This window comes from Azotobacter vinelandii CA (genome assembly GCF_000380335.1).
Taxonomy (GTDB): Bacteria; Pseudomonadota; Gammaproteobacteria; order Pseudomonadales; family Pseudomonadaceae; genus Azotobacter; species Azotobacter vinelandii.
Genome location: NC_021149.1, coordinates 1 through 55,354, shown reverse-complemented (window position 1 = coordinate 55,354; position 55,354 = coordinate 1). Strand labels below are relative to the sequence as shown.

At 67.3% G+C, this 55,354-nt stretch carries 52 protein-coding genes (1 of these 52 cut by a window edge); 23 read left to right on the top strand and 29 right to left on the bottom strand.

The features are described 5' to 3' along the window. Positions 1–1,693, bottom strand: partial view of a putative bifunctional diguanylate cyclase/phosphodiesterase gene (locus AVCA_RS00265; protein WP_012698748.1) — the 5' portion only. It extends 467 nt beyond the left edge of the window; the window shows 1,693 of its 2,160 coding nt (coding positions 1–1,693); its start codon is at positions 1,691–1,693; its stop codon lies beyond the left edge, outside the window. A 115-nt stretch (positions 1,694–1,808) separates the two neighbouring features. Here AVCA_RS00265 and uvrD point away from each other — a divergent pair, with 115 nt between their 5' ends. After that, complete coding sequence (uvrD, locus tag AVCA_RS00260) at positions 1,809–3,989, top strand: DNA helicase II (RefSeq protein WP_012698747.1); 2,181 nt, start codon at positions 1,809–1,811, stop codon at positions 3,987–3,989. A gap of 929 nt (positions 3,990–4,918) precedes the next feature. Here the strand turns inward: uvrD and cysC are convergent. Further along, the gene (cysC, locus tag AVCA_RS00255) at positions 4,919–5,515 is read right to left on the bottom strand and encodes an adenylyl-sulfate kinase (protein WP_012698745.1); all 597 of its coding nucleotides are present in this window, start codon (positions 5,513–5,515) and stop codon (positions 4,919–4,921) included. Between the two features lie 238 nt (positions 5,516–5,753). On the opposite strand from cysC, the gene AVCA_RS00250 reads away from it, so the two are divergent. Beyond that, the gene (locus tag AVCA_RS00250) at positions 5,754–6,476 is read left to right on the top strand and encodes a sulfotransferase family 2 domain-containing protein (protein WP_012698744.1); all 723 of its coding nucleotides are present in this window, start codon (positions 5,754–5,756) and stop codon (positions 6,474–6,476) included. A gap of 63 nt (positions 6,477–6,539) precedes the next feature. Here the strand turns inward: AVCA_RS00250 and AVCA_RS00245 are convergent, their stop codons facing one another. From AVCA_RS00245 to AVCA_RS00230, 4 genes are read right to left on the bottom strand one after another with little or no spacing between them, the layout of a single operon-like run. Further along, positions 6,540–7,523: an ATP-binding cassette domain-containing protein gene (locus tag AVCA_RS00245; RefSeq protein WP_012698743.1), complete on the bottom strand. Its 984-nt coding sequence runs from the start codon at positions 7,521–7,523 to the stop codon at positions 6,540–6,542. Next, on the bottom strand, positions 7,520–8,242 hold the full coding sequence (locus tag AVCA_RS00240) for a GTP-binding protein (RefSeq protein ID WP_012698742.1): 723 nt from the start codon (positions 8,240–8,242) through the stop codon (positions 7,520–7,522). The genes AVCA_RS00245 and AVCA_RS00240 overlap by 4 nt, the downstream gene beginning before the upstream one ends. Further along, positions 8,239–9,240 (bottom strand): ABC transporter substrate-binding protein, encoded by a 1,002-nt coding sequence (locus tag AVCA_RS00235; RefSeq protein ID WP_012698741.1) that lies wholly within the window; start codon positions 9,238–9,240, stop codon positions 8,239–8,241. The genes AVCA_RS00240 and AVCA_RS00235 overlap by 4 nt, the downstream gene beginning before the upstream one ends. Next, on the bottom strand, positions 9,237–10,265 hold the full coding sequence (locus tag AVCA_RS00230; protein WP_012698740.1) for an ABC transporter substrate-binding protein: 1,029 nt from the start codon (positions 10,263–10,265) through the stop codon (positions 9,237–9,239). The genes AVCA_RS00235 and AVCA_RS00230 overlap by 4 nt, the downstream gene beginning before the upstream one ends. Before the next feature lie 310 nt (positions 10,266–10,575). On the opposite strand from AVCA_RS00230, the gene AVCA_RS00225 reads away from it, so the two are divergent. Next, positions 10,576–11,142: a hypothetical protein gene (locus AVCA_RS00225; protein ID WP_012698739.1), complete on the top strand. Its 567-nt coding sequence runs from the start codon at positions 10,576–10,578 to the stop codon at positions 11,140–11,142. Positions 11,143–11,294: 152 nt separating this feature from the next. Next, positions 11,295–12,149 carry a Tim44 domain-containing protein gene (locus AVCA_RS00220; RefSeq protein WP_012698738.1) on the top strand — a complete coding sequence of 285 codons (855 nt, stop codon included), beginning with the start codon at positions 11,295–11,297 and terminating at the stop codon, positions 12,147–12,149. A 47-nt stretch (positions 12,150–12,196) separates the two neighbouring features. Here the strand turns inward: AVCA_RS00220 and AVCA_RS00215 are convergent, their stop codons facing one another. Then, on the bottom strand, positions 12,197–13,591 hold the full coding sequence (locus AVCA_RS00215) for a diguanylate cyclase (protein WP_012698737.1): 1,395 nt from the start codon (positions 13,589–13,591) through the stop codon (positions 12,197–12,199). 445 nt (positions 13,592–14,036) lie between these two features. Further along, complete coding sequence (locus tag AVCA_RS00210) at positions 14,037–14,366, bottom strand: four-helix bundle copper-binding protein (protein WP_012698736.1); 330 nt, start codon at positions 14,364–14,366, stop codon at positions 14,037–14,039. Positions 14,367–14,593: 227 nt separating this feature from the next. On the opposite strand from AVCA_RS00210, the gene AVCA_RS00205 reads away from it, so the two are divergent. Next, positions 14,594–15,001, top strand: coding sequence for an SMI1/KNR4 family protein (locus tag AVCA_RS00205; protein ID WP_012698735.1), 408 nt, complete (start codon positions 14,594–14,596; stop codon positions 14,999–15,001). Between the two features lie 16 nt (positions 15,002–15,017). Here the strand turns inward: AVCA_RS00205 and AVCA_RS00200 are convergent, their stop codons facing one another. Beyond that, positions 15,018–16,247: a nucleoside recognition domain-containing protein gene (locus tag AVCA_RS00200; protein WP_012698734.1), complete on the bottom strand. Its 1,230-nt coding sequence runs from the start codon at positions 16,245–16,247 to the stop codon at positions 15,018–15,020. Between the two features lie 107 nt (positions 16,248–16,354). On the opposite strand from AVCA_RS00200, the gene wrbA reads away from it, so the two are divergent. Next, positions 16,355–16,951 (top strand): NAD(P)H:quinone oxidoreductase, encoded by a 597-nt coding sequence (wrbA, locus tag AVCA_RS00195; protein ID WP_012698733.1) that lies wholly within the window; start codon positions 16,355–16,357, stop codon positions 16,949–16,951. A 274-nt stretch (positions 16,952–17,225) separates the two neighbouring features. Further along, positions 17,226–18,815, top strand: coding sequence for a sensor domain-containing diguanylate cyclase (locus AVCA_RS00190; protein ID WP_012698732.1), 1,590 nt, complete (start codon positions 17,226–17,228; stop codon positions 18,813–18,815). 91 nt (positions 18,816–18,906) lie between these two features. On the opposite strand, the gene AVCA_RS00185 is transcribed toward AVCA_RS00190, so the two are convergent. Then, complete coding sequence (locus AVCA_RS00185) at positions 18,907–19,221, bottom strand: c-type cytochrome (protein ID WP_012698731.1); 315 nt, start codon at positions 19,219–19,221, stop codon at positions 18,907–18,909. 249 nt (positions 19,222–19,470) lie between these two features. Here AVCA_RS00185 and AVCA_RS00180 point away from each other — a divergent pair, with 249 nt between their 5' ends. Continuing rightward, on the top strand, positions 19,471–19,905 hold the full coding sequence (locus AVCA_RS00180) for a hypothetical protein (protein WP_012698730.1): 435 nt from the start codon (positions 19,471–19,473) through the stop codon (positions 19,903–19,905). A gap of 423 nt (positions 19,906–20,328) precedes the next feature. Further along, positions 20,329–21,045 carry a hypothetical protein gene (locus AVCA_RS00175; protein WP_012698729.1) on the top strand — a complete coding sequence of 239 codons (717 nt, stop codon included), beginning with the start codon at positions 20,329–20,331 and terminating at the stop codon, positions 21,043–21,045. Between the two features lie 92 nt (positions 21,046–21,137). On the opposite strand, the gene AVCA_RS00170 is transcribed toward AVCA_RS00175, so the two are convergent. Both AVCA_RS00170 and AVCA_RS00165 read right to left on the bottom strand, forming a co-directional pair. Beyond that, positions 21,138–21,884: an alpha/beta hydrolase family protein gene (locus AVCA_RS00170; RefSeq protein ID WP_012698728.1), complete on the bottom strand. Its 747-nt coding sequence runs from the start codon at positions 21,882–21,884 to the stop codon at positions 21,138–21,140. After that, positions 21,871–22,998 (bottom strand): DUF3182 family protein, encoded by a 1,128-nt coding sequence (locus AVCA_RS00165; RefSeq protein ID WP_236616323.1) that lies wholly within the window; start codon positions 22,996–22,998, stop codon positions 21,871–21,873. The genes AVCA_RS00170 and AVCA_RS00165 overlap by 14 nt, the downstream gene beginning before the upstream one ends. 200 nt (positions 22,999–23,198) lie before the next feature. Here AVCA_RS00165 and AVCA_RS00160 point away from each other — a divergent pair, with 200 nt between their 5' ends. Beyond that, positions 23,199–23,672: a hemerythrin domain-containing protein gene (locus AVCA_RS00160; RefSeq protein ID WP_012698725.1), complete on the top strand. Its 474-nt coding sequence runs from the start codon at positions 23,199–23,201 to the stop codon at positions 23,670–23,672. 93 nt (positions 23,673–23,765) lie between these two features. Here the strand turns inward: AVCA_RS00160 and AVCA_RS00155 are convergent, their stop codons facing one another. Continuing rightward, the gene (locus AVCA_RS00155) at positions 23,766–23,990 is read right to left on the bottom strand and encodes a hypothetical protein (protein ID WP_012698724.1); all 225 of its coding nucleotides are present in this window, start codon (positions 23,988–23,990) and stop codon (positions 23,766–23,768) included. Positions 23,991–24,131: 141 nt separating this feature from the next. Here AVCA_RS00155 and AVCA_RS00150 point away from each other — a divergent pair, with 141 nt between their 5' ends. After that, positions 24,132–24,629 carry an MgtC/SapB family protein gene (locus AVCA_RS00150; protein ID WP_236616322.1) on the top strand — a complete coding sequence of 166 codons (498 nt, stop codon included), beginning with the start codon at positions 24,132–24,134 and terminating at the stop codon, positions 24,627–24,629. A gap of 96 nt (positions 24,630–24,725) precedes the next feature. On the opposite strand, the gene AVCA_RS00145 is transcribed toward AVCA_RS00150, so the two are convergent. Both AVCA_RS00145 and AVCA_RS00140 read right to left on the bottom strand, forming a co-directional pair. Then, entirely contained in the window at positions 24,726–25,697 is a 972-nt protein-coding gene (locus tag AVCA_RS00145) for a copper resistance protein B (RefSeq protein ID WP_012698722.1), read from the bottom strand. Further along, the gene (locus AVCA_RS00140) at positions 25,694–27,559 is read right to left on the bottom strand and encodes a copper resistance system multicopper oxidase (RefSeq protein ID WP_012698721.1); all 1,866 of its coding nucleotides are present in this window, start codon (positions 27,557–27,559) and stop codon (positions 25,694–25,696) included. The genes AVCA_RS00145 and AVCA_RS00140 overlap by 4 nt, the downstream gene beginning before the upstream one ends. Before the next feature lie 214 nt (positions 27,560–27,773). On the opposite strand from AVCA_RS00140, the gene AVCA_RS00135 reads away from it, so the two are divergent. Then, on the top strand, positions 27,774–28,106 hold the full coding sequence (locus AVCA_RS00135; RefSeq protein WP_012698720.1) for an ElaB/YgaM/YqjD family protein: 333 nt from the start codon (positions 27,774–27,776) through the stop codon (positions 28,104–28,106). Between the two features lie 119 nt (positions 28,107–28,225). Here the strand turns inward: AVCA_RS00135 and AVCA_RS00130 are convergent, their stop codons facing one another. The 3 genes from AVCA_RS00130 to hemF form a co-directional block, all read right to left on the bottom strand. Beyond that, positions 28,226–28,753 carry a PH domain-containing protein gene (locus AVCA_RS00130; RefSeq protein WP_041806847.1) on the bottom strand — a complete coding sequence of 176 codons (528 nt, stop codon included), beginning with the start codon at positions 28,751–28,753 and terminating at the stop codon, positions 28,226–28,228. A 106-nt stretch (positions 28,754–28,859) separates the two neighbouring features. Then, positions 28,860–29,672 (bottom strand): shikimate dehydrogenase, encoded by an 813-nt coding sequence (aroE, locus tag AVCA_RS00125; RefSeq protein ID WP_012698719.1) that lies wholly within the window; start codon positions 29,670–29,672, stop codon positions 28,860–28,862. Between the two features lie 76 nt (positions 29,673–29,748). Next, positions 29,749–30,666 (bottom strand): oxygen-dependent coproporphyrinogen oxidase, encoded by a 918-nt coding sequence (hemF, locus tag AVCA_RS00120; protein ID WP_175555882.1) that lies wholly within the window; start codon positions 30,664–30,666, stop codon positions 29,749–29,751. A gap of 166 nt (positions 30,667–30,832) precedes the next feature. Between hemF and AVCA_RS00115 the strand changes: the two genes are divergently transcribed. Then, on the top strand, positions 30,833–31,810 hold the full coding sequence (locus AVCA_RS00115) for an NADPH:quinone reductase (protein WP_012698717.1): 978 nt from the start codon (positions 30,833–30,835) through the stop codon (positions 31,808–31,810). Between the two features lie 265 nt (positions 31,811–32,075). Here AVCA_RS00115 and AVCA_RS00110 read toward each other — a convergent pair whose 3' ends face one another. The 3 genes from AVCA_RS00110 to AVCA_RS00100 form a co-directional block, all read right to left on the bottom strand. Then, positions 32,076–32,633: an L-threonylcarbamoyladenylate synthase type 1 TsaC gene (locus AVCA_RS00110; RefSeq protein ID WP_012698716.1), complete on the bottom strand. Its 558-nt coding sequence runs from the start codon at positions 32,631–32,633 to the stop codon at positions 32,076–32,078. Positions 32,634–32,693: 60 nt separating this feature from the next. Further along, positions 32,694–33,794 (bottom strand): DNA-processing protein DprA, encoded by a 1,101-nt coding sequence (dprA, locus tag AVCA_RS00105; RefSeq protein WP_012698715.1) that lies wholly within the window; start codon positions 33,792–33,794, stop codon positions 32,694–32,696. Between the two features lie 65 nt (positions 33,795–33,859). Then, a complete protein-coding gene (locus tag AVCA_RS00100; RefSeq protein WP_012698714.1) occupies positions 33,860–34,885 on the bottom strand; it encodes a LysM peptidoglycan-binding domain-containing protein in 1,026 nt (341 codons plus the stop codon). A gap of 151 nt (positions 34,886–35,036) precedes the next feature. Here AVCA_RS00100 and def point away from each other — a divergent pair, with 151 nt between their 5' ends. The 4 genes from def to trkA are packed head-to-tail and all read left to right on the top strand — an operon-like array spanning position 35,037 to position 39,259. After that, complete coding sequence (gene def / locus AVCA_RS00095; RefSeq protein WP_012698713.1) at positions 35,037–35,543, top strand: peptide deformylase; 507 nt, start codon at positions 35,037–35,039, stop codon at positions 35,541–35,543. 56 nt (positions 35,544–35,599) lie between these two features. Beyond that, positions 35,600–36,544 (top strand): methionyl-tRNA formyltransferase, encoded by a 945-nt coding sequence (gene fmt, locus AVCA_RS00090; RefSeq protein WP_041806846.1) that lies wholly within the window; start codon positions 35,600–35,602, stop codon positions 36,542–36,544. Between the two features lie 2 nt (positions 36,545–36,546). After that, positions 36,547–37,872 (top strand): 16S rRNA (cytosine(967)-C(5))-methyltransferase RsmB, encoded by a 1,326-nt coding sequence (gene rsmB, locus AVCA_RS00085; RefSeq protein ID WP_175555884.1) that lies wholly within the window; start codon positions 36,547–36,549, stop codon positions 37,870–37,872. Positions 37,873–37,885: 13 nt separating this feature from the next. Further along, positions 37,886–39,259, top strand: a complete 1,374-nt coding sequence (gene trkA, locus AVCA_RS00080) for a Trk system potassium transporter TrkA (RefSeq protein WP_012698710.1) — start codon at positions 37,886–37,888, stop codon at positions 39,257–39,259. 40 nt (positions 39,260–39,299) lie between these two features. Here the strand turns inward: trkA and AVCA_RS00075 are convergent, their stop codons facing one another. Together AVCA_RS00075 and AVCA_RS00070 are read right to left on the bottom strand one after the other, a co-directional pair. Beyond that, positions 39,300–41,015: a bifunctional metallophosphatase/5'-nucleotidase gene (locus AVCA_RS00075; RefSeq protein ID WP_012698709.1), complete on the bottom strand. Its 1,716-nt coding sequence runs from the start codon at positions 41,013–41,015 to the stop codon at positions 39,300–39,302. 219 nt (positions 41,016–41,234) lie between these two features. Continuing rightward, positions 41,235–41,819 carry a DNA-3-methyladenine glycosylase I gene (locus AVCA_RS00070; RefSeq protein WP_012698708.1) on the bottom strand — a complete coding sequence of 195 codons (585 nt, stop codon included), beginning with the start codon at positions 41,817–41,819 and terminating at the stop codon, positions 41,235–41,237. A gap of 84 nt (positions 41,820–41,903) precedes the next feature. Here AVCA_RS00070 and glyQ point away from each other — a divergent pair, with 84 nt between their 5' ends. From glyQ to AVCA_RS00040, 6 genes are all read left to right on the top strand, one after another. Continuing rightward, a complete protein-coding gene (gene glyQ, locus AVCA_RS00065) occupies positions 41,904–42,851 on the top strand; it encodes a glycine--tRNA ligase subunit alpha (RefSeq protein WP_041806845.1) in 948 nt (315 codons plus the stop codon). Further along, the gene (glyS, locus tag AVCA_RS00060; protein WP_012698706.1) at positions 42,848–44,905 is read left to right on the top strand and encodes a glycine--tRNA ligase subunit beta; all 2,058 of its coding nucleotides are present in this window, start codon (positions 42,848–42,850) and stop codon (positions 44,903–44,905) included. The genes glyQ and glyS overlap by 4 nt, the downstream gene beginning before the upstream one ends. Before the next feature lie 3 nt (positions 44,906–44,908). Next, a complete protein-coding gene (gene gmhB / locus AVCA_RS00055; protein WP_012698705.1) occupies positions 44,909–45,451 on the top strand; it encodes a D-glycero-beta-D-manno-heptose 1,7-bisphosphate 7-phosphatase in 543 nt (180 codons plus the stop codon). Positions 45,452–45,457: 6 nt separating this feature from the next. Further along, a complete protein-coding gene (locus AVCA_RS00050; RefSeq protein WP_041806844.1) occupies positions 45,458–46,219 on the top strand; it encodes a lysophospholipid acyltransferase family protein in 762 nt (253 codons plus the stop codon). Between the two features lie 237 nt (positions 46,220–46,456). Continuing rightward, positions 46,457–47,479, top strand: coding sequence for a hypothetical protein (locus AVCA_RS00045; RefSeq protein WP_236616320.1), 1,023 nt, complete (start codon positions 46,457–46,459; stop codon positions 47,477–47,479). A gap of 117 nt (positions 47,480–47,596) precedes the next feature. Further along, complete coding sequence (locus tag AVCA_RS00040) at positions 47,597–48,478, top strand: Dyp-type peroxidase (RefSeq protein ID WP_012698702.1); 882 nt, start codon at positions 47,597–47,599, stop codon at positions 48,476–48,478. A gap of 109 nt (positions 48,479–48,587) precedes the next feature. Here the strand turns inward: AVCA_RS00040 and AVCA_RS00035 are convergent, their stop codons facing one another. Genes AVCA_RS00035 through dnaA form a run of 6 tightly spaced genes read right to left on the bottom strand, consistent with a single transcriptional unit; the run spans position 48,588 to position 55,254 of the window. Next, complete coding sequence (locus tag AVCA_RS00035; protein ID WP_012698701.1) at positions 48,588–48,893, bottom strand: antibiotic biosynthesis monooxygenase family protein; 306 nt, start codon at positions 48,891–48,893, stop codon at positions 48,588–48,590. A gap of 29 nt (positions 48,894–48,922) precedes the next feature. After that, positions 48,923–49,144 (bottom strand): hypothetical protein, encoded by a 222-nt coding sequence (locus AVCA_RS25810; protein WP_139239902.1) that lies wholly within the window; start codon positions 49,142–49,144, stop codon positions 48,923–48,925. Then, a complete protein-coding gene (gyrB, locus tag AVCA_RS00030) occupies positions 49,144–51,564 on the bottom strand; it encodes a DNA topoisomerase (ATP-hydrolyzing) subunit B (protein ID WP_012698700.1) in 2,421 nt (806 codons plus the stop codon). Before gyrB ends, AVCA_RS25810 begins: the two co-directional genes overlap by 1 nt. A 5-nt stretch (positions 51,565–51,569) precedes the next feature. Beyond that, the gene (gene recF / locus AVCA_RS00025; protein WP_012698699.1) at positions 51,570–52,667 is read right to left on the bottom strand and encodes a DNA replication/repair protein RecF; all 1,098 of its coding nucleotides are present in this window, start codon (positions 52,665–52,667) and stop codon (positions 51,570–51,572) included. Positions 52,668–52,685: 18 nt separating this feature from the next. Then, positions 52,686–53,789 carry a DNA polymerase III subunit beta gene (dnaN, locus tag AVCA_RS00020; RefSeq protein ID WP_012698698.1) on the bottom strand — a complete coding sequence of 368 codons (1,104 nt, stop codon included), beginning with the start codon at positions 53,787–53,789 and terminating at the stop codon, positions 52,686–52,688. Between the two features lie 28 nt (positions 53,790–53,817). After that, positions 53,818–55,254 carry a chromosomal replication initiator protein DnaA gene (gene dnaA, locus AVCA_RS00015; RefSeq protein ID WP_012698697.1) on the bottom strand — a complete coding sequence of 479 codons (1,437 nt, stop codon included), beginning with the start codon at positions 55,252–55,254 and terminating at the stop codon, positions 53,818–53,820. Positions 55,255–55,354 lie beyond the last annotated feature (100 nt).

The window sequence follows — 55,354 nt, the reverse complement described above, 5'->3', positions numbered from 1 at the left end:
CGACCCGCTCGACGAAGTCGTCCTGGCGCAACTGGCCCATAGAGACGTTCACCGCCACGCGCAGCCCGGCGATGCCCGCCTGCAGCCAGGCGCTCGCCTGGCTGCAGGCCTCGGACAGGACGAAGTCGCCGATGGCGCCGATCTGTCCGGTTTCCTCGGCCAGGGGGATGAACTGGGCCGGCGAGACCAGGCCTCGCTGGGGATGGCGCCAGCGCACCAGCGCCTCGGCGCCCTGCAGGCGGTTCGCCGCGAAATTCAGCTTCGGCTGGTAGAACACCTCCAGTTCGCCGCGCCCCAGCGCCTTGTCCAGCTGCGCTTCGAGCAGCAGGCGTTCGCGGCCGCTGCTCTGCAGGCTGTCGCGGTAGAACTGCACGGTGTTGCAACCGAGCTGCTTGGCGTGGCGCATGGCCATCGCCGCCTGGCAGAGCAGCGTCGCCGGATCGCCGCCGGCCGCGGACAGCAGGCCGATCCCCAGCGAGGCGCTGACCACCACCTCGTGCTCGTCCACCGATACGCCATGGCGCAGCAGGGTGAGCAGGCGCCGTCCGAGCTGTTCCACTTCCTCCAGGCTCTTGTCGGTATCCAGCAGCACGGCGAATTCGTCGACGGCGATCCGCGCGACGGTGTCCGCCCGGCGCAGGCTGCCGCCGAGGCGGCGGGCCAGTTCGCGGACGATCTCGTCGGCGAGCTGATGGCCGAGGCTTTCGTTGAGCCGCTTGAAGCGATCCAGGTTGAAGTGCATCAGCACCAGTTCGCGGCCGAGCACCCGCGGGCGGCTGGCCAGAAGCTTCAGGCGGCGCAGCAGCAGGCTGCGGTTGGCCAGGCCGGTCATCGGGTCGTGGCTGGAGAGGTAGCGGCGCAGCGCCTTTTCCTCGCGGCGCGCCCGTTCGCTGGCGGTGAGCGCCCGGGTGCGTTCGTCGACCCGCTCCTCCAGCGCCTTCTGCGCGCTGCGCAGTTCCTCCTCGACCCGCCTGCGCAACTGCACCTCGCGCGCCAGCTCGTCGTTCAGCCGGGCGGCGGCCCAGCGGCTCTGTTTCTCGAACTCCAGCAGCGAACGGTTCTGGTAACGCTGCAGCAGGTTGCGGCGGGTCGCCCGGTTGATCTGCCAGGCGCTGAGCACGAGAGCCGCCAGCAGGATCAGGCCGAGGCAGCCCCAGCCCTGCAGTTCGCCGCTGTCGAAGCTGAGCAGATAGAGGCTGGAGGGCAACAGGGCGGGCAGGGCGAAGGCGAGGAAGGCGCCCAGGCTGGCCGCGTAGGCCATGCTGGCGCAAATGGTCGCCGCCGCCAGCAGGCCATGGATCAGCGCCTGTTGCAGCGGCGTGGCCAGCGGCAGGAGGAAGATGCCGGTCTGGGTCAGGGTCGCCCCCGACACCGCGGCGCCGACCAGGAAGGTGAAGCGCCAGCCCGGGTCGGCCTGGCGCTTCGCCGGAGCCCGGAAGAAGGCGAGGATGCGCCACAGGCTCAGGCCGACCAGCAGGCCCAGCCAGGCCAGAGAGGATGGGCTGTGCTGTTCCCAGCGCAGCAGCACGCAGCCCAGGCCGTCGCTCAGCATCAAAATGATCGGTAGCGGCGCGGCACGGTACAGGCGACGGTTCACGGCCGCCTCCATCTGCACGCCGTAGCGCTCCCGGATGCTCTCCGGCTCTATGGCCGGCGGCACGACGTTGGCGGAAAGAACGGAGTTCATGTCCATGGTTCCAATTGACGCATCCAGTCCCAAGGTCAGCGATCGGGCGATCTTCCTCGGTGTAGCATTGCAAGGTAGCCCGAGTTTGCCCCGTCTTCACTGCCGCCGCTAGAATGCCTCGATGCGCGAAGACCTATCCTTTCTGCTAAGTGCACTCAACGCCGCCCAGCGCCAGGCCGTGACCGCTCCCCTGGGTCCGCGCCTGGTGCTGGCCGGCGCCGGCTCGGGCAAGACCCGCGTGCTGGTGCATCGCATCGCCTGGCTGATCGAGGTGGAGAATGCTTCTCCCCATGCGATCCTCGCCGTGACTTTCACCAACAAGGCCGCCGCCGAAATGCGCACGCGCATCGAGCAGTTGCTCGGGACGAGCCCGATGGGCATGTGGATCGGCACCTTCCACGGCCTGGCCCACCGCCTGCTGCGCGCCCACTGGCAGGAAGCGGGTCTCGCCGAGAACTTCCAGATCCTCGACGCCGACGACCAGCAGCGGCTGGTCAAGCGGGTGATCCGCGAACTGGGTCTCGACGAGCAGCGCTGGCCGGCGCGCCAGGCGCAGTGGTTCATCAACGCGAAGAAGGACGAGGGCCTGCGCCCGCAGCACATCCAGCCGGGCGGCGACCTGTTCCTCGCCACCCAGGCGAAGATCTACGCGGCCTACGAGGCGGCCTGCGCGCGCGCCGGGGTGATCGACTTCGCCGAGCTGCTGCTGCGCGCCCTCGACCTGTGGCGCGACCGGCCGGGCCTGCTGGAGCACTACCAGCGGCGCTTCCGGCATGTGCTGGTCGACGAGTTCCAGGACACCAACGCCGTGCAGTACGCCTGGCTGCGCCTGCTCGCGCAGGGCGGCGCCAGCCTGATGGCGGTCGGCGACGACGACCAGTCGATCTACGGCTGGCGCGGCGCGCGGATCGAGAACATCCAGCAGTTCTGCCAGGACTTTCCGGCCGCCGAAACCATCCGCCTGGAGCAGAACTACCGCTCCACCGGCAGCATCCTCAAGGCCGCCAACGCGCTGATCGCCAACAACCAGGGCCGCCTCGGCAAGGAGCTGTGGACCGAGGGCGCCGACGGCGAGCCGATCGGCCTCTACGCCGCCTTCAACGAGCACGACGAGGCGCGCTACGTGGTCGACAGCATCGAGCAGGCGCTCAAGGACGGCCTGACACGCAGCGAGATCGCCATCCTCTACCGCTCCAACGCCCAGTCGCGGGTGCTCGAGGAGGCGCTGCTGCGGGAGAAGATCCCCTACCGCATCTACGGCGGCCAGCGCTTCTTCGAACGCGCCGAGATCAAGAACGCGGTGGCCTACCTGCGGCTGATCCACACCCGCCACAACGACGCGGCACTGGAGCGGATCATCAACCTGCCGGCCCGCGGCATCGGCGAGAAGACCGTCGAGACCCTGCGCCAACTGGCCCGCGAGGCCGACCTCTCGCTGTGGGGCGCGCTGCACCAGGCGGTCGGCGGCAAGCTGGTTTCCGGCCGCGCCGCCAGCGCGCTGAACGCCTTCGTCGAACTGATCGACAGCCTGGCCCTCAAGGTCGAGCAACTGCCGCTGCCGCAGACGATCCAGGTGGTGGTCGAGGATTCCGGACTGCGCGCCTACCACGGCGCGGAAAAGGGCGAGAAGGCCCAGGCGCGGGTGGAAAACCTCGAGGAACTGGTCAGCGCCGCCCGCGCCTTCGAGCACTACGAGGACGAGGGCCTGCAGACTCCGCTGGCGGCCTTCCTCGACCACGCCTCGCTGGAGGCCGGCGAACAGCAGGCCGGCGACTTCGAGGACAGCGTGCAGTTGATGACCCTGCACAGCGCCAAGGGCCTGGAGTTCCCGCAGGTGTTCCTGGTCGGCATGGAGGAGGGCCTGTTCCCCCACAAGATGAGCCTGGAGGAACCCGGCCGCCTGGAGGAGGAGCGCCGCCTGGCCTACGTCGGCATCACCCGCGCCATGCGGCGCCTGGTGGTCAGCTATGCCGAGACCCGCCGGCTGTACGGCAGCGAGACCTACAACAGGATCTCGCGCTTCGTCCGCGAGATCCCGCCGGCGCTGCTGCGCGAGGTGCGCCTGTCCAACGGACCCGGCCGCCCCGTCGCCGTCCGCGCCGGCCAGGGCTCGCCGCTCGCCGGCGCCGCCGTGCCGGACAGCCCCTTCGTTCTCGGCCAGCGCGTGCGCCATCCGCTGTTCGGCGAAGGCACCATCCTCAACTTCGAGGGCGCCGGCGCCCAGGCGCGGGTGCAGGTGAACTTCGAGGACGAAGGCAGCAAGTGGCTGATGCTCGGCTACGCCAAGCTGGAAGCGGTCTGACCATCGGCCCTTCCGGGGCCCTGCACGCTTACTGGCCGGAGGAACCAGCTCGATGGCGCCCGGGCAGGCGCGAACCTGTTCGCGACACTTTTGCCCGACGCGACCCAATCGCGGACAAACCCGCTATAACCTTGGCCGACAGGCAGCCGGGGCTCTCGGCCGAAGTCCTAGGGCAATCGCATGAAATGCCCGCCCCATACCGGACGGGAAAGATTGTGTGCCTGGTCGTTCCGGCGTGGTCTTCGGCTCCGCTGCACTGGCTGCTTGCCGAGTGGCCGGACAGTCCCTGTTTCGGGCCCCCGCCCGAGTCACTTTCTCTTTGCTCGCGCGAAAGAGAAAGTAACCAAAGAGAAAGCGCGCCCGACATCCGGGTCTGGCCTGCGGCCAGACTTCCCTCGCTCCGGTGCCGCTCCGAGGGTCGTCGCACAAGGGGCATCCATGCCCCTCGTACGACTCTCGCCGCCTCCCTGCGGCTCGCCCCTCTCCGCGACACCTGCGCTCGGCCTCCTGACGGGAATCGGGCTCCGAGTTGCCTGAAAGCGCTTTCGCGCTTGCGGCACGGCCTGTCAGGCCGCGCCGGATGCCCCCTTCAGGAGGCCGAACGGAATCGTCGTGGAAGGGGTCGAGCGGCAAGGATGCCGCGAGAGCCGCGATGGGCCATGGATGGCCCTTCGCGGCGAGCCCCTGGAACGGCGATGTAGGGAGGGAACCCGGAGCGAAGCGCAGGGCCGGATGAGGGGGTGGCCTTCTTTTTGGTTACTTTTTCTTGGCCAGCAAGAAAAAGTGACTCGGCCGGGGGGCCGAAACAGGGACTGTCCGGCCACTCGGCAAGCAGCCATGCCAAGGCTCACACAATCTTTCCCGTCCGATATCAGGCGAGCGCTTCATGCGATTGCCCTGGCCGAAGTCCCCGAAAGAGCCGGGGCCGGCTATCTCAGGTAGCCCCCTTCCCGCAGGTAGTCGACGATCGCGCAGGCATTCTGCGCCGGCGTCCACCCCAGCGTGGTCAGCCGCATTTCCGGGTCGAGCGGAACCTCGTAGGCCGAGTCGATGCCGGTGAAGTGGCTGATCAGCCCGCACCTGGCCCTCCTGTACAGGCCCTTCGGATCGCGTCGTTCGCATTCTTCCAGCGGCGTGTCGACGAATATTTCCAGGAATTCGCCGGGAGCGACCAGGCGCCTGGCCAGTTCGCGATCCCGCCGGAAGGGCGAGATGAAGGCCGCGATGACGATGATCCCGGCATCGACGAACAGGTGAGCGACTTCCGCCGCCCGACGGATGTTTTCCTGGCGATCGGCATCGGCGAAGCCCAGATCCCGGTTCAGGCCGTGGCGCAGGTTGTCGCCGTCGAGCAGATAGGTGTGCGCACCGCACAGAAACAGCTCCTGCTCCAGAAGATTGGCGATCGTCGACTTGCCCGCTGCGCTCAGGCCGGTGAGCCAGAGGATGCAGGGTTTCTGTCGCTTGCCGCCGGCTCGCTGCAGCTTGCCGACGCTCGATGCGTGCCAGCTCAGATTCTTTGTCATGGGTAGGTGCAGACCGCTGGGTTTGTCCTGATAAGCCGGCTAGTTACTCCCCTCGCCCGACGAGTTCATCCACTTTTACCCAAAGCCCGCGAAGTCTTACCGAACTTTACGAATCCTTACCCGCCCCTGTGCTGTAGTGGCGCCGGGCTTGGCACGGCGCCATGGGCAGTGCGCCGCCCGGAATGCGATTCCCGGATTCCGGGGCAATCGGACATTTTCTGGCATCGCGGAACCACCTATGAATTTCCTGGGAAGACTCTTCTGGCGCAACCTGAACAAACAGCAACAGGACTACCTGCTGGGACAACTGCCCTCCATCGAACGCGAAGTGTTCAAGAAAACCTTCTTCAAGAAATCCCTGGCGCTTCCCGCTCCCTTCCAGCGGCACAACTGCATCTTCGTGCATGTGCCCAAATGCGCGGGCAAGAGCCTCTGCGCGTCGCTGTTCGGCGACTGGGACCCGGGGCATCGGAGCCTGAACTGGTATGCCCGGGTCTTCCCGGAATTCCATGCCCGGGCATTCAAGTTCGCCATCGTCCGCGATCCCTTGGAGCGAGCCTACTCGGCCTATTGCTACCTGCTCGGCACCAGCCCGTACGAACAGGATCAGGCCATGCGGAGAATGCTCGAACGCTATGACGGCTTCGACGACTTCGTCGACGCCTGGCTCTGTCCGGAAAACCTCGAACGGCAGATTCACTTCGTGCCCCAGTGGCGCTTCCTGACCGACGAACTCGGGCAGATCGGCATGGACTTCGTCGGCCGCTATGAAAATCTGCCCGGCGATTTCGCGCGGATCTGCGAACGGCTCGGCCTCCGGGCCGAACTGGCGCACAGGAACAAGTCGCTGCTCAAGAGCGCGAGCGGCGGACCCGAGCGATTCAAGGCAGCGACGCGGAAAAGAATCCGCGAGGTGTATGCGCACGACTACCGCTTGCTGGGGTACACGCCCCCCGACTGAAGGCCGCGGGCCTTGCGGACGGGGCGCCGGACTCCGTCCGCGCCCGCCCCGCGGGAGCGCTGTTCAGAATCCCAACCCGGGCCACACCTCGGCCGGCGCCTGTCCCCGACGGATCGCCTCGCGCAGGGTGGCCATGCCGCGATCCAGGCGTGCCAGTTCTTCGGCGTAGCGGCGGTCCTCGGGCGAAGCCTCGACGACCTTGGCGATGGCGCCGTTGCGGATCACCAGGCGCCGACTGCCGGAGAGCGCCAACAGGGGATCGTGGGTGGACAGCAGGACGATCTTGCCTTTTTCGACGAACAGTCTCAGCGCCCGGTTGCGGTCCACCCCGGCGTTCTCGATCTCGTCGATCAGCACGATCGGCTTGGGGCTGAGCAGGGCGGCATCGGCGATCATCAGCGCCCGCGACTGGCCGCCGGACAACTGGGTCAGCGGGGTGCCGGCGGCGAAAGGTTCGCCGGCCATGTCCACCGCCGCCGCCAGCACCCGGTCGGCGGCGGCCCGGGGATCGTCGAGCCGGCGGCTCTCGGCGTGCAGACAGAGGAAATCGCCCACGCACAGATCCATCACGAAGTTCATGTTCTGGGTGATCTGCGCCACCAGCCGGGCCTCGCTGGAGAAACGCCACTCCGGATCGGGCTCCAGCCCGTTGACCAGCACCCGCCGGCGCGATGGCGTGTCGCCCTGGGCCAGGCACTCGATGTCCGCCAGCAAGCGGCTCTTGCCGGAGCCCGTGGGACCGACGATGCAGACGACATCGCCCGGCAGGAAATTCAGGTCCTGGGTTTCCGGTGTCCCGTCCTTGGCCTGCCCCGCCAGGATCTGCAGGCTGCAAAGCCGTACCGGGGAGCCGGCCGGATCGTTCCGGGCCGCCATGAAACTGACCAGCGCATCGGCCAGGCTGTCGAGGGTCCAGCCCCCCAGATCCCGCTGCTGCCAGGCCAGGCCCTGCCAGTAGTCGTCCAGCCGGACGTGGGGCTGCGGTTGCGGCAGACCGTTGAGGCGGAAGAACTCGCCGAGAGAAGGATCGTCCAGCAAGGGATTCATTGCGCCTGCTCCTGTTCGCCACCCGTTTCGAGGCCGGGAATCTCGATGCGCCGCACCACGCCGCGCTGGAATTCGTGGCCGATCTTGGTCTGTCCGAAACAATAGGAGCAGACCGCCGAAGGCAACGAGAAGCGCAGCCGCCCGCCCGTCAGTTCGTCGTCCTCCGCGGCGTCGCGCCAGAGCTGGCCGATCTCCCAGGCGCCCTGTCCGGTGATGCCGTTGGCGAACAGGATGCGCGCCTTGCGGTTGACCTGCCGCACCCGGTGGGCGAACACCTCGCGCTCGGCCTGGCTGACGATATCGGCCTTGGTGATGACCACCAGATCGGCGGTCTTCAGCATCGGCCCGATCTTGAACGGCGTATCGACCCCGGCCAGGTTGTCCAGCACGCAGACCGCGTACAGGCCGCGGATATGCGGCGCGCAGCGGTTGCACAGCCCCGCCGACTCGCTGAGCAGCAGATCGAGCCCCTGCTCGTGGCCCCAGGCGGCGCAATCCACGATATTGCTGACGAAAAAATGGTCCGGGCAGGCATTGCCCGAGATGCCGCTCAGCACCGGCAGTCCGGCGGCCCGGTAGCGCTCGCCGTCGCGGCCGGTCAGGCAGTCGAACTTGACCACGCCGGCGCGCAGGCCCTCCTCGCGCAGCAGTTGCAGGGTGCGGATGGCGATGGAGGTCTTGCCGGACGACGGCGGTCCGGCGAGGGTGATGAGTTTCATGCATGGAATCCCTGACGGAAATGGGCGGCCGCGGAGGCGACCAGATCATCCAAGGCGGCGCTGCGAACCGGCTCCCAGCCAGTCCAGCGCAACGGGCCGGGCAGCGGCGCACGGGCATGGCGCGGATCGGCCACGACGCAATCCACGCTTTCCATGGTCGCCGCCCAGAGCGGCCCGCCGAGGAAATCGAGCGCGGCCTGCGCGCCGGGCGACAGCTCGCGGCGGCCCAGCGAAACCAGTGGCGTGACATAGGCGCCGTCGCGCGGCCAGAGGATGCGGGTACGCTGGGTGTGGATGTTGTTGCGCGCCCAGAACCAGGGCAGCACGTAGAGGGCGGCCCGCTCCGGACTGTGGCTGCCGGCCGCCCGGCCCATCTCGCCGCCGCTGCGGATCGCCCGGGTGTTGCGGCCCAGCGCGGTCATGGCGGCGGCGCCGTGGTCGTGCGCCAGATTGGCCAGCAACAGGCGGGCCGGCAGGTCGCCATCTCCGTTGAGCACTATGCTGCGCTCGTAGCGGGGCGCGAACAGATCGCACCAGGCCGTCGGCAGCGGGCGTCCGGCCAGTTCCTGCTCGTCGGCCAGGATCAGCCAGCAGGAACAGCCGTGGGTCTGGAAGATATCGGCCGGATCGTACAGGCCGGCCTGCACGAACTCCGCGCGCCGCCCGGCCTGGCGGCGCGCTGCGTAGACCCCGGCCCAGCGCTCGGCGAAGGCCGGACGGCCGAAGGCGCGCGGACCGGCATCGGCGATCAGCGCCGGCAGGTCGTCGGCGTCTTCGACCTCGCTGAACTGTCGGTAGGGTTCGTTGCCGAAGGGCCCGGTGACGTACCAGGCCGGCTGCAGCTGCCGGCGACGGAAATGCTCCGCCAGCAGACGGCGCATCGCGCGCGCCAGCGGCGGGATGTTCTGGCCATAGAAGTCCAGCCGCCGGGTCGCTCCCCACTCCTCCTCGGGAAAGACCGGCTCCTCGGCGTCGATCACCTGCTCGGCCAGCATCATGAGCGCGGCTCCAGCAGTCGATCGAGCGCGGCGGCTGGCGGTTCGATGCCGAAGAACACCTGGTTGAAGCGCACGGCTTCGCTGCGGATATCCTCGTCGAAGCGCCGCGGGTGCAGCAGGCGCGCCAGCCAGTGCGCGCCCAGCGCGCGCATGAAGGAGGGCGGCCGGTCGAACCAGTTGAAGGGCAGTTCGGGAATCCCGTAGACCCTTCCCTCGCGCACGGCTCGCAGCAGTTGCCAGCGCGGCTCGCCGCGCAGCCGGGCCGCGCTGTCCGGATTGCGCGCCACGACGACGTCCGGGTCCAATTCCAGCAGGGTTTCGAAATCGACCTCCCTGCTGGTGGCGAACCCCTTGTCGGCGCAGGACAGCGCCGGAACGCCACCGGCCAGGCGGATCACCTCCATGCGGCTGGTGCTGTCGCATTGGGTGGTCAGGCCGTCGGGACTTTCGGCGTAGTAGACCCGTGGCCGTTCGCTTTCCGGCAGATCCCGCAGGGCCTGCCGCAAACGGACCTGGCTGTCCTCCAGATAGCGCGCCAGTCGCTCGCCGCGCACCTTCCGTCCCAGAGCATCGCCCAGCGCCCGGAAAGTCGCCGGGTATTCGTCGAGGCGTTCGCCCTTGTAGAACAGCGCCGGAATCCGCAGACGCTGCATCAGCGTCTCGGTGCGCCGCATCAGGGGACCGGCGCCGCTCCAGCCGATCGCCAGGTCCGGACGCATGACCAGGATGGCCTCGGCGTTCATGTCCTCCAGCACCGGAACCACGGGCAACCCGGCCACCCCGGCCGGCAGGAAGGCCTCGGCGCCCGGAGCCAGGCGAAACGCCAGCCCGGTCATCAGTTCCGGCGCCAGGGCGGCCATCACCGGCGTCATCATGGTCACAGCGGGGAACACCCGCTGCGGCCGCTCGGGAATCTCCTCGGTACGGCCGCTCATATCGGTAAGCTGACGCGCCTGGGCCGTGGCCAGGGACAACCCCAGCAGCAAAAACAGACCGAAACGCGGGCAAGAGACTGATTTCATCATGGGTATCGATCATCACCGGCTGTTGCCGAACGGACAGTGCAACCCCGATGCCACCCGCTCGCAGCGCTCTGGAGCGGACCTTTGCGAACATAAAACCATTTTTGTTCGAACGCGATCAGGTAATGGCCGGCCTTCGGCGGGGAGTGGATTCCGGAACGAACATCATCGGTATCCGAATGTACGGACCGGAACACTGGACCGTGCGAGCCGCAAGGCATGCCTGCGGCTCTGCCCAAGCGCGCTCCGCCACCGGTCGCCGCCACCGCCGGCCGTTGCGGAAGCGGCCATACTGGAAGACGGAGGTGAGTTCATGACGAGTGCCGCGCAGATTCTCGATACCGCCCTGCAGATCGCCGAGCGCAGCGGCTGGGAACGTCTGCGCCTGTTCGACGTGGCCGCCACGCTGGATATCGGGCTGGACGAGATCGCCCGCCACTACCGGGACAAGGATGCCCTGGTGGAGGCTTGGTTCGACCGGGCCGACGCCGCCCTGCTCGCCCGGGCCCGGGACGCCGACTTGGCGGCGATGACGCCCGCCGGCCGGTTGGAGGAACTGCTGGTGGCCTGGTTCGCCGCGCTGGCCCCGCACCGGGCCCTGACCGGGGAGATGCTGTGCTACAAGCTCGAACCCGGCCATATCCACCTGCAGGCGCAGGGGCTGATGCGCATCAGCCGCACGGTGCAGTGGTGGCGCGAGGCGGCCGGACGGAGCGACGCCTGGCTTGCGCGCATCGGCGAGGAATGCGCGCTCAGCGCCGTCTATCTGTGCACCTTCGCCCACTGGCTGCGCCATCGCCGGGAGGACGAAGCGGCGCTGCGCGTCTACCTGCGTCGGCGCCTGCACAGCCTGCCGCTGGCCTGCCTGCTGCGGCCTTGAGCCGGTCCCCGGTGCAAAAGCTCGAAACATTTTTCCTGGGCGCGAACCCGGTGTCCGGCCGCGATCGGCTCCCGGTTGGGAAATAATGAATGACAGGCCCCGGCACCGCTGGGCAAGATGAATTGCGTGACTTCAACTACGGGAATTCCCACATGCGTCGTTTTCTCAGTATTTTCATGGCCTGTTGTGTGGCCATGACCCTCAGCCTCGACGCCAACGCCAAGCGTTTCGGCGGCGGCAAGTCATCCGGCAGCGCACCGAGCCACCAGAGCAGCCAGATGCGCCAGGCCCAGCCGCAACAGCCGGCCGGCAGCACCGCCACGGCGCCGAACGCGGCCGCGCCGGCGCCCGCCCGTCCGGCCAGCGGCGCCTCGCGCTGGCTCGGTCCGCTGGCCGGCATCGCCGCCGGCGGCCTGCTCGCCTCGATGTTCATGGGCGACGGCTTCGATGGCATCCAGTTGCTCGACATCCTGATCCTCGCGCTGATCGCCTTCCTGGTGTACCGCCTGATCGTCGCCCGCCGGCGCAAGCTGCATCCGGCCGTGGCCGGCCACGCGCCGATGCAGCGGGAAACGCCGGCCCAGCCGCGTCCGGCCGCAACGGGCGCCGCCCAGCGGCGCGCACCGATCCAGGCGCCGGCCTGGTTCAACGAGCAACGCTTCCTGGAGGCCGCGCGCCAGCATTTCACGGCCCTGCAACAGCACTGGGACGCCAACGAGCTGGACAAGATCGCCGAATTCGTCACCCCGCAGATGCTCGAGTTCATTCGCAAGGAACGCGCCGAGCTGGGCGACGGTTTCCAGTCCACCTACATCGACAACCTGCAGGTGCAACTGGACGGCGTGGACGATCTGGCCGACAAGACCGTCGCCACCCTGACCTTCAGCGGCGTGTCGAAGAGCTCCCGCTTCGAGCAGGGCGAGACCTTCAGCGAGAGTTGGCGCATGGAGCGCCGTCAGGGCGAGAACCAGCCCTGGCTGATCGCGGGCATCCGCCAGAACGGCTGATCCACATCCCTGCGACGAAAAACCCGGGTCCGCCCGGGTTTTTCTTTTCAGCCATCCAGCTTCCGGGCCAGCACCACCTGGTTGCGTCCGCCGTGCTTGGCCTCGTACAGCGCCCGGTCGGCCTGGCGCAGCAGGTGCTGATAATCCGGATGGCCGTCGTGCAGGGCCACGCCGATGCTCACGGTCAGTTGCAGGTCCTGCTCGCCCGGCAGGCGGAAGCGCTCCTGCGCAGCCTGCTGGCGCAGCTTCTCGGCCACCCCGAGCGCATGCGCCTGGGTGACGTCGACCAGCAGCACGAGAAACTCCTCGCCGCCCATGCGGAACACGTAGTCGCCGCCGCGGCAATGGTTGCTGAGCAGGGAGGCGAGCTGCTGCAGGACCACGTCGCCGGCCTCGTGGCCGAATTCGTCGTTGATGTGCTTGAAGCGGTCGATGTCCACGGCCAGCACGGCGAAGGAGCGCTCGTTCTGCCGCGCATAGGCCACTTCCTTGGCCAGGATCACCGGCAGGAACTTGCGGTTGAGCATGTGCGTCAGCACATCGCGGCCGCTCTCCAGGACATTGGCCTGCTCGAACAGGTTGTCCAGGTGGAAGATGATGCCCTTGGTCTGCTCGCGCAGCAGGCGCAGGTTCTGCAGGCGCTGGTCCGCGTCCGCCCCGGCCGCCGGCTGCCCGAACAGCGGCAGCAGCACCTCGTCGATCTGCCGCATGCCCTCCAGGATCAGTTCGGTTTCCCGCGAACCCTGGAAGGCATGGGCTCCCTTGTGGCGGAACCACAGGCCGAACTCGGAGTTGGACAGCCTGGGCAACTGCGTGGCGAGTTGGCCGACCGCCAGGTCGAACATCAGGTGGTTTTCCCAGTCGAGCAGGGCGGAACGCTGGCGCTCCTGTTCGATGCCGATGTTCTGCGCCACCGAGAACAGCCGGTATCCCTCCTCGCTGCGCGAGTTGCGGTCGTAGGCGTCGGAGAAGGCCCGGCTCATGATTTCCATGGCCAGGTCGACGGTTTCGCTGATCAGGCGCTGGCCGAAGAGCTTGTGTTCGGGATCGAGGGGACGCTGGCGGAGCAGGACGAACAGCCGCTCGCGCAGATGCCGGGCGCCGCGCAGCACCAGATGGATGGGGATCTTGATGCGCGCATGGATCTCGCCGATCTGCTTCTGCTGGGCGATCAGCGCCTGCAGCGCGGCATCGTCGTCGCTCATGGAGAATACCGAGACGATCCATTGCCGCAGGGTGCCGTGCAGACGGCTCTTCACCTGCTCGTGGGTGAGGAAGAGCATGGCCTGTTCGTCCTGCAGCATCTGCTCATAGAAATACCCGGGCAGTTCGGACTGGTGGGTAGTGGCCAACTCCCTGATCTGGGCGACGACCGGGGCGGGAAATTGCCCTAGCAATAGTTTCCATTCTGCGGCCTGTTGTTCCGGGGAGATACCGGGCATAGAAGATCCTGCTCTGTTCGACATCTGGATGTGCCGCGCTGGGTGTTACGATCGGAACGATATTCGCCTCTCCGTCCGCCCGCTGCGGCGGGACGCCGGCCGAGGAAGCCGCCATTCACGGATATGTTCAGCCATGGCGGTCGGGACGTTTTGACCGGGTGCAATCTCTCGAAGGCAACCAGCACCCGATGTCTGTCGTGGGATACGGGCATGACGCGCAATGCTGGCAGTATCGCGGAGCGTCAGGGGGGAGTCCAGATCGTCGTCGGCCAGGCGGGACGCTTCCAGGCACTGCGCACTGCGACACAGGCGCGCACCACTTGACAAGTGACAGATCCTGGTCATTTTTCGTGTGTCGTTATATTGACACCAGCCCCTGCGACGGTCGGCGCGCCTGCTGCCGGCCGCCTTGCCGCCCGCCGCACGGGCAGGCTCCATTCCCGCCTCAGGCGGCCATCCGCTCGCATTCCTCGGCGCATGCCCGGCAGGCCTGGGCGCAGCGCCGGCAGTGTCCGGCCTCATGCCGGGCGCACTCCTCGGCGCAGGCGCGGCAAACCTGCGCGCACTGCCGGCAGAACGCCGGGGCATGGTCGCTGCCCCGCGCCATCAGAGTGGCAGCCATCCTGCAGAAGTCGGCGCAGTCCATGTCCAGGGAAATGCAGCGCGCCATCGCCTGCACATCGTCCTCGCGCAGACAGGAGGCCGCGCAGGTTTCGCAGCTCCAGGCGCAGTCGCTGCAGGCCTGGATACAGGATTCGTACATGGAAGCATTCATGTTCGTTCTCCCTCGCATGGTGACGGACCGGAACGGCTGCGAAAAACCACGGCCCTTCGGTGGACTTGGCGGTTCCGGGGCAGGTTTCCGCCGAGGGGACGAGTGGCCAGGGGCAGAATGGCCGGAGCCGGACTATCCATACAGGACCCGCAACACCGGCGCGATTCTGCTGGTCCGGGCGCCGGGGTATAAAGCACGCATCATCATTGCCTGAGGACGAACGAACCGTGGAAGACGTGATCGAGCAATTGCGCGAGCTGAACGAGCCCGTGCCGGTACCCCTGGAACTGCCCGACGAAGACCTGCTGGTGGAAATCGAAGAGCAGCTTCTGATCAACCTGCCCTTCGAGCTGCGCGAATTCCTGCTCAAGGTCAGCGACGTGATCTATGGCAGCCTGGAGCCGGTGACCGTGAGCGATCCCCAGTCGCACACCTACCTGCCGGAAGTCGCCGCGGTCGCCTGGGACCAGGGCATGCCGCGCGACCTGGTGCCGCTGTGCCAGGTCGGCGACGATTATTACGCGGTGGATATCGAAGGCCAGGTGCTGCTGTGGAGCAGCGACAGCGGCGAACTGAGCGACGAGAGCTGGGACTCGGTATGGCACTGGGCCAAGGATGTCTGGCTGGCGAGCTGAGGCGCGCCGCGTCGCCTCAGCCGAAGAACCAGTAGCACACCCCGATCGATGCCAGCACGCCGCAGAAGTCCGCCAGCAGGGCACAGCCGACCGCGTGACGGGCACGCTGGATGCCGACCGCGCCGAAGTACACGGCGAGCACGTAGAAGGTGGTCTCGGTGCTGCCCTGCACGGTGGCGGCGACCAGCGCGGGGAAGCTGTCCACCCCGTGGGTCTGCATGGTCTCGATCAGCATGGCGCGCGCCGCGCTGCCGGAGAAAGGCTTGACCAGCGCGGTGGGCAGGGCGTCGATGAAGCGCGCGTCCCAGCCGGCCGTCCCGGCCAGCCAGCGCAGGCCTTCCAGCACGTAGTCGAGCGCCCCGGAAGCGCGTAGCACGCCCACCGCGCAAAGCATGGCGACCAGATAGGGCAACAGGTTCTTCGCCACCTCGAAACCCTCCTTGGCGCCCTCGACGAAGTGCTCGTAGACCGCCACCTTGCGCAGCGCGCCCAGCGCCAGGAACAGCAGGATCAGGCTGAACAGCACCAGGTTGCCGAGCAGCGAGGACAGCGCCGCCAGCGCCGTCGCCGAGAGCCCGGCGAGCAGCGCCATGAAGCCGCCGAGCAGCAGCGCGCCGGGCAGCAGGTAGGCGAGCACCACGGGGTCCCACAGCCGCAGCCGCTGCATGCAGGCCACGGCGAGCAGGCCGGCCAGGCTCGAAGCGCTGGTCGCCAGCAGGATCGGCAGGAACACCAGGGTCGGGTCGTCGGCGCCCTGCTGGGCGCGGTACATGAAGATCGACACCGGCAGCAGGGTCAGCGAAGAGGCGTTGAGCACCAGAAACAGGATCTGCGCATTGCTCGCCGTGGTGCTGCTCGGATTGATCTCCTGCAGCGCCTTCATCGCCTTGAGGCCGATCGGCGTGGCGGCGTTGTCCAGGCCCAGGCCGTTGGCGGCGAAGTTGAGGGTGATCAGCCCCAGCGCCGGGTGCCCGGGCGGCACCTCCGGCATCAGCCGGCCGAACAGCGGGCCGAGCAGCCGCGCCAGAAGCTCCACCAGCCCGGCTTGCTCGGCGATGCGCAGAAAGCCCAGCCAGAGCGTGAGGGTGCCGAACAGCAGGATCATCACCTCCACCGCCAGCTTGGCCATGGCGAACAGGCTGTCGACCATGGCGGCGAACACCGCGGGCTCGCCGTCCAGCAACCAGCGGCCGAAGGCGGTCAGCGCGGCGGTCAGGAAAAAACCCAGCCAGAGGCCGTTGAGCATCTCGATCTCCTGCAAAACATGGCCGTGCATCATAGCGACTCAAGCGCAGCGCTGTCCGGGCGCTGCTATACCTGTCTGATCCGAACGGCAACCAGGGAGACCACTCCATGAAGAAGATCCTCGTTCTCTACTATTCCATGTACGGCCACATCGAGCGCATGGCCGAAGCGGTGGCCGAAGGCGCGCGCAGCGTGCCGGGCGTGGAGGTGACCCTCAAGCGGGTGCCCGAGACCATGCCCGAGGAAGTGGCGCGCAAGGCCGGCGCCAAACTGGATCAGGCGGCTCCGCCGGCCGAGCCGAAGGAACTGGCCGACTACGACGCCATCCTGTTCGGTACGCCGACCCGCTTCGGCAACATGGCCGGGCAGATGCGCAATTTCCTCGACCAGACCGGCGGCCTGTGGGTCAGCGGCGCCCTGGTCGGCAAGTTCGCCAGCGTGTTCACCAGCACCGGCACCGGCGGCGGTTCGGAAACCACCATCACCTCGTTCTGGCACACCCTGGCGCATCACGGCATGGTGATCGTCGGCCTGCCCTATGTGCTGCCCGAACTCTCCGACGTCAGCGAACCGCGCGGCGGCTCACCCTACGGCGCGGCGACCATCGCCGGGGCGGACGGCTCGCGCCGGCCGAGCGAGAAGGAACTGATCCTGGCCAGCTTCCAGGGCGCTCACGTGGCGCGCCTGGTGGTACGCATGCAATAGGGCGACACCGGCGGGGCCGGATTTCCGACCACTGGCGCGCGGCGCGACCCGGGAGGCTTTTCCACCGGGACTTTTTGCCATCATAATTCGCCCGGTAGCAAACGGCGTCCTCTGCGGGCAGGGGCGCCGTTCCGGCCGTCCGGCGCCTCCATGAGCGGACCCCGCGGTGCGACGGGCGGCGTCCCGCGCATTCTCACGGATCGAGGGTAGGCACCCGTCCGCCACTGGCACTCGACAAGGGAATCCGCCAGTGGTCACTTTACCCAGAGACCCTATGTATCGCCTCGATCTGCGCCGACTGATCCTGCTGCTGACGATCGCCGCCACCCTGCTGACCCTCCTCAACAGCTTCCACGCCAGCTACCGGACCCTGCACCGCCAACTGATCGCCCAGACGCTGGAGGCCAACCGCGCCTATGCCGCCAAGCTGGCCCACAGCACCGACAATTTCCTCAAGGCGGCTCAGCAGCAGCTCGCCTACAGCGCCGCCCTGCTGCCGGAGCTGTTCGACCGGCCGGAACGGCTCGACGCCGAAGTCACACGCCTGAAGGGACAGACCGGCACCTTCAACGGCGTCTTCATCGTACGCACCGATGGCCGGGTGCTGGCCACCGCGCCGAACAGTCTGGGGCTGGTCGGCGGCGTGCTGAAGACCCGGGAGATGCTGGCGGCCCTGAGCGCGCGCCAACCGAGGATCAGCGCCCCCTATGCCGGTGTCCGCGGGTATTTGCTGGTCTTCCTCTCGCAACCGGTCTTCGCCCGGGACGGCCGCTACCTGGGCTATGTCGGCGGTGCCATCCACCTGGGGAAACACGACGGCAGCCTGCAGGCGCTGCTCGGCAACCACTACTACCAGGATGGTTCGCAACTGTACGTGGTGGACGCCAACCGGCACCTGCTCCACCACCAGGACCCGTCCCGGATCGGCGAGGTCGTCACCGGCAATCCGGCGGTCGAGGCCGTGCTGCGCGGCGAGGAGGGCAGCCGGCAACTGCTCGACTCGCAGCGGACCGACATGCTCGCCGGCTATGCCCCGGTCGCCAGCACCGGCTGGGGCGTGGTCGCCCAGCGCCCCAGCGCGGCCACGCTGGCCGCGCTGGACGGCCTGATGCTGGAGATCCTGTTCGATGCGCTGCTCTTCTTCGTTCCGCTGCTGGTGGCCATCTGGTGGCTGTCGAAGCTGATCGCACGCCCGCTGCGGCAGTTGGCCATCACCGCCCGGCACTGGGAGTTCTCCACCGCCCAGGAACAGATCCGCCGGGTGCACTCCTGGTACTTCGAGGCCGAACAGCTCAAGCTCGCCATGCTGGGCGGCCTGGCGCTGCTGCACGGCAAGCTCGGCCGGCTCAACCAGGAAAACATCACCGCCCCCTTGACCGGGCTGGTCAACCGGCGCGGCCAGCAGTTCGCCCTGGAGCGTTGGCAGGAGCAGCAGCAGCCGTTCGCCGTGATCGTCCTGGACATCGACCATTTCAAGCAGGTCAACGATAACCATGGCCACGACGTGGGCGACCAGGTGCTGCAGCACGTGAGCCATCTGATGGACAGCGTCTCGCGCAGCAGCGACCTGGTCTGCCGGAGCGGCGGCGAGGAGTTCGTCCTGCTGCTGCCGGAAACCGGCCTGGAAGCGGCCACGCAGGTCGCCGAACGGCTGCGCGGCCTGATCAGCCACACACAGACGCCCACCGGCTCCTTCGTCACCATCTCCACCGGCGTCGCCCACTGGCCGGGTAGCGCCAGTTCGGTGCCGGCGGTGCTCAAGCTGGCCGACGAAGCGCTGTACCGGGCCAAGCGGAACGGCCGCAACCGAGTCGTCGTGGCCGGACAGCGGGAAATCGGCAGCGAGGATGCGCCGCTGGGCTGAGAGGCCGTGAAAAACTCTCGCCTACCGAGACCGGCGCGGGGCGGCAAGGCAAGGGGGAAGGGACGCCGGCCCGCCCGGCGTCCCGGAAGGCTTACTTGTGGGTCAGGACCCACTCGGCGAGGGTCTTGGCTTCCGCCTCGGAGACCGGGTTCGGCGGCATCGGGATCTGCCCCCAGTTGCCCGAACCGCCAGCCTTGATCTTGGCGGCGAGCGTGTCGGCGATACCGGCCTGGCCGGCGTACTTGGCGGTAACCTCCTTGAAGGAGGGGCCGACCAGCTTGCTGTCGATGGCATGACAAACCGTGCAGCCCTTGGTCTTGTACAACTCCTCGCCGGTCTCGGCCAGGGCGGACTGCAGGACCAGCGCAGCGCCGCAGGCGAGCAACGGAATCAGCATCTTCTTCATGTTTTGACTTCCTCAAGGCTAAAAAGGCTGGGTAACGCACATCCGGTTCGAATCCGGCAAGAACATACCGGGCGCTCCCTCGTTCACGTTAAGGCCGGGGGGAGGGCAAATCAATTCTCCCGCATCGCTCTGGAACGGAGCCGTGCGGGCGCCGCCGGTCCTTTCGGGACGAACTCTGGCCGGAAAACGCCAGTCCCACGCGAACAGGGCTGCATTCGCGCCGAGATCCCACGCAGCCAGGAGCCTCCCATGAAGCGCCTACTCCGCATCGGTTTTTTTCTCTTCGCCGGCCTGTCCAGCCCGCCGCTGTTCGCCGAGGCCTGTCATGTCACAGAACAGTTGGCGGTGGCCGGAACCGCGGCCGATGTCATGGAATCCTGCTTCGAGCACCGCGGCATGCCGGCCGGCTCGCTCGACTGGTCCTGCAGTACGGACAAGAGCCCCGTGGCCGGCGTGCACAAGGAAAAGCGCGCGAACTGCCCGAGCGGCCATCTCGGCAAATGCACCGCGGCCCTGACCCAGGAAGCCCTGGCCAACGAGGAAGCCGGCGGCCAGTACGGCCACGGCTCCTGGCCGGACCCGCTGCCGGAGGATGCGCGGATCGTCACCTACTACTACCGGGTACAGGACCCGAAGCAGACCCGTTTCGACTGCGAGAACGGCGGGGGGACATGGTCGCGGTAGCGGCTGCCGGACGGGCGTTGCATGCGGGATCGAACGGCGCTGGCGCCCCTCCCGCCGTCCGGGAAGACCACGCCGGCGGAGTGCGCGAAGCCATCGGGAACGGCCAGCGGGCCGTAGCGTTCTTCGAAGCCCAATGGTAAAGATGATAAATATACGTATTTGATAGGAATTTTTATTTTAAGATTCCGGCCCTGCGGGCACGCCACTGGCGTCCCTGTCCGCCGGGTATGTCCTGCCGCGCCAAGGCGCGATCGCGGACCCATCCTTCCCAATGGAACACCGGCATGGACTGGCTCGAATCCCGTCTGGCGAACCTGCGCGGAGCGCTACAGCGTCATCCCGCGCCCATCGCAAGACGATCCCGCCGGACCCGGTTCCGGACAGGGTTTCGACGTCGGCTCCTGCCGTTCAGGAGATCATTCAGTGAACAAAACCCAGCTTCTGGCCTGCACCTGCGTGTCGGCAATCCTGCTGACGGCCTGCTCGTCCCATAACGGTTCCGGTGGGGATCGCCAGGCCGAACTCGATGCCGCCATCGCCACCGCATCCTCCGGCTCCGGCGCCGCCGTCGCCTCCACATCCAGCGGCGATGGGCCATCCCCCGAACATCTGGCATTCCTGGAAAACGGCTTCCTGGACCAGGATGTCGCCGCCATCGCCGCGCGCATGAGCGACGATATTCCCAATTCGCCCCGTCTGAGCAGGCCGGGAACCACGCAGAACCAGATTCTGGTGGACCAGCAATACATCGACGTGCAGGAGGGAGCCACGCTCAACAAGAGCGCTTTCGCCCTGCGCCTGCTGAGCGAACTCCGGAAGTCCCGTGCCGGGGACATAACCTATGTCGACAAGCGCGAGGCCAGTACGTCGAGCAGCCTGAGCGATTCGAGCAGCAAAAGTAGTAGCAGCAGCAGCAAAAGTGGCAGTGGTAGTGGCAGCGGCCGCCGTTCCGGCGGGCAGGGAGGGGCGGCTTACCGCCTGGAATGCACGGTCACCGTGCTCGCTCCCACGAAGGAACAGCCCAGCGTGCAGCGCTATGCGTTCCAGATCGTCGACACGCGCACCAATTCGCCGATCTGGATGGGCGATTTCGACATCGACGCGCCGCAGAAACCGGCCGGTGCCGCCCAGGCCAAGTGATGCGCCCCGCGGCATCGGATCTTCGCCGCTCGGCTCCGGCGGCGGCGCAGCCGGACATCCGCCATCGGCCTTGATCCCGGGTCCGGCCGTCGTCAGATGCTGCCGACCCTGGACTTGATCACCATCTCGGTCACCCAGCGCACCAGGATCGAGGTATAGGCCTGCTGGCAGATGTCCTCGCTGAGGGCGTGGTCGGCGCCGTCGATGATCCGGTGGGTCAGCGAATGGGCGCGGACGAAGGCACTGCGGTAGTTCATGATCGTGGTGTGCGGGATCAGTTGGTCGTGCTCCGACTCGACGATCAGCACGTCGCCGCGAAATGCCGCGCAGGCCGCCAGCGCACGGTTGTCGGCGGCCGTCAGCGGCGAGTGCCGGTACAGTTGCAGATCCTGGCGGTCCAGGTCGCGCTTGGGGCGGTTCCATTCGGTATCCCGGTACAGCGCCGGCACGCGCAGGCCGAGCCATTTCACCGGGCGCAGGGAGGTGAGGAGCGCCGCCAGGTAGCCGCCGTAGCTGCTGCCGACCACCGCGATGGCATCGCGGTCGATGGCCGGATGCCGGGCCAGCAGGTCGTAGGCGGCGACCAGATCGCGCAGGTTGTCTTCCCGGGTGACGCCCTCCTGCCGCGCCAGGGTGTCGCCGTGACCGCGCATGTCGAAGGTCAGGCAGACGCAGCCGAGGCCGGCGATGCCGCGCGCGCGCTTGAGGTCGCGCTCCTGGCTGCCGCCCCAGCCGTGCACGAACAGCAGGCCCGGCATCTGGGTGTCCGGGGTGAGCAAGGTGCCGGCGAGCCGTTCGTCCTCCACCGGCAATTCGATGCTTTCGCTACGGGTTGCCATTGTCCGTCGTCACCACGCATTTGGTCAGATAGCCGAGTTCCGGGTCCTCGCCGCGGAACAGTACGCAGGCCCCGGCGGGCGCGACCTTGTCTTCGCCGAACAGCTCCAGGGAGGAGGTCCGCACGCTCCGCGCGCCGGCGCGGAAGGCTTCCAGCGCGGCGATTTCCGCGCTGCTGGCGCCGCCGATGCGCCAGGATTGCTCGAGCACCCCGGAGCGGGTGCGTCCCCGGCTGTCCAGGCCACGGGCGATGTCGTAGTTGCGCCGCGAGGCGAAGAAGCCGGCGAAGCTGCGCAGGGCGGCGGCATCGTAGATCCGCGCCTGTTGCACGGCCAGACGCAGCGGGTCGTCCAGTTCGAGGGCGAGCAGTTCCGCGAAATCGCCGGCCACCACCAGCAGGTCCGAGCCGCCATAGACCTCCTCGCCCCGGTTGTCGCGGGTCAGCCGCTGGGTCCCGCAGTAGGTCGCCAACAGATCGCCGACCTGCACCTGGCCGACGCTGTAGGTCGATACCTGTTCCAGATGCTCTTCCAGCACCAGGCCGAAACGGCTCAGCTCGGTTTCGTCCAGCGCCGCCAGTTGCCGCTCCAGTTCGGCCGGATCGGCGACCAGGCGCTGTCCGCGACCGCCGGTCGCCAGTACCGGTTTGATCCGCAGCGGCCCCTCGGCCAGCAGCCGGCGACCCGCCTCGCCGGCTTCTTTCCGGTTGAACGCGGTGAAACCGCGCAGCACCGCGTCCGCCACTCGCCGGACGAAGCCGGGCGACCAGCCGGGCGGGGCCTGGGCGCCGCTGCGCAGCAGCCCGTGGGTGATCGCCTTGGTCGCCATGAAGGGCCGCGGCACCACTCCGCCGAAGAGGTCCGCAGCGCTGCGCATGCCCAGGCGGCCGGCGTTGCGCCGACCGATCACCGTGCCGGTGGGCACGAAGTACAAGCCTCCCGGATAGCGGGTATCCGGGTCGTATTCGCCGCCGAAGTCCAGCCCCTGCAGGCGCGCCAGCCGGTGCCCCAGGTCGAGGTGCACGGCCCGCTCGTGCAGGGCCTCGCGGCCACGGTTGCTGTAGATCACTACGGTACCGGGGCCATTTCGCCCCTCCCGTTCCACTGCTGTCTTCATCGCTGCTCTCCCGCCTGTTGCCCAGTGCCGGAACGACCGAGACGCCGATGCCCGTACCGGTATGGACTGCCATCGGGCCAGGAACATTCCCTCGCCATGGGCCGAACGCCACAAGGACGAACGGTGGCGCACGAACATCGAACCCATCGACCGGGCGAGGAGTCACCTTAAGAGGCGGCACCACTCCGAGGAGGACGACGATGAACGCTATCGAACTGCTGAAGCACGATCACGAGACGCTCAAGCAAGTCTTCGAGCGCCTGGGCAAAACCACCGAGCGAGGCGTCAAGACGCGCGGGGAACTGATGCGCCACCTGCACGAGGAATTGACGATCCATACCCGGCTCGAGGAGGAGATCTTCTATCCCGCCTTCAAGGCGGCGAGCGGCAAGGAAGGCGACATCCTGTTTCACGAGGCGACCGAGGAACACCGGGCGGTGGAGGCGCTGATCCTGCCGGACCTGGAGAAGACCGAACCGTCCAGCGTGGAATTCGCCGGCCGGGCGAAGGTGCTGAAGGATATGGTCGGGCACCATATCGAAGAGGAAGAACAGGAAATGCTGCCCAAGGCCGGCGAACTGCTGGGCGAGGAGCGCCTCGAGGAACTGGGCGCGCAGATGGAGACCCGCAGGAAGGAACTCAGGAGGCAACTGAGCGGGGAACGCGCCGCCTGATCCGAGCGGCCTGCGCCGCCGCCGGCGGGTAGGCCCCTCGCATGCCTTTCATCCCGGGCGAATGGCCGGCCCCGCCTGGCGCCGGCCAGCCGCTCACGGCTGCTGATAATGCCCCGGCGTGCTGCCCGGCGCCTTGGGATGGAGGATCCTGGTCACCTGTACGTCGGTGATGTCCGCCGGCTTCTCCGCGGTATGCAGGGCGGCGATGTGAAAACGCGCCTGGTCGATGGAAAGGGTTTCCGCCTCCGACTCGACCTCGGTCGACTGCGGCTGGTCGTTGAGAATGTAGCTGACGAGGAAGTGGTGTTTCCGGGTCATGGGGCATTCCTCCATGCTGAACGAACACGGAATTTGGACTCTCCGTACCGCGGCGATGGTTCCCACTGTCCGATCTGCGTCATGCGAGGCCTGCTTTACTGAGAGCGTTTTCCGGACATCCTGATCTGCCGGAGGGAGAGCGTGACTGCATGGGAGCTGTTCGTGATGATCCTGACCCAGGAGTTTTCCGACCTTTCCGAACCGGAACGGACCATCCGGGTCGGCCTGCGCCTGTTGCTGGCGGCCGTGCTCGGCGGCCTGCTGGGCTTCGAGCGCGAGCACCACGGCCATGCCGCCGGTGTGCGCACGCACATGCTGGTGGCCCTGGGCGCCGCGCTGTTCGTGCTGGTCCCGGAGCAGGAGGGCGCCCGGGACGACGCCCTGAGCCGGGTGATCCAGGGCATCGTGGCCGGCGTGGGCTTTCTCTGCGCCGGCACCATCCTGAAGAGCCGCGACCTGTCGCAGGTGAAGGGCCTGACCACCTCGGCCGGCATCTGGCTCACCACCGCCATCGGCGTGGCGGTCGGCCTCGGCCACCAGGCCACGGCGGTGCTCGGCACCCTGCTGGGCCTGCTGATCCTCAATGTCGTGTCCTGGCTGATCAACCGGCTGGAAAAGCAGCGCGGCGGCGAGGCTTAGAACCCGTTCGCGATCCGCGCGCATCGGCCATGCGGCGTCGCAATCGATTTCGCCTTGCCCGGCGCCGGCCGGCGAGATCGTGAACAGGCTCCGGTTTCAGAACCAGAGGCGGATACCGGCGACGAAGCGAGCCTCCTCCTCGTCCTCGCCCGCCTCGCGGGCCAGGTCCTCGCTGTTGCCGTACAGGCGTCCCCAGGTGACGCCGATGTAGGGCGCGAACTGGCGGGTGAACTCGTAGCGCAGGCGCAGGCCGGCCTCGATCTCGCCCAGCCCGGAACCGGCCCCGCGCTCGCGGTCGTTGCGCCCGTAGAGATCGGCTTCCACCGTCGGCTGGAGAATCAGCCGATTGGTCAGCAGGATGTCGTAGTCGGCCTCCAGCCGCAGGGAGGTCTGGCGCCCCTCGCCGTAGTAGGCGGTGATTTCCGTCTCCAGGCCGTAGAAGGGCATGCCCTGGATGCCGACGGCGGCCCAGGTCTGCGCCGAGCCGGGCTTGAAGTCCTGGCGCAGGCCGCCGACCAGTTCCCACCAGGGGCCGATGGCGTGCCCCCAGAGCGCCTGGAACTCGGCCCGTTCGGTATGCCCGTTGCCGCGCTCGCCTTCCGAGCGCAGCCACAACCGGTCGATATCGCCGCCGATCCAGCCGGTGGCGTCCCAGACCAGGGCGCTGCCGTCGTCGGCGTCCTGGTATTCGAGCTTGTCGAACAGCAGCAGGCTGTTGACAGAACGGCCGTGGGGCGCATGGACGTTCAGCGTGGGGAAGGCGGCGGCGCGGTCGGCGTCGGTGAGGACCGGGATGTTCGGTGGCAGGGCCTGGCCGGCCGTAGCCGGGGAATGCGCCATGCCCTCGTGCGCGCCGCGATCCCGTTCCGCTTCGCCATGGTCATGAGCATGGCGCATGTCGCCGTGATCCATGGCGTCATGTTCCATGGGTTCGTCCGCCGCCGGGTAGCGGCCGTGGCCGGCGTGTCCGTCGGCGGCCGGCGCGCCCTGGGAGGCGGCCAGCACGGCGGCGAGAGCGATGGCGCGCGACGCGCGCCTCGGCAGCAGGCATAGCGGCGCGGCCATCATTCCTCCACCCGCACTTCACGGAACATGCCCGTCTCCATGTGGAACATCAGGTGGCAGTGGTAGGCCCAGCGGCCCAGGGCATCGGCGGTGACGCGGTAGCTGCGCCGCGATCCGGGCGGCATGTCGAGGGTGTGCTTGCGCACCAGGAAATTGCCCTGCTCGTCCTCCAGGTCGCTCCACATGCCGTGCAGGTGGATGGGGTGGGTCATCATGGTGTCGTTGACCAGCACGATGCGCAGCCGCTCGCCGTACTTCAGGCGCAGCGGCTCGGCATCGGCGAAGGGAATGCCGTCGAACGACCAGGAAAACCGCTCCATGTGCCCGGTCAGGTGCAGTTCGAGGGTACGGCCCGGCTCGCGGCCGTCCGGATCGGCAAAGGCGCTGCGCAGATCGGCATAGGTCAGTACCCGGCGACCGTTGTCGCGCAGACCGATTCCGGGGTCGCCGAGCTTGGCGGTGGGCGTCATGGTCTGCATGTCGACCAGCGGGTTGCCAGTTTCCGAGGCCGGATGCGCCTGCATGCCCGGAGCGGCGCGCTCCGTGCCGGCATGCTCCATGGCGCCGTGGGCCATGCCGGCCATGTCGTCGTGATTCATCTCCATAGGGTGCATGCCGGCCATTTCGCCATGGCTCGTGCCACCGTGATCCATGTCCGCCCCGTCGTGGCCGGCATGCGCCGTGCTCCCGTGCCCGGCGTGGTCCGCGCCGGCCGGCCGGCCGCCGTGCGCCGCATGCTCCATGCCGCCATGACCCATGTCGGCCATGCTCAGGATCGGACGCGGATCGGGCTCGGGCACCGGCGCCTCCAGCCCCTCGCGCAGCGCCAGGGTGCCGCGGGCGTAGCCGGTACGATCGAGGGACTGGGCGAACAGGGTGTAGGCCTCGGCATCGCGCGGCTCGACGATCACGTCGTAGGTCTCGGCCACGGCGATGCGCAGCTCGTCGACGCTCACCGGTTCGACGTACTGGCCGTCGGCGGCGACCACGGTCATCTTCAGGCCGGGGATGCGCACGTCGAAGTAGGTCATCGCCGCGGCGTTGATCAGCCGCAGGCGGACCCGCTCGCCGGGACGGAACAGGCCGGTCCAGTTGCCGGCGGGCGAGCGGCCGTTGAGCAGGTAGGTGTAGGTGTGGCCGCTGACGTCGGCCAGGTCGGTGGGCGTCATGTTCATCGCCGCCCAGGCCCTGCGCTCGGCGACGGTCGCCGCCCAGCCGTGCTCGCCGACATCGCCGATGAAGTCGCCGAGGGTGCGCTTGTGGAAGTTGTAGTAGCCCGACTGTTTCTCGAGCTTCTTCAGCACCCGCGCCGGATTCTCGTCGGTCCAGTCGCTGAGCATCACCACGTAGTCACGCTCGTAGCGGAAGGGCTCGGGTTCGCGCGGATCGATGACCAGCGCGCCGTAGACGCCGGTCTGCTCCTGGAATCCGGAATGGCTGTGGTACCAGTAGGTGCCGTTCTGCTTCACCTTGAAGCGGTATTGGTACAGACCGCCCGGCGCGATGCCGTCGAAGCTCAGGCCCGGCACGCCGTCCATGTTGGCTGGCAGGAGGATACCGTGCCAGTGGAGGGAGGTGTCCTCGTCCAGGCGGTTGCGCACCCGCAGGGTGACGCTGTCGCCCTCGCGCCAGCGCAGGGTGGGGCCGGGCAGGGAGCCGTTGATGACGGTGGCGATGCGCGGCTTGCCGGTGATGTTCACCGGGGCTTCGCCGATGGAAAGATCGAATTCGCTGCCGGAAAGCAGCGCGGGCCGGGCCGGGCCGCCCAGTGCCCAGACCGGCGGGCGCCAGAGGCCGAAGCCGGCGAGGACGCCGCCGGCGGCGAGCCCCTTGACGAAGGTCCGCCGCGAGGTTTTGCAATGCATGCCGTTCATGTCCAGTCGGTCGGAAACACGAGCCGCACGAGGCGGCGTTCCGGAAAGGAAACTGCCATATCCGGCGCGGACGGGTGATTACAATCGCGTAAGGTGAAACGGGCCCGCGGTCGAGACGCCCGGCGCACTGGACTATGCTTGCTCGACGCCGCGGTATGCCGGAGCCTGCCGCGGCGCATCCATGACCACCGGACTGGAGCTACCCATGTCGCTGTTCAAGACCCCCCGCACGTCCCTGGCCGAGGAACGCCTCGAGAAGGAGATCCACGATCTGCTCCATGCCCTGGAGCACCTCAAAAGCAGCGCTTCGCGCGATACCCGGAACAACTACGAGCGGCTCCGGGATCGCGCCGAGGGGCTGTTGCGGCATTCCCGCCACCATTGTCACGACACCGGCCACGACCTGGCCCGGCACTGCCGGAAGATCAGCGAGTGCGCCTACGACTGCGTCCGTACCCATCCCTGGAGCAGCCTGGCGGTGGGCGTGGGCGCCGTCGCGCTGCTCGGCATGCTGTTCGCCCGCGGCCGGGACCGCTGAGCGCCGGGAACTGGCGGGCGCGGACAAGGCGCAAACGGCGAGGGTGCGGATTTCACTGCCCGTGGACGGACGCTCGCCGCGACTCGCCCCGATCGACGTGCCAGGACGAACGGCGAGACTCAGTTTTTCCGATCCGGGCGAGCTTCATGGGTCGAATCCGGGATCGATCCGCCCAGGGCATCCCGAAAAGCGGCGGGGTCCCGCACTTCCAGCACGATCGTCGTTCCCGACGAGGTATCGAGCGCCACATTCGGGGATTTGACGACATCCACGAAATACTTTTCACCGTCCCCCCTGAACCAGCCGGACCACAAACCGGGCATTCCCACGCCATTCGAACGGTATTGGAGCGCGACGCGCCGCTCGTCGGGCACCCGCCGGACGTCCGTGATCTGGCTCGCTGGAACCTCGATGCTATAGAAAGTGCTTTTAACGACGAGCCGTCCATCCCGGACGGCAATGTTCCGCCGGAAAGAAACGCCCAGGATCAGGAGATGAAGCCCCCAGACTATCGTCATCGCCACCAGGAAACTGGTGGACCAGAAGCCTCCTCGCATGGATGCGGGCACCATGATGAACAGGGAGATGAGAAGTCCCATAGCGCCGAGGGAGATATAAAAACGACAGGGAATGGGGGCCAACGCCATGTGCTGCTCCTTTTGAACCGATATGCCGACGGGCAGAGCGAGGATCCAGCCCGGCTCGATGAGTTTTCCCCTCCGCGATGTGCGATACCGCCCGTACCGCGACCAACTACAGTTGCCGGCGCAGTTCGGCCAGCACGCTCGCGGTGTCCGGCCGGACGCCGCGCCACAACTGGAAGGATTCGGCGGCCTGCTCGACCAGCATGCCCAGCCCGTCGCGGGTTCGCGCCGTGCCCTGCTGCTGGGCCCAGTGGCAGAAGGGCGTGGCCTCGCGGCCGTACATCATGTCGTAGCAGAAACCGCGGCCCGGCTGGATCAGCCCGGTGGGCAGCGGCGGCAGTTCGCCGGCCAGGCTCGCCGAGGTGCCGTTGACGATCAGGTCGAACGGTCCCTGCAGCGCGGCGAAGCCGCAGGCGCTCAGCGGGCCGAGTTCGGCGAACTCGTCGACCAGTTGCCTGGCCTTGTCTTCGCTGCGATTGGCGATCACCAGCGCCGCCGGGCGCTCCGCCAGCAGCGGTTCGAGCACCCCGCGCACCGCGCCGCCGGCGCCGAGCAGCAGGATGCGCAATCCCGCCAGATCCAGGCCGGCCTGCCTGAGGTCGCGCACCAGCCCGGCGCCGTCGGTGTTGTCGCCGAGCAGCGTACCGTCCTCGCGCTTCATCAGGGTATTCACCGCGCCGGCGCGCCGGGCGCGGGGAGTGAGTTCGTCGGCCAGGCGGAAGGCGTCCTCCTTGAAGGGCACCGTGACGTTGGCGCCCCTGCCGTCGACGAAGAAGGCGCGGGCCGCCCCGGCGAAGCCATCCAGTGGCGCGAGCAGGGGCTCGTAGCCGAGCGCCTGGCCGGTCTGCCCGGCGAACAGGCGGTGGATCTGCGGCGACTTGCTGTGGCCGATGGGATTGCCGAACACGGCGTAGCGGTCCATGAGAATCCTCGGAAGTTGTCGTGGGGCGGAAAACCCGCACAGCGGTTTTCCGCCCTACGGGCCCTGCGAATGGGTGTCAGGACCGACCGGACAGCCAGTCGCGGTCGGTGAGGAAATGCTCGGTCAGGCGCGCCTCGGGCGTACCCGGCTCGGGCTTCCAGTCGTAGCCCCAGCGCACCTCGGCCGGCAGCGACATGAGGATCGACTCGGTGCGCCCGCCGGACTGCAGGCCGAACAGGGTGCCACGGTCGTAGACCAGGTTGAACTCCACGTAGCGGCCGCGGCGATAGGCCTGGAACTCGCGCTCGCGCTCGCCGTAGGGAGCGCCCTTGCGCTTTTGCACGATCGGCAGGTAAGCCTGGATGTAGGCGTCGCCGACGGCGCGCAGGAAGGCGAAGCTGGTATCGAAATCCCATTCGTTGAGATCGTCGAAGAACAGCCCGCCGATGCCGCGCGGCTCGTTGCGGTGCTTGAGGTGGAAGTAGCGGTCGCACCAGGCCTTGAAGCGCGGGTAGACGTCGGCGCCGAAGGGCGCGCAGGCGTCACGGGCGACCTGGTGCCAGAACACGCAGTCCTCCTCGAAGGCGTAATAGGGGGTCAGGTCGAAGCCGCCGCCGAACCACCAGACCGGCGCCTCGCCCGCCTTCTCGGCGACGAACAGCCGCACGTTGGCATGGGAGGTCGGCACGTAGGGGTTGCGCGGGTGGATCACCAGGGACACGCCGAGCGCCTGGAAGCCGCGCCCGGCCAGTTCCGGACGGTGCGCGCTGGCCGACGGCGGCAGGCCGGCGCCGTGCACGTGGGAGAAGTTGACGCCGCCCTTCTCGATCAGCGCGCCGTTTTCCAGCACCCGGGTACGGCCGCCGCCGCCGCCCTCGCGCAGCCAGGCCTCCTCGCGAAAGTGCGCGCCGCCGTCCTCGGTCTCGAGAGCGGTACAGATACGGTCTTGCAGGTCGAGCAGATAGGCCTTCACGGCCTCGATTCGATCGTTCACGGCATTTCCCATGTTGAAAACGGCACTGGCGGCCCGGACGGGCGGCTAGCATAACATCGCGCAATCCCTTGCCGAAGTTGACGGGACGGACTGCCTGGCGCCCGAATAGCCGCCTCCGTCGCGTCCCACGGTACTGTCGGGCAAAGTCCCCGAAGGAGCAGAACAGATGGCCAAGCGTATCCAGATCGGCCGCCACGGCGGTCCCGAAGTCCTCGAATGGGTCGATCACACAGCGCCGCAGCCCGGTCCGCACGAGGTCAGAGTGCGCAACCGGGCGATCGGCCTGAACTTCATCGACACCTACTACCGCAGCGGCCTCTACGCCCCGCCGCGACTGCCGTCCGGCCTCGGCCTGGAGGGCGCCGGGGAGGTCGAGGCGGTGGGCAGCGCGGTCGAGCGCTTCAAGGTCGGCGACCGGGTGGCCTACGCCGGCGGCCCGCTGGGCGCCTATGCCGAGCTGCACGTGCTGCCGGCGGACAAGCTGGTCGGGCTGCCGGATTCGATCGGTTTCGAGCAGGCCGCGGCAGCGATGCTCAAGGGCCTCACCGTGCAGTACCTGTTGCGTCAGATCGGCCGATTCCAGGGTGGCGAAACCATCCTCTTCCATGCCGCGGCCGGCGGCGTCGGCAGCATCGCCTGCCAGTGGGCCAAGGCGCTCGGAGTCAGGCTGATCGGCACCGTCGGCTCGCCGGAGAAGGCCGAACGGGCCAGGGCCCTCGGCGCCTGGGCGACCATCGACTACAGCCGCGAGAACGTAGCCTCGCGGGTGCTGGAACTGACCGACGGGCGCAAGTGCCCGGTGGTCTACGACTCGGTCGGCAAGGACACCTGGGAAACCTCGCTGGACTGCGTCGCCCCGCGCGGCCTGCTGGTCAGCTTCGGCAACGCCTCCGGGCCGGTGACCGGGATCGACCTCGGGGTGCTGGCGCAGAAGGGCTCGCTGTTCGTCACCCGCCCGACCCTGGCCGGCTACGCCGATACGCCGGAGCGCCTGCAGGCGATGGCCGACGAGTTGTTCGCGATGCTCGCCGACGGCCGGGTCCGCGTCGAGATCGGCCAACGCTTCCCCCTCGCCGAGGCCGCCCGCGCCCAGGAGGCCCTGACCTCGCGCCGGACCACCGGCTCGACCATCCTGCTGCCCTAGGGCCTGTTAACACTACTCCGCGCGGCCGCGACGGAGCCTGTTTTTGCGCGGGGTTAGGCGCGAGGAGAGAAGTTTGGTCATTCCAAACGAACGACGAGTAACGACGCTCCGCGCAAAAACGGGCCCGTCCCTGCGGGTTGCGCGGCAAATGGCGCCATGCGTCGTTGCGGGACTTGGCAAGGGAATGCCATTCCCTGCGTCCCGCGCCTCGCCTGGCGCCATTTGCCGCAGCAACGCGGCTCGCGGAGAGTAGTGTTAACAGGCCCTAGGCCGGGCGGATCACCTGGCCGCTGGCCAGGTCGCGGATCAGGCTCGGGTTGCGCCGCCCGCCCAGGGCGCCGCCGAGCACGGCGTCCAGGCGGCGCGGGAAGTACTGTTCGACGCGCAGCCGCGAGCGTGCGGCGGGGCGGCCGGCGGGATTGGCCGAGGTGGACACCAGCGGGCCGGTGAGACGGCACAGCGCACGCACCAGCGGATGGTCGCTGACGCGCAGGGCGACGCTCGCGTGGCGGCCGGTGATCCATGCCGGCAGGCGGCCCCGGTGCGGCACCAGCCAGGTGTTCGGCCCCGGCCAGGTCCCGGCCAGCCGCTCGCGCCAGGCCGACGGCAGGTCGTCGAGCAGGAAGCCGAACTGGCCAATGTCGGCGGCGACCAGGATCAGGCCCTTGTCCTGCGGCCGCCGCTTGAGCGCCAGCAGGCGGCGCACCGCATCCGCGTTCCACGGATCGCAGCCCAGGCCCCAGACCGCCTCGGTCGGATAAGCGATCACCCCGCCCCGGCGCACCGCCCGCGCCACCTGTCGCACCCGCCAATCGCCCAGCATCGCCCGCCTCCGGAAAAATTCGGCGCAGTGTACCCAAGGCGTCGGCGGCGGCGCAGCCCGTCAGCCGGCGCATCCCTGCCAGCGTCCGCCTTCGCGGGCCACCTTACCGTCCAGCTCCAGTTCGGTGAGTGCCGCCAGTACCCGGGCGAGCGGCCAGCCGCTGGCCAGGGCCAGCTCCTCGCTGGTCTGCGGCGCGGCATGCAGCAGCGCCAGCAGTGGATGCCGCGCGTCGAGCGGAGCCGGACCGGCCTGCGAGCGGGGCGGCGGCGCCAGGTTCTGCCAGCCGCGCAGCGCTTCGAGGATGTGCTCGATGCTTTCCACCAGAATGGCACCGTCGCGAATCAGCCGATGGCAGCCACGGGCGCCGGGATGGTGGATGGAGCCGGGAATCGCATAGACCTCGCGACCCTGCTCGGCGGCCAGCCGGGCGGTGATCAGCGAGCCGCTGGAAGGGCCGGCCTCGACCACCAGGACGCCGAGGGACAGGCCGCTGACGATACGGTTGCGGCGCGGGAAGTTGCCCGCCTGGGGCGGACAGTCCAGCGGCAGTTCGGATAGCAGCGCGCCGCCGCCTTCGAGGATCTCCGCCGCCAGGGTTTCGTGGCGCGCCGGATAGAGGCGCCGCAGGCCCGTGCCGAGCACGGCCACCGTCCGTCCGCCGGCATCCAGCGCGCCCCGGTGGGCGGCGCCATCGATGCCCAGGGCCAGTCCGCTGGTGACGACGAAACCGGCGCCGGCGAGCTGCCGGGCGAAGGCGCGGGCGGTGTCGAGCCCGGGCTTCGAGGCGCGCCGGCTGCCGACCATGGCCAGTTGCGGCCGCTCCAGAATGGCCGCATCGCCTTCGACGAAGAGCAGCGGCGGAGCGTCGTCCAGTTCGGCGAGCAGGGCCGGATAGTCGGGCTCGCCGAATGGCAGCAGGTGCCGCCGTGGCTTCTCCAGCCAGGCCAGCGCCTGCGCGGCCTGCTGGCGGACCGCGGCGCTGCGCCGCGCCTCCGCGCAAGCGGCCGGCAGCCCCAACGCGCGCCAGGCGGCGGCCGGCGCACTGAGCGCCGCCGAGGCGCTGGCGAAGGCCTCGAGCAGACGGCGATGGCGGCGCGGTCCGAAGCCGGGCAGGGCGTGCAGGCGCAGGCGCGCCTCCAGTTCGGCGGGAGAAAGGGGCATGGAGCGATCGTCCTTGATCCATGGAAGCGAAAGGCGGTTCCCTCGACGGAGGGAAAACGCGGAGGTTACGGGTTGCGCACCTTGTCCATCACCGCCAGTTGGCGACTGGCACTGAGGATCAGGCCGTAGCTGAGCCGCGCGTAGGTGCGGAACACCATCAGCAGGCCGGAACGCTCATCGGGAATCTTCACCGGCTCGCCGCCGATGCGGTCGCGCACGGTTTCGCCGGTCTTGTACACCGCCAGCACGTCGCCCTCGGCCAGCCCGTCCCGACTGCCCTTGTTCAGGGTGACCACGGCGAAATTGCCGACCTGGGTCACGCCGCGCGGCACGTCGAGGATCACCCCCTCGACCGGGACGTTCGGCTCCCTGGGCATGAAGGTGGAGTCGACGGCCCGCTCCTCGCTGGGGAGCAGGCGGTCGCCGATGCGCACTTCCTGGGTCGAGCGGCTGAGCAGCAGGGTGGCGAGGCCGCCTTCCTCGGCGACCAGTTCGCCGGTGCCGATGTCGTCGGCGTCGATGCCGAGCACTTCCCTGGTCGCCGGGTCGACGTAGGCCTTGCCCTGGCGAAAGATGCCGTAGGCCGCCTCGCCGGCGGAAAAGTCGCCGCGCGCGTAGACCCGGTCGCCAGCGCCGCTGATCACCCGCTCGGCATTGCCGGCGACCACGTAGGGCGCCTTCCGCAACTGCGCGGCGTCGTCGACGATGCGGTTGCCGAGCAGGAAGCTGTCGATCTTCTCCAGCGGAATGGTCGGGATGGCCTGGACCGTGGGCGTGCGACGGACCCGCGGCGACAGCCTGACGGTGCCGCGGCTGGCGCCGCGATCGAGCGTCAGGCGCGGCTGACCGTCGATGTAGACCAGGTTCAGCACGTCGCCCGGGTAGATCAGGTGGGGATTCTCGAGCCGCGGGTCGACGTGCCAGAGCTGCGGCCACTGCCAGGGCGCACGGAGGAACTTGCCGGAGATGCCCCACAGGGTATCGCCCTGGACGACCCTGTAGCTCTGCGGATGACCCGCGCGAAGCTGCACCTCGGCCTGCGCCGGAGCGCTGCAGGCCGCCAGCAGCAGGGCGAGTAGTGATTTCCTCATGCGCCGAATCCCTTTATGATGTGCCTTCGCATGAAACGTCGCGCGCCGCCGGATTTCTCTCCGGATCGCGGCGTAAAGCCGTTTTTTCAATGCTGCTCAGCATCTTAGCAGCAGCCGTTTCGACCAATTCCCAAGCGCATCACAAACGCATATGGCGATACTGACCATCCTCGAATTTCCCGATCCGCGCCTGCGCACCATCGCCAAGCCCATCGAAACGGTGGACGACGGCATTCGCCGGTTGATCGACGACATGTTCGAGACCATGTACGCCGCGCCCGGCATCGGCCTGGCGGCGACCCAGGTGAACGTGCACAAGCGCCTGGTGGTGATGGACCTGTCCGAGGACAAGAACGAGCCGCGGGTATTCATCAACCCGGAGTTCGAAGCGCTCACCGAGGAGCTGGAGCCCTACCAGGAGGGCTGCCTGTCGGTCCCCGGCTTCTACGAGAACGTCGACCGCCCGCAGAAGGTCCGCATCCGCGCCCTGGACCGCGACGGACAGCCCTTCGAACTGGTCGCCGAGGGCCTGCTGGCGGTGTGCATCCAGCACGAATGCGATCATCTGAACGGCAAGCTGTTCGTCGACTATCTGTCGACGCTCAAACGCGACCGCATCCGCAAGAAGCTGGAGAAACAGCATCGCCAGCACGGCTGAAGCCGTCCCCGCGAAGGCTTGCCGTGGCAAGCCTTTTCTTTCCTGAGCGAGAAACCATGACCCAGCCCCTGCGCCTCGTCTTCGCCGGCACTCCCGAATTCGCCGCCGAGCACCTCCAGGCCTTGCTGACCGCCGGCCAGCGGCCCGTCGCCGTCTATACTCAGCCGGACCGTCCCGCCGGACGCGGGCAGAAGCCGATGGCCAGCCCGGTGAAACGGCTCGCCCTGCAGCACGGCATTCCCGTCCTGCAACCGCCGACCCTGCGCGACGCCGCCGCCCAGGCGGAGCTGGCGGCGCTCGAACCCGACCTGCTGCTGGTGGTCGCCTACGGGCTGATCCTGCCGCAGGCGGTGCTGGACATCCCGCGTCTCGGCTGCGTCAACAGCCATGCCTCGCTGCTGCCGCGCTGGCGCGGCGCGGCGCCGATCCAGCGGGCGATCGAGGCCGGCGACGGTGAATCCGGGGTCACCGTGATGCGCATGGAGGCCGGCCTGGACACCGGGCCGATGCTACTCAAGGTCGCCACGCCGATCCGCCCCGACGACACCGGCGGCAGCCTGCACGATCGCCTGGCCGGGCTGGGCGCGCAGGCCCTGGTCGAGGCCATCGGCGCCCTGGCGGCCGGCGGACTCGCCGGCGAGACGCAGGACGACGCCCTGGCCACCTATGCGCACAAGCTGAACAAGGACGAGGCGCGGCTCGACTGGAGCCGCCCGGCGGACGAGCTGGAACGGCGGATCCGCGCCTTCGATCCCTGGCCGGTCTGCCACAGCAGCCTGGACGGCGCGCCGCTGAAAGTGTTCGCCGCGAGCGTGGAGCAGGGCGGGGGAGCGCCGGGAACCATCCTCGCCGCCAGCCGCGACGGCCTGACCGTGGCCTGCGGCAGCGGCGCCCTGCGCCTGACCCGCCTGCAACTGCCGGGCGGCAGGCCGCTGGCCTTCGCCGAGCTGTACAACAGCCGCCGCGAGCAGTTCGCCGTCGGCCAGGTGCTGGGCACATGAGCCTGAATCCGCGCCTGGCCGCCACCCGTGCCCTGGCCGCCGTGCTCGCCGGCAAGGCCTCGCTCGCCGCCCTGCCGGCGCAACTGGAGCAGGTCGCGCCGCGCGACCGCGCCCTGGCCCAGGAGCTGGCGTTCGGCGCCGCCCGCTGGCAGCCGCGCCTGGCGCTGCTCGCCGAAAGGCTGCTGCGCAAGCCGCTCAAGGCCGCCGACCGGGACGTCGAGGCGCTGCTGCTGATCGGTCTCTACCAGTTGCTGCACACCCGCATCCCCGCCCACGCGGCGATCGGCGAGACCGTGGCCTGCGCCGAGCAACTGAGGAAACCCTGGGCCAAGGCCCTGCTGAACGCCGTGCTGCGCCGCGTACAGCGCGAGGGCGAGGCGCTGCTCGCCGAACTGGCGAACGATCCGGTGGCGCGCACCGCTCATCCGCGCTGGTTGCAGCAGGCACTGGCGCAGCACTGGCCGGAACACTGGGAAGCCATCTGCGCGGCCGACAACGAGCACCCGCCGCTGACCCTGCGGGTCAACCGCCGGCTGACCGCGCGCGACACTTATCTCGCTACCCTGAAGGCGGCCGGCATCGCGGCCAGTGCCTGCCGCTTCAGCCGCGACGGCATCCTGCTCGACGAACCGTGCGACGTGCGCAGCCTGCCGGGCTTCGCCGAAGGCCTGGTCAGCGTGCAGGACGAAGCGGCCCAACTGGCCGCCTACCTGCTCGAACCGATGCCCGGTCAGCGCGTGCTGGACGCCTGCTGCGCGCCCGGCGGCAAGACCTGCCACCTGCTGGAGAGCGAGCCGCGGCTGGCCGAGCTGGTCGCCATCGACCTAGAGGAAAAACGCCTGGCGCGGGTCCGCGAGAACCTCGACCGGCTGGGCCTGGCGGCCCGGCTGGTCGCCGCCGATGCGCGCGCCACCGAAGCCTGGTGGGATGGCCGGCGCTTCCAGCGCATCCTGCTCGATGCGCCCTGTTCCGCCACCGGAGTGATCCGCCGCCATCCGGACATCAAGCTGACCCGCCAGGCCAGCGACATCCCCGCCCTGGCCAGCCTGCAGGGCGAGCTGCTGGACGCCCTGTGGCCGACCCTGGAGGTCGGCGGCATCCTGCTCTATGCCACCTGTTCGATCCTGCCGGCGGAAAACAGCGACACCATCGCCGCCTTTCTCGCCCGCACCCCCGGCGCCCGCGAACTGGACATCGCCTCCGGCTTCGTCGGCGCCAAGCCGGGCCTGGCACAGCGCCACGGCCGCCAGCTCCTGCCGCAGCCCCACGGCCATGACGGTTTCTACTATGCCAAGCTGATCAAGATCGCCGCCGGTCCGCGCGGCTGAGGAAAGCAGTCCGATGAAGATCATCATTCTCGGCGCCGGCCAGGTCGGCGGTACCCTGGCCGAGCACCTGGCCAGCGAGGCCAACGACATCACCGTGGTCGACACCGATACCGAGCGCCTGCGCGATCTCGGCGACCGCCTGGACATCCGCACCATCGCCGGCAAGGGGTCCTTCCCGACCGTGCTGCGTCAGGCCGGCGCCGACGACGCCGACATGCTGGTGGCGGTGACCAACAGCGACGAAACCAACATGGTCGCCTGCCAGGTCGCCTACACCCTGTTCCACACCCCGACGCGGATCGCCCGGGTGCGCGAATCGGCCTACCTGACCCGCGCCGGGCTGTTCAGCAACGAGGCGATTCCGGTGGACGTGCTGATCAGCCCGGAGCAGGTGGTGACCAACCACATCAAGCGGCTGATCGAATACCCCGGTGCCCTGCAGGTGATCGACTTCGCCGACGGCAAGGCCCAACTGGTGGCGGTGCGCGCCTACTACGGTGGCCCGCTGGTCGGCCAGCAGCTCAGGCAGATCCGCGAGCACATGCCGACCGTGGACGCCCGCGTGGCGGCGATCTTCCGTCGCAACCGGGCGATCCTGCCCAAGGGCGACACGGTGATCGAGGCCGACGACGAGGTGTTCTTCATCGCCGCCAAGACCCATATCCGCGCGGTGATAAGCGAGCTGCGCCGACTCGAGATCAGCAACAAGCGCATCGTCATCGCCGGCGGCGGACACATCGGCGAGCGCCTGGCCGAAGCCATCGAGAGCCGCTACCAGGTGAAGATCATCGAGTCCAATCCGGCACGCTGCCGCTACCTCTCGGACACCCTGGACAGCAGCATCGTGCTGCAGGGCAACGCCTCGGACAAGGATCTGCTGGTCGAGGAGAACATCAACGAGGCCGACATCTTCCTCGCCCTGACCAACGACGACGAGGCCAACATCATGTCCTCGCTGCTGGCCAAGCGCCTCGGCGCGCGCAAGGTGATGAGCATCATCAACAACCCGGCCTACGTCGATCTGGTGCAGGGCGGCGAGATCGACATCGCCATCAGTCCGCAACTGGCCACCATCGGCACCCTGCTGACCCATGTGCGCCGCGGCGACATCGTCAGCGTGCACTCGCTGCGCCGCGGCGCGGCGGAGGCCATCGAGGCCATCGCCCATGGCGACGAGAAGTCGAGCAAGGTGGTCGGGCGCATGATCGGCGAGATCGAACTCCCGTCGGGAACCACCATCGGCGCGGTGATCCGCGCCGAGCAGGTGCTGATCGCCCACAACGATACCCTGATCGAGTCCGGCGACCACGTGATCCTGTTCCTGGTCGACAAGAAGCATATCCGCGACGTGGAGCGGCTGTTCCAGGTGGGACTGGCCTTCTTCTGAAAGCTCCCGCCGGGGGAAGGACGTTCGTCCGCCCGCCGGTTCACTCTTCCGGCCGGCCGCCTTCGAGGCGCCGGATGCGTCCGGCCGCCAGGCTGCGGCCGGCCGGCGAGCCGGCGCGGTCCCTGGCCTGCAGATAGTCGATCAGCGCCTCCAGATCGTTCAGCCCCGTATCCAGGCGCTCGGCCGCCTCGGCCAGCACGCTCAGCCTGTCGCCGCCGCCGGCCATGAAGGAATTCACCGTGATCCGGTAGAGGTCGCCGTCCCGTATCGGCCGGCCATCGATCCTCAGGCTGTCGGCGACGACATGCCGCCCGCCGGGCCGTCCGGGGTCCCAGCTATAGCTGAACGACGCCGACGGCTGCAGCGGCCTGAAACCGTCCTGCTGCCATTGCTGCTCCAGCAGCTCGCGCAACTGCGCACCGCTGAGGGTGACTATCGTCAGGCTGTTGTTGAACGGCTGCGTGCTGGCCACCTGGCCGTAGCCGACCTCCGGTTGGCCGGGTTCCAGCGCCAGGCCGGCACGGATTCCGCCCGGATTGGTCAGCGCCACCTGGGCGCCCAGATGCGCGGTGGCCGCCAGTTGGGCATCGGCGATCAGGTTGCCCATCGGCGATTCGCCCGCGCCATTGTATGCCTGCGGCACTTCGCGCACCGCCAGGCGCGCCAGGGGACGGCCGAGCAACGCCTGGCTGCGTCGCTCCACGGCCTGCTGCAGGGCATCGATCTCGGCGATGGGTGCGTAGCGGCGCGGATCGACCAGCAAGTTGCGGGCCTCGACCTCCAGCAGCCGATGACGGCGCGGATCGATGCGCAGGGTCAGGTGCGTGGCCAGCCGCCCGTAGGAACCGGCCTGGGTCACCAGTACCTCGCCGACCCGGCACAGGTAGCCCTGATGGGTGTGCCCGCTCAGCACCACCTTGATCCTCGGGTCCAGACGCCGGACGATCTCGACGACCGGGCCGCTCAGTTGGCGGCAATCCGGCTGGTCGTAGGCTTCCGGCGTGGCGCCGCCCTGGTGCACCACCGCGACTATGGCATCCACGCCCTGCGCCAGCAGGGTCGGAACCTGGGCATTGATCGCCTGCGCCTCGTCCAGGCTGCGCAAGCCCTGCATGCTTTGCCGGGAGAGCTGCGTGTCGACGTCTTCCAGCACGGCGCCGACAAAGGCGATCCGTGCTCCGCGCACCCGTTCGATGCGGTAGGCCGGGAACAGCCGCTCGCCGCTCCGGCGGTCCACCAGGTTGGCGGCGATATAGGTGAAACCGATGCCGGGGTGAACGCTTTCGAACCGGCAGGCCTTGTCCGGGCGGGGCGAACGACAGCCGCCCCGGACCTGGCGCAGCAGCTCGTCGCGACCCTGGTCGAGTTCATGGTTGCCGACCACGGACAGGCGCATGTCCAGCAGATCGAGCGCCCGCAGCGACGGCTCGTCCGCCCACATGGCCGAAAGCGGCGGGCTGCCGCCGATGAGGTCGCCACCTCCGACGAACAGCAGTTCGGGGTCCCGGGCACGCATCTCCGCCAGCAAGCCGCTGAGCGCGCCGATACCGCCGGCTTTCAGGCTGAGCTGCTCGCCGGCGGCGTTCCGGTGGCTGAAGCGGGTCGGCTGGATATGGCCATGGAAATCGTTCACGACCAGGAGGTTGACCTCGACCGGCTGCGGCCGCGGCACCTGGCTGCAACCGCCGGCCGGAACGAGCGCGACGAACAGCAGGACCAGCGGGCGGATCGACGATCGTGACATGGCGCGCTCCATCGGCGCTCGGACCGGGTCCTGCAAGATAGCACGGTCGTATGGCTTCCTTCCTTCCGCCCGGAAAAGCGACAGCGGGTTCCGGCGGTCCACATGCAGCCAAGGAACGCAGGAAAGCGATCGCCACCACATTCCTCGAACGACCCGATGCTTCCGGCGCAACCCGGGAAGGGCAGGGGGCTTTCCGACATTGGGGAACCGGCCTGTGACCGGAAGCGACATTCAGCGATCCGCTGCAGGTACCTGCCCGGCGGACGAACCCGCCAGTTCCACATGCCGGTCGCAGTCGAGGGTGTGGTCCATGACCATCCCGCACGCCTGCATGAAGGCGTAACAGATGGTCGGTCCGACGAAGACGAAGCCGGCCTTCTTCAGCGCCTTGCTCATCGTCTCGGCCTCGGGCGTCGTCGCCGGCACCTCGGCCGGCGTGCGGAAACGGTTGATCCGCGGCATGCCACCGACGAAGGACCATAGCCAGCCGACCGGCTCCTCGAGCCGCAGCCAGGCCCGGGCGTTCTGCCGGGCCGCCTCGAGCTTGCGTCGGTTGCGGATGATGCCGGGGTCCTGCAGGCGTTCCCCGATCTCCTCGTCGCTCATCCGCGCCAACCGCGCGACCTCGAAACCGAACAACACCTGGCGATAGCGCTCGCGCTTCTTCAGCACGGTGAACCAAGACAATCCGGCCTGGAATCCCTCCAGCAGCAGCAACTCGAACAGGCGCTGCGGATCGCGCAGGGGCACGCCCCATTCTTCGTCGTGGTAGGCCTGATACAGCGGGTCTTCGGAGCACCAGAAGCAGCGTGGCATGGGCGTTTGCACAGAGTGGAGGGGGCCGGGAATCGGGTATACTCGCAGCCTTTTACGTCGCAGCCTCAGGACAGGGTGATTTTTGTGAGCCAGACTACGCCTGCCGTGCGCACCTTCCAAGACCTGATTCTCGCCCTGCAGAACTATTGGGCCGAACAGGGTTGCGTGGTGCTGCAGCCCTACGATATGGAAGTGGGCGCCGGCACCTTCCACACCGCCACCTTTCTGCGCGCCATCGGCCCGGAAACCTGGAACGCCGCCTACGTGCAGCCCTCGCGTCGCCCGGCCGACGGCCGCTATGGCGAAAACCCCAACCGTCTGCAGCACTACTACCAGTTCCAGGTGGTCCTGAAGCCCAACCCGGACGACATCCAGGACCTCTACCTGGAATCCCTGCGCCGCATCGGCATCGATACCCGCGTGCACGACGTGCGCTTCGTCGAGGACAACTGGGAGTCGCCGACCCTGGGCGCCTGGGGCCTGGGCTGGGAGGTCTGGCTGAACGGCATGGAAGTCACCCAGTTCACCTACTTCCAGCAGGTCGGCGGCGTCGAGTGCTATCCGGTCACCGGCGAAATCACCTACGGCCTGGAACGCCTGGCCATGTACCTGCAGGGCGTCGATTCGGTCTACGACCTGGTGTGGACCGACGGCCCGTTCGGCAAGGTCACCTACGGCGACGTGTTCCACCAGAACGAAGTGGAACAGTCCACCTACAATTTCGAGCATGCCAACGTGGCCAAGCTGTTCGAGCTGTTCGACTTCTACGAATCCGAGGCCAACCGACTGATCGAACTGGAGCTGCCGCTGCCGACTTACGAAATGGTCCTCAAGGCCTCGCACACCTTCAACCTGCTGGACGCCCGCCGCGCCATCTCGGTGACCGAGCGCCAGCGCTACATCCTGCGCGTGCGCACCCTGGCCCGCGCCGTGGCGCAAAGCTACCTGCAGGCGCGTGCCAAGCTCGGCTTCCCCATGGCCCCCCCCGAACTGCGCGACGAAGTCCTGGCCAAGCTGGAGGCTGCAGAATGAGTGCACAAGATTTCCTGGTCGAACTGGGCAGCGAAGAACTGCCGCCGAAAGCCCTGAAGAGCCTGGCCACCGCTTTCCTCGCCGGCATCGAGAAGGGGCTGGCCGCCGCCGGCCTCGAGTATCGGGTCGCCCGTTTCTATGCCGCGCCACGCCGCCTGGCGGTGCTGGTCGAGCACCTGGTCGCCCAGCAGCCGGACCGCACCCTCAACCTGGATGGCCCGCCGGTCGCCGCCGCCTTCGACGCCGAAGGCAACCCGACCCAGGCCGCCCTGGGCTTCGCCCGCAAGTGCGGCGTGGAGCTGCACGAGATCGACAGCAGCGGCGCCAAGCTGCGTTACAGCCGGCATATCCCCGGCCAGCCAGCCAGCGCACTGCTGCCGGCGATCGTCCAGGCTTCTCTCGACGAACTGCCGATTCCCAAGCGCATGCGCTGGGGCACGCGCAAGGAAGAGTTCGTCCGGCCGAGCCAGTGGCTGGTGATGCTGTTCGGCAACCAGGTGGTCGACTGCGAGATCCTTGCCCAGAAGGCCGGCCGCGAATCCATGGGCCACCGCTTCCACCATCCGGACGCGGTGCGCATCAGCCAGCCGTCCAGCTACCTGGAAGACCTGCGCAGCGCCTACGTGCTGGCCGACTTCGCCGAGCGCCGCGAACTGATCGCCGGCCGCGTCGCCGACCTGGCCGCGCAGCAGCAGGGCAGCGCCGTCGTTCCCGAGGACCTGCTCGACGAGGTGACCGCGCTGGTCGAATGGCCGGTGCCGCTGGTCTGTTCCTTCGAGGAGCGCTTCCTCACGGTGCCCCAGGAAGCGTTGATCTCCACCATGCAGGACAACCAGAAGTACTTCTGCCTGCTGGATGCGAACGGCAAGCTGCTGCCGTGCTTCATCACCGTGGCCAACATCGAGAGCAGGGACCCGGCGCAGATCGTCGCCGGCAACGAGAAGGTGGTGCGCCCGCGTCTGACCGACGCCGAGTTCTTCTTCAACCAGGACAAGCGGCAGCCCCTGGAAAGCTTCAACCAGCGCCTGGCCAGCGTGGTCTTCCAGGCCCAGCTCGGCAGTGTGCTGGAAAAGGCCGAGCGCGTCTCGCGGCTGGCCGGCTTCATCGCCGAGCGCATCGGCGGCGATCCGCAGCACGCCATCCGCGCCGGCCTGCTGTCGAAGGCCGACCTGGCCAGCGAGATGGTCGGTGAATTCCCCGAACTGCAGGGCATCGCCGGCTACCACTACGCGCTCAACGCCGGCGAGCCGGAAGACATCGCCCGCGCCCTCGACGAGCAGTACATGCCGCGCGGCGCCGGCGCCCAGCTGCCGTCGACCCTGACCGGTGCCGCCGTGGCGATGGCCGACAAGCTCGACACCCTGGTCGGCATCTTCGGTATCGGCATGCCGCCCACCGGCAGCAAGGACCCCTACGCCCTGCGCCGCGCCGCCCTGGGCATCCTGCGCATCCTCATCGAGAAGCAGCTGGACCTGAATCTGGAAGAGGCCAGCCACTTCGCGGTCGCCCAGTACGGCACCAAGGTCAAGGCCAGCGGCCTCGCCGAGCAGGTCAGCGAGTTCGTCTTCGACCGCCTGCGCGCACGCTACGAGGACGAAGGCATCGACGTCTCCAGCTACCTGGCGGTGCGCGCCCTGCAACCGGCCTCGGCCTACGACCTGGACCTGCGCGTGCAGGCGGTGCAGGCCTTCCGCCGCCTGCCGGAAGCCGAAGCGCTGGCCGCGGTGAACAAGCGTGTCTCCAACCTGCTCGGCAAGTACGAGGGCAAGCTGCCGGCGGCCATCGAGGCCCGTTACTTCGACAACGCCAGCGAGTTCTCCCTGTACTCGGCGCTGCAGCAGGCGCAGCACGCGGTCCGCCCGCTGGCCGCCGAACGCCGCTACCGCGAGGCGCTGGAGCGTCTGGCCAGCCTGCGCGACCCGGTGGACGCCTATTTCGAGGCAGTGCTGGTCAACGCCGAGGACCCGGCGATCCGCGCCAACCGCCACGCCATGCTGGCGCAATTGCGTGGCCTGTTCCTCTGCGTCGCCGACATCTCCGTACTGGGACAGTAAGCGATGAAGCTGATCGTGCTCGATCGCGACGGGGTCATCAACGAGGACTCCGATGCCTTCGTCAAATCCGCGGAGGAATGGATTCCCATCCCCGGTTCCATCGAGGCGATCGCCCGCCTGAGCAAGGCCGGCTGGAAGGTGGCGGTCGCCACCAACCAGTCGGGCCTGGCCCGTGGCCTGTTCGACATGACCGATCTCACCGACATGCACCTGAAGATGCAACGGCTGGTGATGGAGCAGGGCGGGCAGATCGACCTGATCGTGCACTGTCCACACGGTCCGCAGGACGGCTGCAACTGCCGCAAGCCGCTGCCTGGCATGTTCCGCATCATCGCCGAGCATTTCCAACTCCCAGACCTGAAGGGCGTGCCGGTGGTCGGCGACAGCCACCGCGACCTGCACGCCGGCCTGGTGCTCGGCGGCAGGCCGTACTTGGTGAAAACCGGCAAGGGCCAGCGTACCCTGCAAAACATCCTGCCGCCCGGCACCCAGGTGTTCGATGACCTGGCGTCCGTCGTCGATCATCTTCTCAAGGCCGATGGCTGAGTCCCCATGCAATCCCTTCGCATTCCGATCTTCTATCTACTGCTGTCCCTCAGCACCGTCGTCTGGTGCCTGATCAGCCTGCTGGTCGCGGTTTTCCTGCCGTTTCGCGCCCGCTACCGCTTCGTCGTGCAGACCTGGTGCCGCTGCGCCGTCTGGCTGGCCTGGCACATCATCGGTATCCGCTATGAACTGCATGGGGTGGAAAACATCCCGCAGCGACCCTGCGTGATCCTCGCCAAGCACCAGAGCACCTGGGAAACCTTCTTCCTCTCGGCCTACTTCGAGCCGCTCAGCCAGGTGCTCAAGCGCGAACTGCTACGCATCCCGTTCTTCGGTTGGGCGACAGCCCTGCTCAAGCCGATCGCCATCGACCGCAGCAATCCCAAGGCAGCGCTCAAGCAACTGGCCGAGCAGGGTCACAAGCGGCTGGAGCAGGGCGTCTGGGTGCTGATCTTCCCTGAGGGAACCCGCGTGCCGGTCGGACAGATCGGCAAGTTTTCCCGCGGCGGTGCGGCCCTCGCGGTGAACGCCGGCCTGCCGGTACTACCGGTCGCCCACGACGCCGGCCGCTATTGGCCCAAGGATGGCTGGAGCAAAACTCCCGGTACCATCCGGGTGATCTTCGGTCCGCCTTTGCAGGCCGAGGGCGAAGGTCCGCGCGCCATCGCCGACCTCAACGAACGTGCCTTCGCCTGGGTCGAGCAGACCCAGCGTCAGCTCGGCGTCCTGAGCGACGACCCAGTGGTCGATGGAGCGGCCAAGGTTTAACATCCCGGCATGCGTTCCAGAAAAGCCGGCCCCGTCCCGGCTTTCGTGGGCCCGGTCCGGCGTCGACGGGCCATGTTCCACGTGGAACGCCCCATGCACGGCATGCCATCCCATAGATCCTCTCGCCAGACCAGACGTAGCCGGAACCCGCCCCATGGATTACACCGCCCAATGCCGTCGCCACAGCCTCCTCAACCGCCGAGCCGGAAGGAAGCCAGCGAGCGAGATACCCTTGTCATGACGGCCAACGGAACCGTTCCGCTGCAGGAAGCGGCGATCGAGGAGGGCACACTGTTCTTCCTGCCCCTGCCACTGCTGCTGGAACTACTCAATCTGCCCCGGCAAAGCCAGGACAATCCGCCGGAAGCACTCGACGCTCCCGGTTACTGGTCCTGCCATGCCCAGTGGCAACGGCTGCTCGACGGCGGCCTGTTCGTCCACCCGGCCGCTCGCGACTACTGGCGACAGCGTCTGGAGGAGGAGCGCCGGCTGACCAACCAGATCTTGGCACAGCAGGATAGCGGTCTCGATCGGCTCCGCTGCCTGGCTCACAGCCCCCTGGCCACCGAACTCGGCTGCCCGTCGGCCGGCGAGCGCCTGCGTCGCCACCTGCGGGATATCGAGGAAACCGACGCACTGCTGGAGAACGAACTGCTGCTCGAGACGCGGCTCGCCGATGCGTTCGCCCTGGCGCTGCGCCTGGCCGCCTGGCGGGTGGTCGATCTCAGCCTTGAATACTGGGAACTGTTGGCGGAAGACGGCGAACAGCACGAAGTGCTGCTCGAGCGCTTCCTGCCGAACATCGATGCCACGAACGGACAGTGGAACAACCCCGTGGAGGACTATCTGGTTCATCTCGCCGCCCTGGTCGACGACTGCCCGGAACAGCAGGACGACTACAGCAGCCTGGCCAGGCTCTGGGCAAGGGAGGGCATGGATGTCCAGACCAGGGAGTACCAGCTCGACGCCTGGCGTCAGGGCCGTCGCCGGGCGGACGCACGCACGGTCGCCGGGCTGATGGACGCCGTGCTGGATCGGCTGCTCGACGGCGGGTCAGCGGGTGACATGTCCCTCAATCGCCAGTTGCTCTGCGAATCCTTTCGTTTCGTCGAAAGCTGCGCCTACCTGCGGCGAACCTTGAGCCAGCTGGGTATGGCGGAAACAATGATCGGCGAAATCTTTGCCGTCTATCGCAGCGAATACTTCCGGGCGCGAGCCGTACTGGGCAGGCCGCTGGCAGAGAAAGACAGCGAACACTGAAAGCCTCTTCGCTGCCCCGCGAAATCCCTCCATGATTCGCGACTCGTTTCGTGAGCGGCAGGAATTCCGGCACAATGACGCCCTCAGGAATTGCCACTCTTCCAGAAAGGAGCTTTCATGACGCTTTCCCAGCCGGGCATCCTTGCCGCGATCCCCTCACTGGCATGCCACCTGTTCTTCTCCCTCGAATCGGTAGAGGAGCTGCCGGCCGCCCTCGACCGGCTCTCCACCCTGGCCGACGGCGAGACGATCGTCGTCGGTTTCGGCGAGTCGCTGCTGCGGGCGCAAAGCCGCCACGTCGCCGGTCTGCGTGTGTTTCCGGTCCTGAACGGCAGCAGCGTGGACATCCCCTCGACCCAACACGCCCTCTGGTGCTGGCTGCGTGGCGAGGATCGCGGCGAGCTGCTGCAGCTCGGTCGCGCACTGGTAGCCGCCCTGCACCCAGCCCTGCGCCTGGAGCAAAGCACCGACGCCTTCCGTTACCGGGAAGGCCATGACCTGACCGGCTACGAGGACGGTAGCGAGAATCCCGACGGGGAAGAGGCTGTCGCCGCCGCTCTCGTCGGCGAAGGTCCCGAGGGTGAACGGGGTAGCAGCTTCGCCGCCGTGCAACACTGGGTACACGACCTCGATCACTTCGATAGCCTGCCTTCGGACGAACAGGACAATATCGTCGGCCGGCGCAAGAGCGACAACGAAGAGCTGGAAGACGCGCCGGAATCCGCCCACGTCAAGCGTACCGCACAAGAAAGCTTCAGCCCTGAGGCCTTCGTCCTGCGTCGCTCGATGCCTTGGAGCGACGGCCGGCAAGCCGGCCTGTTGTTCCTCGCCTTCGGCCACAGCCTCGACGCCTTCGAAGCCCAGCTCAAGCGCATGGCCGGCCTGGACGATGGTATCGTCGACGCCCTGTTCCGCTTCAGCCGACCGATCAGCGGCGGTTACTACTGGTGCCCACCGGTACGAGAGGGACGACTGGACCTGCGCAAGGTGGTGGGATAGGCAAGTCCCGACGGTCTCCGAAAGAACGAGATGGAGCCTGAAAGAGGAGAATATCCGGCGCGGTGAACGCTCCCCATCCACCGCGTCCGCAACAGCGGAGCGGAAGCGATTACAGAACGGCTTCGAACAGCTCCAGCTGCGGCGGTTCCAGGTAAAACTCGCGCGGGCTGTTGCCGGCGTTGGCATGTGCCTTTCGGAAAGCTTCGGAATGCGTCCAATCCTCGAAGGCCTGAGCGGACTGCCACTCGGTGTAGGAACTGAACAGGGTGAATTCCTCGCCCTGCGGTCCCTGCAGCAGATGGAAACGAACGAAGCCGGGCACCTCGTGAAGATAGCTCTCACGTTCACGCCAATGGGCGACGAAGGCTTCTTCGCGTCCCCGGGCAATCTTGAAACGGTTCATGGCAAGGAACATGTCGTGGACTCCGTGTGGTCGACAAGCGATCATTCTAGGCAAGAAACGGCGCCGTTACAGAATCGAAAATCCTCGTCGCAAAGGGCCACATGCGACTTCTTCTCTGACAAGGACCGGCGGAGTAGGTTGCCTTCGCCCAGATTTCCACAGGCTTCCATCACCCCATCCAGCGCAAACCCTTCTGGCAGACCTGGGCCGCCAGAGAGTTCGCTTTGATGCTTGTGGATAATTTCCTTACCCACAGCTTTCATCACACATCCAGATTCGCCACCGCCAACGCGTTGTTCTCGATGAATTCGCGACGCGGTTCGACGGCATCGCCCATCAGGGTGTTGAAGATCTGGTCGGTGGCAATGGCATCCTCGATGGTGACCTTGAGCATGCGCCGCACGCTGGGGTCCATGGTGGTCTCCCACAACTGCTCGGGGTTCATCTCGCCGAGCCCCTTGTAGCGCTGGATGCTGTGACGCTTGGCGGTTTCCGCCATCAGCCAGGCGAGCGTCTCCTTGAAACTCGACACCGGCTTGCGACGCTCACCGCGCCGCACGTAGGCGCCGTCCTCCAGCAGGCTGTTCAACTGCTCGCCGAGGGCGGTCACGGTGCGGTAGTCATTGCTGGCGAAGAAGTCACGGTTGAAGGTGACGTAGCTCGACAGGCCATGGGCGACCATCTCCACCTCGGGCAGCCACAGATGGCGTTCGCGATCCTCGCGCAGGCTGGCCCTGTAGGTCAGGCCGGATTTCTCGGCAGCCTTCAGATGGGCCTGGAATCGCTCCAGCCAGGCCTGCATGAGCGCCTGGTCGCCCAGTTGCTCGAGACCGACGCGCGGCAGGTAGACGAAGTGCTCGGTGATATCCTGTGGATAGAGCCGCGACAGGCGAGCCAGGGTCTTCATCACCGTGCGGTAGTCGCTGACCAGCTTTTCCAACGCAGCTCCGGACAATCCGGGAGCGCTCTCGTTGACGTGCAGGCTGGCCTCTTCGAGTGCCGACTGGGTCATGTATTCCTCCATGGCCTCGTCGTCCTTGATGTACTGCTCCTGCTTGCCCTTCTTCACCTTATACAACGGCGGCTGTGCGATGTAGACGTAGCCGCGCTCGATCAGTTCGGGCATCTGGCGGAAGAAGAAAGTCAGCAGCAGGGTGCGGATGTGCGAGCCGTCGACGTCGGCATCGGTCATGATGATGATGTTGTGGTAACGCAGCTTCTCGATGTTGTATTCCTCGCGACCGATCCCGCAGCCCAGCGCGGTGATCAGGGTGCCGACCTCGGCGGAGGAGAGCATCTTGTCGAAGCGCGCCTTCTCGACGTTGAGGATCTTGCCCTTAAGCGGCAGGATCGCCTGGGTACGGCGATTACGGCCCTGTTTGGCCGAGCCGCCGGCGGAGTCACCCTCGACGATGTAGAGTTCGGAAAGGGCCGGGTCCTTCTCCTGGCAGTCGGCGAGCTTGCCGGGCAGGCCGGCGATATCCAGCGCGCCCTTGCGGCGAGTCATCTCGCGGGCCTTGCGCGCAGCCTCGCGGGCGCGGGCGGCATCGATCATCTTGCCGACCACCGCCCTGGCCTCGTTGGGGTTCTCCAGCAGGAAGTCGCCGAAATACTTGCCCATTTCCTGTTCGACGGCGGTCTTCACTTCGCTGGAGACCAGCTTGTCCTTGGTCTGCGAACTGAACTTGGGGTCCGGCACCTTGACCGAGATGATTGCGGTCAGCCCCTCGCGGGCATCGTCGCCGGTGGTCGTCACCTTGTGCTTCTTGGCCAAGCCTTCCTGCTCGATGTAAGCGTTCAGATTACGCGTCAGCGCCGAGCGGAAACCGGCCAGATGGGTGCCACCGTCACGCTGTGGAATGTTGTTGGTAAAGCAGAGGATGTTCTCGTTGAAACCGTCGTTCCACTGCAGGGCGACCTCCACACCGACGCCGTCCTCCTCGCGCTGCACATTGAAGTGAAACACTTGGCTGACCGCGTTCTTGTTGGTGTTCAGGTAATCGACGAAAGCCTTCAGGCCGCCTTCATACTTGAACAGCTCTTCTTTGCCGCTGCGCTCGTCCTTGAGGACGATGCCGACACCGGAGTTGAGGAAGGACAGCTCGCGCAACCGCTTGGCGAGGATATCCCAACTGAAGTGGATGTTGTGAAAGGTCTCCGCGGAAGGCTTGAAATGGACCTGCGTGCCGGTCCCATCGGTATCGCCGACCGTGGCCAGCGGCGCTTGCGGTACCCCGTGCACATAGGTCTGCTCCCATACCTTACCGTCGCGGCGGATGGTCAGCACCAGCTCCTCGGAAAGAGCATTGACTACCGAAACCCCGACGCCATGCAAACCACCGGAAACCTTGTAGCTGTTGTCGTCGAATTTGCCACCGGCATGCAGCACGGTCATGATGACTTCGGCAGCGGAGATGCCTTCTTCCTTGTGCAGATCGACCGGAATGCCTCGACCATTGTCGCGCACGGTGATGGATTCGTCGGTGTGAATGGTGATGCTGATCTCGTTGCAGTAACCGGCCAGTGCCTCGTCGATCGAGTTGTCGACCACCTCGAACACCATGTGGTGAAGACCGGTACCGTCGTCGGTATCGCCGATATACATACCGGGACGTTTGCGTACGGCATCCAGGCCCTTCAGGACTTTGATGCTGGAGGAGTCGTACGTCTGGTTTTCGCTCATTACCTTCACTCCCGATCGTGGGTCTGGGTGATACGGCCCTGTTCCACGTGGAACAGGGCAACTGGCGTATCCGTGCGCCAGCCTTCACGCAATGCTTCAAGGTCTACGCAGGTGATGAACACCTGACAATGCAATTCTTCGAGCAGACGGCACAGCGCGCGCCGGTGCTGTTCATCCAGTTCGGAGGGCAGGTCGTCGACCAGATAGATGCACTCGCGTCTGGCGCGGTCGACGAGATGCCCCTGGGCGATCTTCAGCGCACAGACCACCAGCTTCTGCTGACCGCGCGACAGCAAGTCCGCGGCATTGTGCGCGGCCAGGCGCAGGCGCAGATCGGCCCGCTGCGGGCCGGCCTGGGTATGCCCCAGTTGCTGATCGCGCGGAAGGGAAGCAGCAAGAACCTCGCCGAGCGAGCGCTCCCGGTCCCAGCCGCGGTAGTAGCTCAGAGTCAGACCGTCCAGCTCCACCAGCTCATGCAGGACGCTCTCGAAGACCGGCTTCAGCACCTGAATGTAGCTGCGTCGATAACTGTCGATTTCCTCGCTCGCCAGGCACAGTTCCCGGTCCCAGGCGGCTTGCGAAACTGGATCGATTCTACCATGGCGCAGCCAGGAGTTCCGCTGGCGCAGCGCCGTCTGTAGGCGATGCCAGGCTGGCAGGAAACGTTGTTCCACGTGGAACACACCCCAGTCGAGAAACTGGCGGCGTACCTTGGGCGCTCCCTCGAGCAGCCGAAAACTGTCCGGATTGATCAGTTGCAACGGCAGGGACTCGGCGAGCTGCGCGGCACTGCGCACGTTCTGCCCATCAATACGAATCTGCAGTTCGCCCAGCCGGTTGCGGGCCACACCGAGATTGCGTACCCGACCGTCATTCCACAGCACCTGCCCGAATACCGTACAGGCCGGCTGTTCATGCTGGATCACCGGTGAAAGACGCTGGCTGCGAAAGGAACGCGCCAGGCCGAGCAGGTGGATCGCCTCCAGTAGGCTGGTCTTGCCGCTGCCGTTCGGGCCGTAGAGTATGTTGATGCGCGGCGAGGGGTTCAGGGTCACCGGGTGCAGGTTACGCACCGCGGTGACGGTCACACGGCCGAGGGACATCGAGGCGGGGTTGCAGGTTTACAGCCGCATCGGCATGACGACATAGGCGGAATCGTCATTATCGGCTTCCTGGAGCAAGGCGCTGCTGTTGGAGTCGGACAGGGTCAGGCACACCTGCTCGGCACTCATCACACCCAGCACGTCGAGCAGATAGCTGACGTTGAAGCCGATCTCCAGAGCATCGCCGCTGTAGTCGACCGCCACTTCCTCTTCGGCCTCTTCCTGCTCCGGGTTGTTGGCCTGGATCTTCAGCAGGCCACTGGCCAATTGCAGGCGGATACCGCGGTACTTCTCGTTGGAGAGGATCGCCGTGCGGCTGAAGGCTTCACGCAGCAACTGTCGATCGCCGAGTACCTTCTTGTCGCCACCGCGCGGGAGTACCCGTTCGTAGTCAGGGAACTTGCCGTCGACCAGCTTGGAGGTGAAGGTGAATTCGCCGGTGGTGGCACGGATATGGTACTGGCCGAGGACGATGCTGACTTCGCCGTCTTGGTCGGTGAGCAGGCGCGCCAGCTCCAGAATACCCTTGCGCGGCACTATGACCTGATGGCGGTCGGCATGCTCGATGCCGGATTGCATGGAGCACAGCGCCAGGCGGTGCCCGTCGGTGGCGACCGCGCGCAGCACGCCGCCGTTCATCTCCAGCAGCATGCCGTTCAGGTAGTAGCGCACGTCCTGCTGGGCCATGGCGAAACTGGTGCGTTCGATCAGCCGGCGCAGCTTGCTCTGCCCCAGGGAGAAGGTCAGCGAGCCCAAACCTTCCTCGGCGGTGGGAAAGTCGCTGGCCGGCAAGGTGGACAGGCTGAAACGGCTACGCCCGGCCTTGATCAGCAGCTTCTGCTCGTCCAGACGGATATCGATCAGCGTGTCGTTCGGCAGGCTCTTGCAGATGTCCATCAGCTTGCGCGCCGGCACGGTGATCTCGCCGGGCTCGGCGTTCTCCTCCAGCGGCACGCGACCGACCAATTCGACCTCCAGATCGGTACCGGTGAGCGACAACTGCTGCTTCTCGACGACCAGCAGCACGTTGGAAAGCACCGGCAGGGTCTGTCGGCGCTCGACGACGCCAGCGACCAGTTGCAGCGGTTTCAGCAGGGCTTCGCGTTGAATGGTGAAATGCATGGTCAGTCCCCAATCGGTTGCGTCTGGCTCAGGTGGTCAGGGTACGCAGCAGGTTCTTGTAGTCCTCGCGAATATCCGCGTCGGTTTCGCGCAGCTCGGCGATCTTGCGGCAGGCGTGGAGGACGGTAGTGTGATCGCGGCCGCCGAAGGAATCGCCGATCTCCGGCAGGCTGTGGTTCGTCAGTTCCTTGGACAACGCCATGGCGACCTGACGCGGGCGAGCCACCGAACGCGAGCGACGCTTGGAAAGCAGATCGGCGATCTTGATCTTGTAGTACTCAGCGACGGTGCGCTGGATATTGTCGATGCTGACCAGCTTGTCCTGCAGCGCCAGCAGGTCCTTCAGCGACTCGCGGATCAGTTCGATGGTGATCGGGTGGTTGGTGAAATGCGAATGGGCGATGACCCGCTTCAGCGCGCCCTCCAGCTCGCGCACGTTGGAACGGATGCGCTGGGCGATGAAGAAGGCGGCGTCGTGGGGTAGCTCGACCTTGGTCTGCTCGGCCTTCTTCATCAGGATCGCCACCCGGGTTTCCAGTTCCGGTGGCTCCACGGCCACCGTCAGGCCCCAGCCGAAACGCGACTTCAGACGCTCCTCGAGCCCTTCGATCTCCTTCGGATAGCGGTCGCTGGTGAGAATCACCTGCTGGCCGCCTTCGAGCAGGGCATTGAAGGTGTGGAAAAACTCCTCCTGCGAGCGCTCCTTCTTGGCGAAGAACTGGATGTCGTCGATCAGCAGGGCGTCCACGGAACGGTAGAAGCGCTTGAACTCGTTGATCGCGTTGAGCTGCAGGGCCTTCACCATGTCGGCGACGAAGCGTTCCGAATGCAGGTAGACCACCTTGGCATTGGGGTTCTTCTTCAGCAGATGATTGCCCACCGCGTGCATCAGGTGGGTCTTGCCCAGACCGACCCCACCATAGAGGAACAGCGGGTTGTAACCATGCTTGGGGTTGTCCGCCACCTGCCAGGCGGCGGCGCGCGCCAGTTGGTTGGACTTGCCCTCGACGAAGTTCTCGAAGGTGAAGGCCCGGTTCAGGTAGCTGGTGTGCTTCAGGCCCCCCTCGACCTGCACCGAACGCTCGGTGCGTACCGTTGCGGGCGCTACCGGCTGTGCATCCACAGTGCGTGCGGCCGATGCCTCTTCGATCGCCACCGGTGCCGCCTGTACCACGGCCGGCGGCGGAGACGCCGGCTGCACCGCGCGCGGAGCGGAACTGCGCTTGCTGCCGATCAGCAGGGAAACGGAAGGCGTGACGTCCTCGCTACGCTCGCCGAGCAGTTCGAGCAACCGGCCGAGATACTTCTCGTTGACCCAATCGAGAACGAAACGGTTGGGCGCATAGACGCGCAACTCGTCGCCATCGGCCTCCACCTGCAGAGGGCGAATCCAGGTATTGAATTGCTGGGCGGGCAGCTCGTCGCGCAGCAGCTCGACGCACTGCTGCCAAAGTTCCACGGACACCTATCTCCCCTCGCCGCCCGAACGGCTGGCAAAAAACAGTCTGCCATTGTATCCGTCCGGACCAGGGTTATCCACATGGATCGGCAAGCTTCCCTATAAA

Bases quoted from the DNA above. Each gene is read 5' to 3' on its own strand.
- uvrD (WP_012698747.1), top strand. From the start codon at position 1,809: ATGCGCGAAGACCTATCCTTTCTGCTAAGTGCACTCAACGCCGCCCAG.
- cysC (WP_012698745.1), bottom strand. From the start codon at position 5,515: ATGACAAAGAATCTGAGCTGGCACGCATCGAGCGTCGGCAAGCTGCAG.
- AVCA_RS00250 (WP_012698744.1), top strand. From the start codon at position 5,754: ATGAATTTCCTGGGAAGACTCTTCTGGCGCAACCTGAACAAACAGCAA.
- AVCA_RS00245 (WP_012698743.1), bottom strand. From the start codon at position 7,523: ATGAATCCCTTGCTGGACGATCCTTCTCTCGGCGAGTTCTTCCGCCTC.
- AVCA_RS00240 (WP_012698742.1), bottom strand. From the start codon at position 8,242: ATGAAACTCATCACCCTCGCCGGACCGCCGTCGTCCGGCAAGACCTCC.
- AVCA_RS00235 (WP_012698741.1), bottom strand. From the start codon at position 9,240: ATGATGCTGGCCGAGCAGGTGATCGACGCCGAGGAGCCGGTCTTTCCC.
- AVCA_RS00230 (WP_012698740.1), bottom strand. From the start codon at position 10,265: ATGATGAAATCAGTCTCTTGCCCGCGTTTCGGTCTGTTTTTGCTGCTG.
- AVCA_RS00225 (WP_012698739.1), top strand. From the start codon at position 10,576: ATGACGAGTGCCGCGCAGATTCTCGATACCGCCCTGCAGATCGCCGAG.
- AVCA_RS00220 (WP_012698738.1), top strand. From the start codon at position 11,295: ATGCGTCGTTTTCTCAGTATTTTCATGGCCTGTTGTGTGGCCATGACC.
- AVCA_RS00215 (WP_012698737.1), bottom strand. From the start codon at position 13,591: ATGCCCGGTATCTCCCCGGAACAACAGGCCGCAGAATGGAAACTATTG.
- AVCA_RS00210 (WP_012698736.1), bottom strand. From the start codon at position 14,366: ATGAATGCTTCCATGTACGAATCCTGTATCCAGGCCTGCAGCGACTGC.
- AVCA_RS00200 (WP_012698734.1), bottom strand. From the start codon at position 16,247: ATGCTCAACGGCCTCTGGCTGGGTTTTTTCCTGACCGCCGCGCTGACC.
- wrbA (WP_012698733.1), top strand. From the start codon at position 16,355: ATGAAGAAGATCCTCGTTCTCTACTATTCCATGTACGGCCACATCGAG.
- AVCA_RS00190 (WP_012698732.1), top strand. From the start codon at position 17,226: ATGTATCGCCTCGATCTGCGCCGACTGATCCTGCTGCTGACGATCGCC.
- AVCA_RS00185 (WP_012698731.1), bottom strand. From the start codon at position 19,221: ATGAAGAAGATGCTGATTCCGTTGCTCGCCTGCGGCGCTGCGCTGGTC.
- AVCA_RS00180 (WP_012698730.1), top strand. From the start codon at position 19,471: ATGAAGCGCCTACTCCGCATCGGTTTTTTTCTCTTCGCCGGCCTGTCC.
- AVCA_RS00170 (WP_012698728.1), bottom strand. From the start codon at position 21,884: ATGGCAACCCGTAGCGAAAGCATCGAATTGCCGGTGGAGGACGAACGG.
- AVCA_RS00165 (WP_236616323.1), bottom strand. From the start codon at position 22,998: ATGAAGACAGCAGTGGAACGGGAGGGGCGAAATGGCCCCGGTACCGTA.
- AVCA_RS00160 (WP_012698725.1), top strand. From the start codon at position 23,199: ATGAACGCTATCGAACTGCTGAAGCACGATCACGAGACGCTCAAGCAA.
- AVCA_RS00155 (WP_012698724.1), bottom strand. From the start codon at position 23,990: ATGACCCGGAAACACCACTTCCTCGTCAGCTACATTCTCAACGACCAG.
- AVCA_RS00145 (WP_012698722.1), bottom strand. From the start codon at position 25,697: ATGATGGCCGCGCCGCTATGCCTGCTGCCGAGGCGCGCGTCGCGCGCC.
- AVCA_RS00140 (WP_012698721.1), bottom strand. From the start codon at position 27,559: ATGCATTGCAAAACCTCGCGGCGGACCTTCGTCAAGGGGCTCGCCGCC.
- AVCA_RS00135 (WP_012698720.1), top strand. From the start codon at position 27,774: ATGTCGCTGTTCAAGACCCCCCGCACGTCCCTGGCCGAGGAACGCCTC.
- AVCA_RS00130 (WP_041806847.1), bottom strand. From the start codon at position 28,753: ATGGCGTTGGCCCCCATTCCCTGTCGTTTTTATATCTCCCTCGGCGCT.
- aroE (WP_012698719.1), bottom strand. From the start codon at position 29,672: ATGGACCGCTACGCCGTGTTCGGCAATCCCATCGGCCACAGCAAGTCG.
- AVCA_RS00115 (WP_012698717.1), top strand. From the start codon at position 30,833: ATGGCCAAGCGTATCCAGATCGGCCGCCACGGCGGTCCCGAAGTCCTC.
- AVCA_RS00110 (WP_012698716.1), bottom strand. From the start codon at position 32,633: ATGCTGGGCGATTGGCGGGTGCGACAGGTGGCGCGGGCGGTGCGCCGG.
- dprA (WP_012698715.1), bottom strand. From the start codon at position 33,794: ATGCCCCTTTCTCCCGCCGAACTGGAGGCGCGCCTGCGCCTGCACGCC.
- AVCA_RS00100 (WP_012698714.1), bottom strand. From the start codon at position 34,885: ATGAGGAAATCACTACTCGCCCTGCTGCTGGCGGCCTGCAGCGCTCCG.
- def (WP_012698713.1), top strand. From the start codon at position 35,037: ATGGCGATACTGACCATCCTCGAATTTCCCGATCCGCGCCTGCGCACC.
- fmt (WP_041806846.1), top strand. From the start codon at position 35,600: ATGACCCAGCCCCTGCGCCTCGTCTTCGCCGGCACTCCCGAATTCGCC.
- trkA (WP_012698710.1), top strand. From the start codon at position 37,886: ATGAAGATCATCATTCTCGGCGCCGGCCAGGTCGGCGGTACCCTGGCC.
- AVCA_RS00075 (WP_012698709.1), bottom strand. From the start codon at position 41,015: ATGGAGCGCGCCATGTCACGATCGTCGATCCGCCCGCTGGTCCTGCTG.
- AVCA_RS00070 (WP_012698708.1), bottom strand. From the start codon at position 41,819: ATGCCACGCTGCTTCTGGTGCTCCGAAGACCCGCTGTATCAGGCCTAC.
- glyS (WP_012698706.1), top strand. From the start codon at position 42,848: ATGAGTGCACAAGATTTCCTGGTCGAACTGGGCAGCGAAGAACTGCCG.
- gmhB (WP_012698705.1), top strand. From the start codon at position 44,909: ATGAAGCTGATCGTGCTCGATCGCGACGGGGTCATCAACGAGGACTCC.
- AVCA_RS00050 (WP_041806844.1), top strand. From the start codon at position 45,458: ATGCAATCCCTTCGCATTCCGATCTTCTATCTACTGCTGTCCCTCAGC.
- AVCA_RS00045 (WP_236616320.1), top strand. From the start codon at position 46,457: ATGACGGCCAACGGAACCGTTCCGCTGCAGGAAGCGGCGATCGAGGAG.
- AVCA_RS00040 (WP_012698702.1), top strand. From the start codon at position 47,597: ATGACGCTTTCCCAGCCGGGCATCCTTGCCGCGATCCCCTCACTGGCA.
- AVCA_RS00035 (WP_012698701.1), bottom strand. From the start codon at position 48,893: ATGTTCCTTGCCATGAACCGTTTCAAGATTGCCCGGGGACGCGAAGAA.
- AVCA_RS25810 (WP_139239902.1), bottom strand. From the start codon at position 49,144: ATGAAAGCTGTGGGTAAGGAAATTATCCACAAGCATCAAAGCGAACTC.
- gyrB (WP_012698700.1), bottom strand. From the start codon at position 51,564: ATGAGCGAAAACCAGACGTACGACTCCTCCAGCATCAAAGTCCTGAAG.
- recF (WP_012698699.1), bottom strand. From the start codon at position 52,667: ATGTCCCTCGGCCGTGTGACCGTCACCGCGGTGCGTAACCTGCACCCG.
- dnaN (WP_012698698.1), bottom strand. From the start codon at position 53,789: ATGCATTTCACCATTCAACGCGAAGCCCTGCTGAAACCGCTGCAACTG.